This window comes from Shewanella sp. 10N.286.52.E4, assembly GCF_041468785.1.
GTDB classification, from domain to species: Bacteria; Pseudomonadota; Gammaproteobacteria; order Enterobacterales; family Shewanellaceae; genus Shewanella; species Shewanella electrodiphila.
Genome location: NZ_JBFRJJ010000007.1, coordinates 1 through 57,671, shown reverse-complemented (window position 1 = coordinate 57,671; position 57,671 = coordinate 1). Strand labels below are relative to the sequence as shown.

General features: G+C 42.0%; 48 protein-coding genes (1 of these 48 running past the window's edge). 23 read left to right on the top strand and 25 right to left on the bottom strand.

Going from position 1 to position 57,671, the window contains the following annotated elements:
• The 3 genes from astA to AB4153_RS04085 all read left to right on the top strand — a co-directional run.
• Window positions 1–585, top strand: partial view of an arginine N-succinyltransferase gene (gene astA / locus AB4153_RS04095; RefSeq protein ID WP_102529214.1) — the 3' portion only. Its footprint begins 435 nt before the window's first position; 585 of the gene's 1,020 nt are visible here — the last part of the coding sequence; its start codon lies off the left edge, out of view; its stop codon occupies window positions 583–585.
• A 10-nt stretch (window positions 586–595) separates the two neighbouring features.
• Window positions 596–2,056, top strand: coding sequence for a succinylglutamate-semialdehyde dehydrogenase (astD, locus tag AB4153_RS04090; RefSeq protein WP_229371160.1), 1,461 nt, complete (start codon window positions 596–598; stop codon window positions 2,054–2,056).
• Between the two features lie 330 nt (window positions 2,057–2,386).
• Window positions 2,387–3,187 carry a DUF1338 domain-containing protein gene (locus AB4153_RS04085; RefSeq protein WP_303515659.1) on the top strand — a complete coding sequence of 267 codons (801 nt, stop codon included), beginning with the start codon at window positions 2,387–2,389 and terminating at the stop codon, window positions 3,185–3,187.
• Window positions 3,188–3,325: 138 nt separating this feature from the next.
• Here the strand turns inward: AB4153_RS04085 and AB4153_RS04080 are convergent, their stop codons facing one another.
• From AB4153_RS04080 to crp, 4 genes are all read right to left on the bottom strand, one after another.
• Window positions 3,326–4,711, bottom strand: a complete 1,386-nt coding sequence (locus tag AB4153_RS04080; protein WP_371996468.1) for an ATP-binding protein — start codon at window positions 4,709–4,711, stop codon at window positions 3,326–3,328.
• The gene (locus AB4153_RS04075) at window positions 4,708–5,382 is read right to left on the bottom strand and encodes a response regulator transcription factor (RefSeq protein WP_102529218.1); all 675 of its coding nucleotides are present in this window, start codon (window positions 5,380–5,382) and stop codon (window positions 4,708–4,710) included. Before AB4153_RS04075 ends, AB4153_RS04080 begins: the two co-directional genes overlap by 4 nt.
• A complete protein-coding gene (locus tag AB4153_RS04070) occupies window positions 5,357–5,641 on the bottom strand; it encodes a PepSY domain-containing protein (protein ID WP_133146652.1) in 285 nt (94 codons plus the stop codon). The genes AB4153_RS04075 and AB4153_RS04070 overlap by 26 nt, the downstream gene beginning before the upstream one ends.
• Before the next feature lie 152 nt (window positions 5,642–5,793).
• Window positions 5,794–6,429 carry a cAMP-activated global transcriptional regulator CRP gene (gene crp / locus AB4153_RS04065; protein WP_102529220.1) on the bottom strand — a complete coding sequence of 212 codons (636 nt, stop codon included), beginning with the start codon at window positions 6,427–6,429 and terminating at the stop codon, window positions 5,794–5,796.
• Window positions 6,430–6,804: 375 nt separating this feature from the next.
• On the opposite strand from crp, the gene AB4153_RS04060 reads away from it, so the two are divergent.
• Complete coding sequence (locus AB4153_RS04060; protein ID WP_198589600.1) at window positions 6,805–7,596, top strand: tetratricopeptide repeat protein; 792 nt, start codon at window positions 6,805–6,807, stop codon at window positions 7,594–7,596.
• Window positions 7,597–7,789: 193 nt separating this feature from the next.
• Entirely contained in the window at window positions 7,790–8,209 is a 420-nt protein-coding gene (locus AB4153_RS04055) for a hypothetical protein (RefSeq protein WP_303515645.1), read from the top strand.
• 205 nt (window positions 8,210–8,414) lie between these two features.
• Here the strand turns inward: AB4153_RS04055 and AB4153_RS04050 are convergent, their stop codons facing one another.
• The 3 genes from AB4153_RS04050 to AB4153_RS04040 form a co-directional block, all read right to left on the bottom strand.
• Complete coding sequence (locus tag AB4153_RS04050; protein WP_102529222.1) at window positions 8,415–9,290, bottom strand: phosphoribulokinase; 876 nt, start codon at window positions 9,288–9,290, stop codon at window positions 8,415–8,417.
• A 161-nt stretch (window positions 9,291–9,451) separates the two neighbouring features.
• Window positions 9,452–9,700 carry a YheU family protein gene (locus AB4153_RS04045; protein ID WP_102529223.1) on the bottom strand — a complete coding sequence of 83 codons (249 nt, stop codon included), beginning with the start codon at window positions 9,698–9,700 and terminating at the stop codon, window positions 9,452–9,454.
• A gap of 3 nt (window positions 9,701–9,703) precedes the next feature.
• Complete coding sequence (locus AB4153_RS04040) at window positions 9,704–10,666, bottom strand: hydrolase (RefSeq protein ID WP_102529224.1); 963 nt, start codon at window positions 10,664–10,666, stop codon at window positions 9,704–9,706.
• A 166-nt stretch (window positions 10,667–10,832) separates the two neighbouring features.
• Between AB4153_RS04040 and AB4153_RS04035 the strand changes: the two genes are divergently transcribed.
• The 5 genes from AB4153_RS04035 (at window position 10,833) to arsJ (ending at window position 15,931) form a co-directional block, all read left to right on the top strand.
• Window positions 10,833–11,333, top strand: coding sequence for a TAT leader-containing periplasmic protein (locus tag AB4153_RS04035; RefSeq protein ID WP_102529225.1), 501 nt, complete (start codon window positions 10,833–10,835; stop codon window positions 11,331–11,333).
• Between the two features lie 44 nt (window positions 11,334–11,377).
• Window positions 11,378–12,967 carry a GMC family oxidoreductase N-terminal domain-containing protein gene (locus tag AB4153_RS04030; protein ID WP_371996466.1) on the top strand — a complete coding sequence of 530 codons (1,590 nt, stop codon included), beginning with the start codon at window positions 11,378–11,380 and terminating at the stop codon, window positions 12,965–12,967.
• A 305-nt stretch (window positions 12,968–13,272) separates the two neighbouring features.
• Window positions 13,273–13,611 carry a metalloregulator ArsR/SmtB family transcription factor gene (locus AB4153_RS04025; RefSeq protein WP_102529227.1) on the top strand — a complete coding sequence of 113 codons (339 nt, stop codon included), beginning with the start codon at window positions 13,273–13,275 and terminating at the stop codon, window positions 13,609–13,611.
• A gap of 49 nt (window positions 13,612–13,660) precedes the next feature.
• Window positions 13,661–14,677 (top strand): ArsJ-associated glyceraldehyde-3-phosphate dehydrogenase, encoded by a 1,017-nt coding sequence (locus AB4153_RS04020; RefSeq protein ID WP_371996465.1) that lies wholly within the window; start codon window positions 13,661–13,663, stop codon window positions 14,675–14,677.
• A 27-nt stretch (window positions 14,678–14,704) separates the two neighbouring features.
• A complete protein-coding gene (gene arsJ / locus AB4153_RS04015; RefSeq protein WP_102529229.1) occupies window positions 14,705–15,931 on the top strand; it encodes an organoarsenical effux MFS transporter ArsJ in 1,227 nt (408 codons plus the stop codon).
• 108 nt (window positions 15,932–16,039) lie between these two features.
• Here arsJ and AB4153_RS04010 read toward each other — a convergent pair whose 3' ends face one another.
• Together AB4153_RS04010 and AB4153_RS04005 are read right to left on the bottom strand one after the other, a co-directional pair.
• Complete coding sequence (locus tag AB4153_RS04010; RefSeq protein WP_303515606.1) at window positions 16,040–16,513, bottom strand: DUF2390 domain-containing protein; 474 nt, start codon at window positions 16,511–16,513, stop codon at window positions 16,040–16,042.
• A gap of 251 nt (window positions 16,514–16,764) precedes the next feature.
• Window positions 16,765–18,675, bottom strand: a complete 1,911-nt coding sequence (locus tag AB4153_RS04005; protein ID WP_371996463.1) for an ABC transporter ATP-binding protein — start codon at window positions 18,673–18,675, stop codon at window positions 16,765–16,767.
• Between the two features lie 151 nt (window positions 18,676–18,826).
• Here AB4153_RS04005 and AB4153_RS04000 point away from each other — a divergent pair, with 151 nt between their 5' ends.
• Window positions 18,827–19,024 carry a YheV family putative zinc ribbon protein gene (locus tag AB4153_RS04000; RefSeq protein WP_229371182.1) on the top strand — a complete coding sequence of 66 codons (198 nt, stop codon included), beginning with the start codon at window positions 18,827–18,829 and terminating at the stop codon, window positions 19,022–19,024.
• Window positions 19,025–19,129: 105 nt separating this feature from the next.
• Here the strand turns inward: AB4153_RS04000 and AB4153_RS03995 are convergent, their stop codons facing one another.
• From AB4153_RS03995 to sfsA, 8 genes are all read right to left on the bottom strand, one after another.
• Window positions 19,130–19,660 (bottom strand): hypothetical protein, encoded by a 531-nt coding sequence (locus AB4153_RS03995; RefSeq protein WP_102529233.1) that lies wholly within the window; start codon window positions 19,658–19,660, stop codon window positions 19,130–19,132.
• A gap of 286 nt (window positions 19,661–19,946) precedes the next feature.
• Window positions 19,947–20,792, bottom strand: coding sequence for a pantoate--beta-alanine ligase (gene panC, locus AB4153_RS03990; RefSeq protein ID WP_102529234.1), 846 nt, complete (start codon window positions 20,790–20,792; stop codon window positions 19,947–19,949).
• 85 nt (window positions 20,793–20,877) lie between these two features.
• Window positions 20,878–21,672: a 3-methyl-2-oxobutanoate hydroxymethyltransferase gene (gene panB / locus AB4153_RS03985; RefSeq protein WP_229371184.1), complete on the bottom strand. Its 795-nt coding sequence runs from the start codon at window positions 21,670–21,672 to the stop codon at window positions 20,878–20,880.
• A gap of 66 nt (window positions 21,673–21,738) precedes the next feature.
• A complete protein-coding gene (gene folK / locus AB4153_RS03980; protein WP_371996461.1) occupies window positions 21,739–22,218 on the bottom strand; it encodes a 2-amino-4-hydroxy-6-hydroxymethyldihydropteridine diphosphokinase in 480 nt (159 codons plus the stop codon).
• Between the two features lie 2 nt (window positions 22,219–22,220).
• Complete coding sequence (gene pcnB / locus AB4153_RS03975) at window positions 22,221–23,582, bottom strand: polynucleotide adenylyltransferase PcnB (protein ID WP_371996459.1); 1,362 nt, start codon at window positions 23,580–23,582, stop codon at window positions 22,221–22,223.
• Window positions 23,583–23,762: 180 nt separating this feature from the next.
• The gene (gene gluQRS, locus AB4153_RS03970) at window positions 23,763–24,635 is read right to left on the bottom strand and encodes a tRNA glutamyl-Q(34) synthetase GluQRS (protein WP_248955616.1); all 873 of its coding nucleotides are present in this window, start codon (window positions 24,633–24,635) and stop codon (window positions 23,763–23,765) included.
• Between the two features lie 122 nt (window positions 24,636–24,757).
• Window positions 24,758–25,201 (bottom strand): RNA polymerase-binding protein DksA, encoded by a 444-nt coding sequence (gene dksA / locus AB4153_RS03965; protein ID WP_055024924.1) that lies wholly within the window; start codon window positions 25,199–25,201, stop codon window positions 24,758–24,760.
• Window positions 25,202–25,319: 118 nt separating this feature from the next.
• The gene (sfsA, locus tag AB4153_RS03960) at window positions 25,320–26,024 is read right to left on the bottom strand and encodes a DNA/RNA nuclease SfsA (RefSeq protein ID WP_102529239.1); all 705 of its coding nucleotides are present in this window, start codon (window positions 26,022–26,024) and stop codon (window positions 25,320–25,322) included.
• Between the two features lie 142 nt (window positions 26,025–26,166).
• Here sfsA and pepB point away from each other — a divergent pair, with 142 nt between their 5' ends.
• Window positions 26,167–27,441 (top strand): aminopeptidase PepB, encoded by a 1,275-nt coding sequence (gene pepB, locus AB4153_RS03955; protein ID WP_102529240.1) that lies wholly within the window; start codon window positions 26,167–26,169, stop codon window positions 27,439–27,441.
• A 109-nt stretch (window positions 27,442–27,550) separates the two neighbouring features.
• Here pepB and thpR read toward each other — a convergent pair whose 3' ends face one another.
• Entirely contained in the window at window positions 27,551–28,126 is a 576-nt protein-coding gene (thpR, locus tag AB4153_RS03950; RefSeq protein WP_371996458.1) for an RNA 2',3'-cyclic phosphodiesterase, read from the bottom strand.
• Window positions 28,127–28,364: 238 nt separating this feature from the next.
• On the opposite strand from thpR, the gene AB4153_RS03945 reads away from it, so the two are divergent.
• The 3 genes from AB4153_RS03945 to mrcB all read left to right on the top strand — a co-directional run bounded on the left by AB4153_RS03945 (window position 28,365) and on the right by mrcB (window position 35,700).
• Complete coding sequence (locus tag AB4153_RS03945; protein ID WP_371996457.1) at window positions 28,365–30,611, top strand: putative bifunctional diguanylate cyclase/phosphodiesterase; 2,247 nt, start codon at window positions 28,365–28,367, stop codon at window positions 30,609–30,611.
• A gap of 104 nt (window positions 30,612–30,715) precedes the next feature.
• On the top strand, window positions 30,716–33,304 hold the full coding sequence (gene hrpB / locus AB4153_RS03940; RefSeq protein ID WP_371996456.1) for an ATP-dependent helicase HrpB: 2,589 nt from the start codon (window positions 30,716–30,718) through the stop codon (window positions 33,302–33,304).
• Window positions 33,305–33,333: 29 nt separating this feature from the next.
• A complete protein-coding gene (gene mrcB / locus AB4153_RS03935) occupies window positions 33,334–35,700 on the top strand; it encodes a penicillin-binding protein 1B (protein WP_371996454.1) in 2,367 nt (788 codons plus the stop codon).
• Between the two features lie 184 nt (window positions 35,701–35,884).
• Here the strand turns inward: mrcB and AB4153_RS03930 are convergent, their stop codons facing one another.
• Window positions 35,885–38,062, bottom strand: coding sequence for a TonB-dependent receptor family protein (locus AB4153_RS03930; RefSeq protein ID WP_371996453.1), 2,178 nt, complete (start codon window positions 38,060–38,062; stop codon window positions 35,885–35,887).
• Window positions 38,063–38,384: 322 nt separating this feature from the next.
• Between AB4153_RS03930 and AB4153_RS03925 the strand changes: the two genes are divergently transcribed.
• A complete protein-coding gene (locus tag AB4153_RS03925) occupies window positions 38,385–39,083 on the top strand; it encodes a DUF3581 domain-containing protein (protein ID WP_102529246.1) in 699 nt (232 codons plus the stop codon).
• A 284-nt stretch (window positions 39,084–39,367) separates the two neighbouring features.
• Window positions 39,368–39,754, top strand: coding sequence for an RNA polymerase subunit sigma (locus AB4153_RS03920; protein WP_102529247.1), 387 nt, complete (start codon window positions 39,368–39,370; stop codon window positions 39,752–39,754).
• Between the two features lie 99 nt (window positions 39,755–39,853).
• Here AB4153_RS03920 and AB4153_RS03915 read toward each other — a convergent pair whose 3' ends face one another.
• Both AB4153_RS03915 and AB4153_RS03910 read right to left on the bottom strand, forming a co-directional pair.
• On the bottom strand, window positions 39,854–40,510 hold the full coding sequence (locus AB4153_RS03915; RefSeq protein WP_157936236.1) for a lysozyme inhibitor LprI family protein: 657 nt from the start codon (window positions 40,508–40,510) through the stop codon (window positions 39,854–39,856).
• A 95-nt stretch (window positions 40,511–40,605) separates the two neighbouring features.
• Window positions 40,606–40,797 (bottom strand): cytoplasmic protein, encoded by a 192-nt coding sequence (locus tag AB4153_RS03910; protein WP_102529249.1) that lies wholly within the window; start codon window positions 40,795–40,797, stop codon window positions 40,606–40,608.
• A 193-nt stretch (window positions 40,798–40,990) separates the two neighbouring features.
• Between AB4153_RS03910 and AB4153_RS03905 the strand changes: the two genes are divergently transcribed.
• Both AB4153_RS03905 and chrA read left to right on the top strand, forming a co-directional pair.
• Window positions 40,991–41,428, top strand: a complete 438-nt coding sequence (locus AB4153_RS03905) for a MarR family winged helix-turn-helix transcriptional regulator (protein ID WP_303515577.1) — start codon at window positions 40,991–40,993, stop codon at window positions 41,426–41,428.
• A 165-nt stretch (window positions 41,429–41,593) separates the two neighbouring features.
• A complete protein-coding gene (chrA, locus tag AB4153_RS03900) occupies window positions 41,594–42,745 on the top strand; it encodes a chromate efflux transporter (RefSeq protein WP_371996452.1) in 1,152 nt (383 codons plus the stop codon).
• Between the two features lie 67 nt (window positions 42,746–42,812).
• Here the strand turns inward: chrA and AB4153_RS03895 are convergent, their stop codons facing one another.
• Together AB4153_RS03895 and AB4153_RS03890 are read right to left on the bottom strand one after the other, a co-directional pair.
• The gene (locus AB4153_RS03895; protein WP_248955604.1) at window positions 42,813–43,229 is read right to left on the bottom strand and encodes a MarR family winged helix-turn-helix transcriptional regulator; all 417 of its coding nucleotides are present in this window, start codon (window positions 43,227–43,229) and stop codon (window positions 42,813–42,815) included.
• Between the two features lie 151 nt (window positions 43,230–43,380).
• Window positions 43,381–44,469 carry a cation diffusion facilitator family transporter gene (locus AB4153_RS03890; protein ID WP_371996451.1) on the bottom strand — a complete coding sequence of 363 codons (1,089 nt, stop codon included), beginning with the start codon at window positions 44,467–44,469 and terminating at the stop codon, window positions 43,381–43,383.
• Window positions 44,470–44,871: 402 nt separating this feature from the next.
• Here AB4153_RS03890 and AB4153_RS03885 point away from each other — a divergent pair, with 402 nt between their 5' ends.
• Window positions 44,872–45,426: a TMEM165/GDT1 family protein gene (locus AB4153_RS03885; RefSeq protein WP_229371217.1), complete on the top strand. Its 555-nt coding sequence runs from the start codon at window positions 44,872–44,874 to the stop codon at window positions 45,424–45,426.
• A 417-nt stretch (window positions 45,427–45,843) separates the two neighbouring features.
• Here AB4153_RS03885 and fdhF read toward each other — a convergent pair whose 3' ends face one another.
• Window positions 45,844–50,076 (bottom strand): formate dehydrogenase subunit alpha, encoded by a 4,233-nt coding sequence (fdhF, locus tag AB4153_RS03880; RefSeq protein ID WP_371996450.1) that lies wholly within the window; start codon window positions 50,074–50,076, stop codon window positions 45,844–45,846.
• A 453-nt stretch (window positions 50,077–50,529) separates the two neighbouring features.
• Between fdhF and AB4153_RS03875 the strand changes: the two genes are divergently transcribed.
• The 3 genes from AB4153_RS03875 to lysS all read left to right on the top strand — a co-directional run bounded on the left by AB4153_RS03875 (window position 50,530) and on the right by lysS (window position 55,181).
• A complete protein-coding gene (locus tag AB4153_RS03875) occupies window positions 50,530–52,194 on the top strand; it encodes a methyl-accepting chemotaxis protein (protein ID WP_102529256.1) in 1,665 nt (554 codons plus the stop codon).
• A 373-nt stretch (window positions 52,195–52,567) separates the two neighbouring features.
• A protein-coding gene (gene prfB, locus AB4153_RS03870; protein ID WP_198589602.1) for a peptide chain release factor 2 occupies window positions 52,568–53,666 on the top strand; the annotation gives its coding sequence in 2 pieces (ribosomal slippage) (window positions 52,568–52,642 and window positions 52,644–53,666; 1,098 coding nt in all).
• A 12-nt stretch (window positions 53,667–53,678) separates the two neighbouring features.
• The gene (lysS, locus tag AB4153_RS03865) at window positions 53,679–55,181 is read left to right on the top strand and encodes a lysine--tRNA ligase (protein WP_371996449.1); all 1,503 of its coding nucleotides are present in this window, start codon (window positions 53,679–53,681) and stop codon (window positions 55,179–55,181) included.
• Between the two features lie 74 nt (window positions 55,182–55,255).
• On the opposite strand, the gene AB4153_RS03860 is transcribed toward lysS, so the two are convergent.
• The gene (locus tag AB4153_RS03860; protein WP_371996447.1) at window positions 55,256–56,473 is read right to left on the bottom strand and encodes a DUF3644 domain-containing protein; all 1,218 of its coding nucleotides are present in this window, start codon (window positions 56,471–56,473) and stop codon (window positions 55,256–55,258) included.
• Between the last annotated feature and the right edge of the window lie 1,198 nt (window positions 56,474–57,671).

Here is a 57,671-nt window from a genome sequence, read left to right as displayed (position 1 = left end):
TTCTTATTTTTAGCGCAACATGAGCAACGTTTTGGCAGCACGGTCATTGCCGAAATGCGTGGCGTTAGCGATGAAAAGGGCGACTCGCCTTTTTATGAATGGTTACAAGATCATTTCCTCGGTATCGATTTTGTTGAAGCTGATTATCTCTCAGGTTTAGGTAAGAAAGCCTTTATGGCTGAAATGATGCCGCGAAGTCCAATTCATGTGTGCCTTTTACCTAAAAAAGCGCAAAAAGTGATCGGTGAAGTGCATCGCAACACCAAGCCTGCATTGAAGTTGCTTCAAGCTGAAGGCTTTAAATTTAGAAACTACGTCGATATTTTTGATGGCGGCCCAACTGTAGAGTGTGCATTAAATGATATTCGCTCAGTTCAGCTGAGCAGAGAGCTCACAGTGACCATCGGCAAAATGCCTCATGCAGACCACCAATACATTATTGCCAATACTTTGTTAGCGGATTATCGCGCGACAGCGGCAAAAGTGAAGGTGTCGGATAAGCATGACAAGGTAACGCTCAGCCCAGAGTTGGCTGAAGCATTGAAAGTGGCTAATGGCGATAACATTCGCGTACTAGAACTTTAGGACAGAACAAATGACACAATTTATTAAAGGCCAATGGTCTAATGGCGAAGGCCATGAAGTAACATCAGTTAACCCAGCTAACGGTGAGGTTATCTGGAGTGGTAAAACTGCAACTGCAGCTCAAGTGAATACTGCGATTGATGCTGCTCGTGCAGCACAATTTGATTGGTTTATGCTGGGTTATGAAGCGCGTTTAGCTATCGTTGAAGCATACCGCAGTGAACTTGAAGCACATAAAGCTGAGCTTGCTGAAGTGATTGCACAAGAAACCGGTAAGCCGCAGTGGGAAACTGCTACAGAAGTTGGCGCGATGATAGGTAAAATTGGCCTATCAGCAGCAGCTCACGATAAGCGTACTGGTACAGAAACCAACGATATTCCAGCTGGACGTGCAGTATTGCGTCATAAGCCTCACGGTGTTGTTGCGGTATTTGGTCCTTATAATTTCCCTGGTCATTTACCTAATGGCCATATTGTTCCTGCATTGCTTGCTGGTAACACTGTGGTATTTAAGCCGTCTGAACTGACTCCAAAAGTTGCTGAAGAAATGCTGAAACTTTGGGATAAAGCTGGATTGCCACAAGGGGTGATTAACCTTGTTCAAGGTGAGCTTGAAACGGGCAAGGCATTAGCGTCTCATCCACAAATCGACGGTTTGTTCTTTACGGGCAGTTCGCGTACGGGTCATTTACTGCATCAACAATATGCAGGTCACCCAGGCAAAATTTTAGCACTTGAAATGGGCGGTAATAACCCATTAATCATCAAAGATGTTCAAGATACTAAAGCCGCTGTTCACGATATTATTCAGTCAGCGTATATCTCTTCAGGTCAACGTTGTACTTGTGCTCGTCGTCTTTATATCGAGCAAGGCAGCGCGGGTGACGCATTAATTGAGCAACTTATTGCTGCCATTAAGCAAATTAAAGTCGGTAGCTGGAATGCACAGCCACAACCATTTATGGGTTCTATGATTTCTGAGGGCGCAGCTAAAGGTATGGTTGCTGCACAAGCAGAATTACAAGCGCTTGGTGGTCAATCTTTAGTTGAGTTAACGCATGTTGAAGCGGGTACTGGCTTAGTGTCTCCTGGTTTAATTGATGTCACTGAGATTGCTGAATTACCAGATGAAGAATACTTTGGTCCATTACTGCAACTTGTTAGATACCAAGATTTTGACAATGCGATTGATATGGCGAATAACACGCGTTATGGCTTATCTGCAGGTATCTTAGCTGACAGCCGTGAAGATTATGATTACTTCTTAGCGCGCATTCGTGCAGGTATCGTTAATTGGAATAAGCAAATCACGGGTGCTTCAGGTTCAGCACCATTTGGTGGCGTTGGCGCTTCTGGTAATCATCGTGCAAGCGCATTTTATGCTGCTGATTACTGTGCTTACCCTGTTGCTTCAGTGGAAGCAGACAGTGTTAGCTTGCCAGCAAACTTAAGCCCAGGGCTTTCAATTTAAAATAACAATAAAGCTGCTAAGGCAATGACTAGGGCCTGTTAATCTTTTCTGGTTGAATTTTGTTCGAGTTAAAAACGTTTTAATTGAGGCGAATGGATTGATGCCTAGTCACCTAAGCAAAAGCCATTCAACAAAGAGTAAAATGTTTTTAGCCGAACCCTTCGGGCAGCGTTTGTTGGCCACTTTTACTGCGTTATTGACTTTTTATGTAGAATAACTACACCTCAAAGTCTCTGCCTTGTACAAATGGCCAACAATTCGCTGCAAAAGCAACCTTGAAAGATCAACAGGCCCTTACTCATTGCCTTTTTTATAAAGAAGGATTTTATTATGCATACCGACGTAAACGCTTTGTTCGCTGCATTATGGCAAGACTATATCAACATGACGCCATCAGCGGATAGTATTCATAAGTTACTCAGTAACGGCGAGCCGATCATTAATGATCATATTGCTTTGAGAACCTTTAACATTGCTAAAGTTAACTTATCAGTGCTTGCCGAACATTTCGAGTCCATTGGTTATGTGGCTTGTGGTGATTACAACTTTGAGCAAAAGAAATTAATCGCCAAACACTTTGAGCATCCTGATGCAAATCAACCAAAAGTCTTTATCTCTGAGCTATTAGTTGAAGAGTTTAGCCCTGAAGCGCAAGCCATTATTCATGGTTTAATTGACCAAGTGGATGAGAGCGCAACTAAAGCGGATAATTTCCTTTATTCTGGTCGTCATTGGAATGTGGATCTTGCAAGCTACAAAACACTATTAGCTGAAAGTGAATACGCAGCTTGGGTTGCCGCTATTGGCTATCGCGCAAACCATTTCACAGTATCAATCAATGCGCTGCCAGAGTTTGAACGTATTGAGTCAGTCAATGAAGCATTGAAAAGTGCCGGCTTTAAATTGAACACTTCAGGCGGTGAAGTGAAAGGTTCAGCTGAAGTTTTGTTAGAGCAATCTTCGACGATGGCTGACAGAATGATGGTTACTTTTGCGGATGGTGAATTAGAAATCCCAACCTGTTTTTATGAGTTTGCTCGCCGATACCCAATGACGGATGGCAATTTGTATACAGGCTTTGTTGCGGCTTCTGCCGATAAAATTTTTGAAAGCACTAACGCTGCAGGCTAAAGTTTTGGTTTATTTAAACTGAAACTACAACAAGCTGATTATTGTGGTTATTGCTTTTTATTGAACAAGCCCTGAGTCATTTCTATGTTATTTAAATGACTCAGGGCTTTTTAGTGTCTGGTATAGAAGATTGAGCGATTAGACGCTGGTCATCACTTTCGGATTGTTAAATACAATCGTCACTCTGAGCCCACCTAAGCGCTCTGAACGGTCAAACGTCAGATTGTACCCATACTGTTCGATAATCTCTTTGACGATGGATAAGCCAAGCCCATGGCCTACAACAGCCTCATCTAAACGCTTACCGCGATTGGTTAACTGATTGAGTTGATCATCATTCACACCAGGTCCATCATCTTCTATCGTGAGTGTCAGAGTTTGACCTGAATTAACCTCACTCGTTTTACTGTTACTGGCTATGACGTCGATATCGACAATGATATTTGATTGTGCCCACTTATAGGCGTTGTCTAATAGATTGCCAAACAGTTCCATCCCATCTTCACGGTGAATAGGCAGTCGGTTGATATTGGCAATGATATTGACGCTGCAATCAATTTGTTTATGGTGGTGGACTTTATCTAAAGTATTGGTGAGCGCCTCGAAATCTCTTGGAATGACCATTTGTGCAGCGGGGAGCATATCGCCGGTGATACGAGCTGCGGCAAGTTTACGTTCAATCATATTGCGAATTTGATCGAGTTGCTGTTGCATAGCTTCGGCAGATTCAGGATTGGATAAACCGAGCACTTCAACTTGCTGCTGCATCACAGCAAGCGGGGTTTTTAGACCATGGCTTAAATTACCCAGGTTATTACGGCTACGCTCAATTTGATTGGCGGTGTAATCCAATAGTTCGTTATAGGTTTCTGCTAACGGCTTTATTTCTACTGGGATCTGATTAATCTCGAGAGAGTTTATTTCACCTTGCCTAAGTTTAGCTAGTGAATCCTGAATGGATTTAACAGGCTTAAAAGATTGCCTGATAATGATAAAAATACCGCCAATCATTGCTAGCAGCATGGCGATATTGATCGCAAGCTTAGTACCAAATACTTCACTAAATACCCGCCGGCCAATACTTAAATCTTGGGCAACAGTTAACGTTGCCACTTTCTGACCGCTGGTGGAGCCTAAGCCAATAGATAATAACTGCATATCATTATTTTTTGGCCCTTTGGCTTGCCAGACGCGAGTTTGGTTTTGCTCAAGTAGTTCAATGTCGAGTTGTACATCCCATAGGGAGCGAGAACGAATGACTTGGCTTTCTGAATTAAACTGAAAGTAGCGCCCAGAGTATGCGGGTTTGTAAAAGCTCGACAGCTCATTTTGGTCGATAATGATTTCGCCAGCATTAATATGACTGGCCAGAATGATGTGCTCTAAATCTTCTTCGAGTCGATTGATGATAGAGTCGTGAAAAGCTTGTCGCAGCATGGACTCAAACAGTATGAGTCCAATGACTGTCGCAATAATAATGAGTGCACTGAGCCATAAGCTTAGCTTACTGCGGATCGATATCATTCCACGATGCCGTGAAAGATGTATCCTTGGCCGCGTCGAGTTTCAATGGCCGTTTTACCGAGTTTTTTACGTAAATGAGTGACGTAAACTTCTACAACATTTGACTCTTTCTCATCATCAAATTGGTATAGTTTGTCTGTCAATTGGGCTTTTGAGAGTAACTTTTTAGGCGACATCAGGAAGATTTTAAGCAATCTAAACTCCATCGCGGTTAATTCAAAATGGTTTTCACCGATATGCACTCTCTGCTCGGCTTCATCTAATGTAATGCCGCCATAGCTTAATTGCTTTGATGAGGTATTAAGTCGGCCATGGGCACGGTGAATAAGTGCTTGAACACGTGCTAATAACTCTTGGGCATGGAAAGGTTTGCCAAGGTAGTCATCAGCGCCAGCATTAAAACCTTCAACTTTTTCATGCCACTGACTTCGGGCGGTTAGCATGATAACGGGAGTATCGATGCCTTTTTCGCGCCAAGACTGTACTAGCGTTAAGCCATTACCGTCAGGGAGGCCTATGTCTAGAATGACACAGTCGTATTGGGTTTCTTTAATTAGATAGTCTGCTTCAACAGCTTTGTCAGTGACATCTGTAACATAGCCAGCTTGTTTAAGTTGTTTCTCAAGTTCAGCAACTAAAAGGGTATTATCTTCGACGAGTAGCAGTTTCATTTATTTGGCATTCACTTGGTAGTTGGTCAGTAGACTCTGGCATTCCATTTGTTGCATCGATAGATAAATGGATAACATGCCCTTTTTTTAACTTTAATTGTAAATCATAACGCCATTTATCATCCTCTTGATAGAGGCTGGCATCAATTAATTCACCTTCACAGTATTGTGCAAGTAAAGTAAGGGAATAATCAAGTGAACGAATGCTACCAGATGTGACCAAGCGCTGAACTTCATCATGTTGAAGCTCGTTTGTCATTGCATGTGTCGTTGAGCTGAGAGTGTATGCAAATAGACTGAGAAAAAGCGCTGGCAGCAGCCTCATTGGAAAGACTCCCATAAAAAAAGTGATAATCAGATTGACTAATTATCACTTTAATTAATTACTCTTAAATCAAGCTGAAGCTTAACTTAACGAGTACCATATACGACTATAGTTTTACCGTGAGCTTGAATAAGGCTTTGTTCTTCAAGCATTTTTAAAATACGGCCAACAGTTTCACGCGAACAACCTACAATCTGACCAATCTCTTGACGAGTGATCTTGATTTGCATGCCATCTGGGTGAGTCATTGCATCTGGCTGTTTAGCAAGATGTAATAAAGTTTGAGCAATACGTCCAGCAACATCTAAGAATGCTAAATCACCTACTTTTTGGCTAGTGCTTTGCAGGCGGTAAGCCATTTGAGCAGTAAGCTTCATTAGGATTTCAGGATTAACCTGAATCAGTTGCTTGAATTTCTTGTAAGAAATCTCTGCGATTTCACATGGTTGTTTTGCACGAACCCAAGCTGTACGTTCTGCTTGTTCTTCGAATAAACCAAGTTCACCGATGAAATCACCCTGATTAAGGTAAGAAAGGATCATTTCTTTACCTTCTTCATCTTTAATCAATACAGCTACTGAGCCCTTTACGATGTAGTAAAGCGTGTCAGATTCTTCACCTGCGTGTATCAAGGTGCTTTTTGCTGGGTATTTATGGATGTGACAGTGTGAAAGAAACCACTCCAAAGTTGGATCAGGTTTAGGCTTGCCAATCAGAGCCATGTTTATTTCCTCGATTGATAAAATGAAAGTAAGGACTATCTAATAAAGTAATTGTACGTGACTTGTCGCTGTAAAACCTTGATGAAGATCGAGTTTAACATTATGAAAAACGCGACTAAGTCAGTATTAACTTATTAAATTTAAGATTTATTTTTGCTACATTAGATAACTATGTCAATCTAATTTAGTGTGCGTTAAATTATTTAGCAAGTCTTTAAGTAACTATTAAATCAATATTTTGACTGTTTTTTTACTCTCAGTTCGCTATTAATGCTGATATTTTCAGACTTAAACACATTTCCTTTATTGTAAAACCACTAATTGATAGTTATTGTTAATTCGATTACCAAATGAAGTTGAGTTGTAGGGGTTGATTTGAAATATTCTCAAAAGCTATTAAATCTAGGGCTTGCTTGCTCGTTATTTATGCTTGGCAGTGCTGTAACACCTGCTCATGCTTTTTCTATTCCTGCTTCATTAGAATCCCAAGCAGGCACTAAACTTGTGCACATTCAATTACGTGCTGCTGAAGGCAATGCCGATGCACAATTCCTGTTAGGCCTGATGAACTTGGCTGGGCGCTTTGTTGACCAAGATACAGAGCAAGGACTGTACTGGGTTGAACAAGCGGCGATGCAAGATCATATTAAAGCTCAGCAAACTATCGCAGACTTATCATTTGAAGGTAAATTATTACCGAGAAACCTTGGAGTGGCTGAGCAGTGGTATCAGACCTTAGCGCAGCAAGGCGATCCTCGCGCTCACTTTCGTTTAGGTTTTATCTATTCAGCTGGTGGTGATGGGGTTGAACGTAACTGTGGTAAAGCACTCGATCAGTTTAATCAAGTCGGTGACAGTATCGCATTAGGCAATGTGGCTTGGATTTTAGCCACTTGTCCTGAAGAGCAATATAGAGATGGTTCACGTGCTGTTGAGTTAGCATTACAGTTGCTGGAAAATAATGCCAATGATCCGACTAACTTAGATAATCTTGCTGCAGGTTATGCTGAAATGGGTGAATTTGAGTTAGCGGTTGATACTCAGCAAAAAGCGATTGAAGCTTTAAAGCAAGATCCGGAAGTGGCACAGAGTGATGAATTTATTATGCGTCTCGAGCAGTACCGTCAGCGTCAGGCTTACCGAGAAGTCATTCCCTTAATGGATTAAGTGTCACGCAAACCTTTCTATCTTAAACGGCCTGTTGGCCGTTTTTTTGTTTTTACTTCAAAGATTTTCTATTCCATCTCTCTGTCAGAACTATTAATGCCTATGCTTGAATGATTGAAATCGAGTTTTTAATCATTCAAGCATAGGCATGGTGGCTTTGTTTTGGTGTTTTATTTAGCTTTGAGGTGATTTGATGAATCAACAATTGAAGTGGTATCAGTTAACAGTCATTTTTAGCTTATTATTTTCGTTGATGGGTTTTTCATACAATGTTTGGCGAATGGAAATAACTGAACACAATAGTAATGTGAGAACCGCGAGTTTTGAAATGTTACTTGAGTTAGCACAATTGCAGCAATTGGTTTATGCCGCTTATTATGATCAAGACTTAAAGCTTGGCAACCCAAGAGTTGGCTGGGTAAAAGTTGGGCTGATAGAAGATTTGAGTAGTTTAACTGGCAAGCCTGTAATTGAGCAGTCGCAGCAATTAACACAAGTATGGTCGACTCAATGGCAGAATATGCCTGAAAATGAAGCTGCAGCGAATCAAATTATTAAACAAGTGGACAGCGTGCGGGCTGAAATCAAAACCTTGCTAGTGTCATTAAACTAACGAAGAAGAGCGTGCTAAAAGTAGGTTTGCTGATATGCCCAAGTGCGCTAACAGATAAAGATGGGGGAATTAACACCCATGAGCACATCAACTATCGTTCTTTCGCCTGAAATCCCGATAGTGGAGATGATAATACCTATGGCTTAAAACAAGCTTAAACAACCATAAGTAATAATCGTTCATTTAGTAAGAATGTGACTCAGTATTAAGCGTTTTCTGCGGCTTTCTTATGCATTAATTCTTTGATCAATGGGGTTAGAATTAGCTCCATTGCTAATGACATTTTACCACCCGGTACCACTAAGGTATTGACTCGAGACATAAATGAGCCATCAATCATGCTGAGATAATAAGGGAAGTCGACATTGTTGATATCGCGAAAACGAATCACCACAAAGCTTTCATCTAGGCTGGGAATATCTTTGGCGCTAAATGGATTAGAGGTGTCTACAGTCGGTACCCGTTGAAAGTTAATATGAGTGCGCGAGAATTGTGGCGTCATATGTTTGATGTAATCATCCATACTGCGAACGATTGAACCCATGACTTTTTCACGGCTATGACCCCTGTCTGATGTATCTCGAATGATCTTTTGGATCCACTCTAAATTGACAATCGGCACCATGCCAATCAATAAGTCTACATGCTTAGCGACATTGGCATCTTCGGTAACAACACCACCATGCAACCCTTCGTAATACAGCATATCGGTATTTTCAGGAAGAGGGTGCCACTGAGTGAATGTGCCAGGCATTTGGTTAAATGGCACCGCTTCATCAAAAGTGTGTAAATAACTGCGGGTTTGGCCTTGGCCTGTATCAGAATAGCTTTGGAAGCACTCTTCGAGTTTGACGAAGTTATTTGCTTCAGGGCCAAAATAACTAAGATTGCGATTTTCAGCTTGAGACTTGCGGATTAACACTTCCATTTCTGCACGGGTAAAGTTATGAAAACTATCACCTTCAATAAAAGCTGCATTGATACCCAGTTGACGGAAGATATGAGTAAATGCCGTTGTCGTTGTTGTTGTGCCAGCTCCTGAAGAGCCAGTAACAGCAATAATGGGATGTTTTGTTGACATTTATCCTACCTAGATCAAACGTGAAAATTAGCTAAATAACTGAGACAGTTCAGTGTTTTATCGTTCTGCTCATCGTTAACACTTTCATGATTAAACTTGAAGAAAAACAGACTCTATTTATACGGGCTGAATCGATTGAGGTCAATGCTGCAATGTTAATCCTACTCAGCTGTTGGGTAAATGATTTGATCTTTATGCCTTATAGCGATTGATTCATCTTCTTCGCTAAATTCTACTTTGAGCTCGCCTAGCTTAAGAGAGTGCTTACACTTTTCAATGGCAGCAGCAATTTGTTGATCATCAAGTTGACCAAAAGATCCATCTTCAACTTGAGTTAATAAATACTCTTTAATCAAGTTATTAAGTGTTTCTTGCGGCAGTTGTAATAACGCCTCGTAAGGGATTAGCATGAATTAGCCTTTAATAAATTGGATGATGCGAGACTCTAAATAAAAAGTCGGTTTCCAAGGTACACCGCCAGAGATAAAGCCGACATGACCACCGTTTTGATGTAGTTCGTACTCAACATGATCAGACAACTCTTCATTGGATGGGATCACCGCATCTGTCATAAAGGGATCATCTTGAGCATGAATGACTAAAGTCGATTTTTGTACCTGTTTTAAAAATGGTTTACCACTCGCTCGATTATAGTAATCATATACATCGCTGAAGCCATGTAGCGGGGCGGTGACTCTATCATCAAATAGATGGAATGTTGTTAATTCGGCAATTTCTTTCGCGGTCACTGGCATATCAGTGCTCAAGTGCGCTTCAGCAACTTTTGCCTGCATTTTGTCTTGTAACTGCTTAATTAAATGCTGTTGATATACCGTAGAAAAGCCACTTTCTAATTTTTTTGCACAAGCGGCCAAACATAACGGCGCTGAAACAATGATGGTTTTGTCTAGCAAACTATCACTACCTTGTTCGCCTTGATATTTCGCCAGTACATTACCCCCTAAGCTATAGCCTACAGCGTATAACGCTGAGTCAGGAAACTGTTGGTTTAACTGAGTGAGGGTGAAGTGAATATCTTGAGTATCACCACTGTGATAACTGCGTGCTAGGCGGTTTGGTTCGCCAGAGCAGCTACGGTGATGATGTACCACGGCACATAAACCTTGTTCTTTTGCTGCTTGAAGCATGCGACGCACATAGTGAGAATCACTGCTGCCTTCTAAACCATGCAAAATGACTAAAATAGGTTGGCCATTTACCGCTTCACCCACCCAGTCTAAATCAACGAAATCACCATCAGATAGTTCTTGGCGTTGTCTTGAAACTTCTGGTTTGTCCACTTTGAAAAATACGGGTAAAATCGTTTGAATATGGGCACTTACAGCCCACCATGGTGGTGAAAAAGTCTTTTTCATATGGGTATTTTATGTGCAATGGTTTGTTAATATTCAAACGTGTGTTTAAATGTTGATTGAGTTCACTTTAGCATAGATGCTTTTGTGGCAACAAATGTGGCACTTGGGAGTGTTTGATTTGTGGCCGTGCTTTCGTACAGAAGTAGGCAATAGAAAAGGGATAACAATGAAAAGAAGAACCTTTTTAACTGGGGCGTTTACAGGAACAGCTGCGCTCGCTTTAGGTGTGAGTTTGTATACGCCTGAAGTAAACGATAACCCAGATGACACACATCGCTTATTATTCAGTGTGCTTATTCCGATATTTATGGATGGCGCATTACCAGAAGTTGCCAACTATCGTGATGCTTTTTTAAATCGGACCATCATTGCCATTAACCAAACAATCAGTGTATTGCCTGAAGATCAAAAGCAAGAATTAACCCAATTACTGACCATGCTGGAATCAAGATTTGGCCTGCTTATTCTCACCAGCAGCATTACGCCATTGGTGCTTAGATCGCCTGAACAACTGAATGAAATGTTGGAGCATTGGCGTCATCACTTTCTTGAGATGATGCAGACTGCTTATATTGGGCTGCGTGAACTCATCATCTCTAGCTATTACGCTTGCCCAGAACATTGGGGACGTCTGCACTACGCTAAACCTACATTTTTGGATGCCTAAGCTGTTTGTATTTTCACTAATTAACATGAATTCTGGAGTAACAAATGGCTGCAAATATCATTGATCCGATTACCACTGGCTTAGCTGCTGGTTGGCAGCATATAGATGCTAATCAATTGACAGAAAATCAACACTTTGAAGCTGATGTGGTCATTGTAGGCACAGGTGCTGGAGGTGGCTCGGCTGCTGAAATCCTGGCACAAGCAGGTCTTAGTGTGATTATGGTAGAAGGTGGTCCTTTAAAGTCATCAAGTGACTTCAATATGGAGGAACGCACCGCCTATCCTGATTTATACCAACAAGCTGCGGCGATGAAAACCTCTGATAAAGGTATTGGAATTTTTCAAGGTCGAAGCGTTGGCGGCTCGACGACGGTTAATTGGACCACTTCAATTCGAACGCCTGATAACGCGTTAGCTTTTTGGGAAAAAGAAAAATCTGTCACAGGCTTATCCACTGAATCCTTGCAACCTTGGTTTGAGAAAATGGAAGCCAGATTGAATATCAGTGAATGGCAATTTCAGCCTAATTTGAATAACGCGGCTTTAAAAGAAGGCTGTGAAAAGCTCGGCTGGGAATACACTGTTATCAAACGCAATGTGAAAGGTTGCTGGAACACGGGTTATTGTGGAATGGGTTGTCCAGTAAATGCTAAGCAGTCGATGCTAGTGACCACAATTCCCAGTGCGCTAGAGCAAGGCGCAACTTTAATCTCAAATGCTAAAGTTATTGATTTAAAGCATAAAGGGGACAAAGTTGAAGGCTTGTCTGCTAAAGCGCAATCGGGCAGTTCAAGTGCAGCAACGCTGACTTTTAGCGCTAAGCATTATATTTTAAGCGCTGGGGCAATACACACTCCGACTATTTTAATGCGGGCTAAAACCCCTGATCCACATAAGTTATTAGGTAAAACATTTTTACATCCAACGCTGTTATCTGGCAGTCTTTTTGATAAACAAATTGATGGTCACAGCGGCGCACCACAATCTATCTATTCCGATGAATTTGTTTGGCGAGATGGCGCAGCGGGTGAAATGGGCTATAAACTTGAAGTGCCTCCAATTCACCCGATTTTAATAGCATCTAAAACGATTGGTTATGGTCGCAGTCATGCAGAGCTTATGACTCACTTTAATAACTTACAAGTGATGATAGCACTTGTAAGAGATGGTTATTCTGACCAAAGCCCCGGTGGTCAAGTTAGGCTGACTGACGAAGGGTTTGCGCTCGATTATCCACTGGAACAACCTTTTTGGGATACCGCAAGACGTGCCTTTGCGACTATGGCTGAATTACAGTTTGCTGCAGGAGCTAAAAAAGTATTACCGATTAATGATGGTATTGGTATGCAGCTTAATTGGGCGCAAGCCAAGGAAACCATAGCCACTATGGATATCGGTTTGCTCAAGACGATTGTTGCGTCAGCACATGTTATGGGAGGCTGTGCTATGGGTGATGATAAAACGTTATCTATGATTAACAGTGAAGGGCAATCCCATTATTTTGAAAACTTATCAGTCATGGATGGCTCGATGTTCCCAACAAGTTTAGGGGCTAATCCACAACTATCCATTTATGGCATAGTGGCGCGTAATGCTACGTTACTCGCTGAACGTTTAACGGCCAAAACATAAATGGCACTTAATTTGGGATAAATACCTTTTTAGTATAAATCGCTAAAGTCAGATTAAAAGACTGATGATATGAAGGCTTAATCAATAAAACCGACTGTAACCAGTCGGTTTTTTTGTTGCTACCCCTTGTCAAAATATGTTCAGTAATATGACATTTTTATTAAATATTCCATTTCACATATATATGAATTTGCATATATCTGTTTTTGCGCATATCCTTGCTGCATTATCTATAACGATTTTGAACTTTGATACTTTTCTTGGTTATTTACCTTGAATAAACACCAAGATGATAGAGGTTAACTATGCAACCCAGCATATTTTTTAAATGCTTAGCTGATGAAACTCGATTGAAGAGTTTACTTTTAATTTCACTTAATCAGGAGTTGTGCGTCTGTGAGTTAATGGCTGCGCTAGATGATAGCCAGCCAAAAATATCACGCCATTTAGCTCAACTTAGAAAAGAAGGTTTGTTAACCGATAGAAGGCAAGGTCAGTGGGTTTACTACCGACTTAATGATGCATTACCTCAATGGGCTCAAACCGTTATTACACAAACCGCATCAGGCAATACCGCATTCATTGAAGCTGATCTGAAGCGCTTAGCGGATATGGTCAATAGACCTAACTGCAATCGTTGTTAGTGATTTCAAACACTGATTTAACTTATTTTATTAAACGAAAGGCTAGATTATGACAATTAAAGTAGGAATTAACGGTTTTGGCCGTATGGGACGTTTATCATTTCGTGCTGCATTCGATTGGGCTGACGTTGAATTTGTTCAAATTAACGATCCAGCTGGTGATGCAGCCACACTGGCTCATTTAGTCAATTTTGATTCAGTTCATGGTCGTTGGGCTCATGAAGCTGTTGCGCATGATAATACCATCGAAGTTAATGGTCATAAGATTGTCTGCACAGCCAATAAAGCTATTGCCGATACTGATTGGTCAAACTGTGATGTTGTTATTGAAGCATCAGGTGTGATGAAGACCAAAGCAAAGCTGCAAGCTTACCTTGATCAAGGTGTAAAGCGTGTTGTAGTGACGGCACCAGTGAAAGAAGACGGTGTGTTAAATGTAGTTATGGGCGTGAATCATCAAGATTATGATAAATCAATTCACCCAATTGTTACCGCAGCATCTTGCACCACTAACTGTTTAGCACCTGTGGTTAAAGTCATCCATGAGTCACTAGGTATTGTTCATGGTTCAATGACAACTATCCATGACATTACGAATACCCAAACTATTCTTGATGCTCCCCACAAAGATTTACGCCGTGCAAGAGCATGTGGCATGAGCCTTATTCCTACAACCACGGGATCTGCAACAGCAATTACGCATATTTTCCCAGAGCTGAAAGGCCGCTTAAATGGTCATGCGATTCGTGTGCCATTAGCAAATGCGTCAATTACAGATTGTGTTTTTGAACTGAGCCGCAGCACCACAGAAACTGAAGTGAACCAATTGCTTAAACAAGCTGCAGAAGGCGAGCTTGATGGGGTGCTTGGTTATGAAGAGCGTCCGTTAGTCTCGATTGATTATAAAACAGACCCTCGCTCAGCGGTTATCGATGCGCAATCAACCATGGTTGTTAATGATACTCAGCTTAAACTTTATGTTTGGTATGACAACGAGTGGGGTTACGCAAATCGTACTGCTGAATTAATGCGTTTAGTGGGCTTGCAAGATAAAGCTGACGTGTAGTCACATGTGATTAATAGGGTTATACCGGTGTCTTTATTCACAAAATTGGCAAACTTGCCCAGTGAGATAAAACAGTACTTAATTGTGACTGGCAACTATTGGGCATTTACATTGACCGATGGTGCACTGCGAATGCTGGTGGTGCTGCATTTTCATGGTTTAGGTTTTAGCCCGATTGAAATTGCAATGCTGTTTTTGTTCTACGAAATTTTTGGTGTTGTGACTAATCTTGTAGGAGGTTGGCTTGGTGCGAGAGTGGGTTTAAATCGCACCATGAATATCGGCCTGGGCTTGCAAGTGTTTGCTCTGTCTATGCTGCTGGTACCCAATGAATGGCTCACTGTGGTGTGGGTAATGGCGGCGCAGGCATTATCTGGCATTGCTAAAGACTTGAATAAAATGAGCGCCAAAAGTGCCATTAAAACATTGGTTCCCGCTGGAGCTGAAGGTAAATTATATCAATGGGTTGCTATTCTTACTGGTTCTAAAAATGCCCTTAAAGGTGTGGGTTTTTTCTTAGGTGGCGCGCTGCTGACTGTGTTTGGTTTTCAGGCGGCAATCTTAATCATGGCAGTCGCGTTATTGCTGGTGTGGATATTTAGCGTATTAACCTTAAAAAGCCAGTTAGGCAAAGCGACTGCGAAGCCCAAGTTTACAGAGATTTTCTCTAAGAGCAGTACCATTAACTACTTATCTGCAGCAAGGCTGTTTTTGTTTGCAGCAAGAGATGTATGGTTTGTGGTGGCATTGCCCGTCTTTCTTGCCAGTCAATTTGGCTGGGATCATTGGTATGTTGGGGGCTTTTTAGCCTTGTGGGTTATTGCTTATGGTGGTGTTCAATCCTTTGCGCCCCATTTTACCGGCAAAAAACAAGGTAAGGTGCCTGATGGTAAAAGTGCCTGCTTATGGGCTGCGGTATTGGCTATTATTCCTGGAGTGATTGCACTGGCTCTCACTTTCGATTGGCATAGTCATATTATGCTTATCGGCGGGTTATTGGTTTTCGGCGGATTGTTTGCAGTGAACTCATCGATGCATAGCTATTTAATTGTGAGTTACGCAGATAAAGATGGCGTGTCTTTAGATGTTGGCTTTTATTATATGGCTAATGCGATGGGTAGGCTTATTGGCACTTTGTTATCGGGTTGGGTATTTCAGCAATACGGACTTGAGGTCTGCTTGTGGATTTCGAGTGTGATGATTGCGTTAGCAGCAATCATTTCGACACGTTTACCGCAACAAAGTCATTCATAATCTTTGTTTTAACGGCTGATAGTATTGTTTTAACGGCAGATAGTATTGCTTTAGCGGATGTATAAGTGGTGCAGCGAATATTGATAATATCGGTATTCGCTGCTCGCTTTAAGCACTTTGTAATTGAGTAAAATAATCTGCGTCGATACCAAATAAGCACAAGTAATTTTCGGTGTTATAGGTGTCTTTTTTATCAGAGGCAATATCGGAAGTAGCGTCAGCATTAATTGAGCTTTGCTCAAACTGATTTAATTTCTTCAGCAACATTTGCTGAGTTTTGCGCTCCATCATCAACTCTATATCTAACATTTGTTGATATTCGCCTGCTTGTAAATATGATTTAGCTAAGCGGCGTAATTTACGATATGGGGTAACAACTTTAGTATCCCAGTCTTCAATGGTCGAGGCGAGTACTTCCCACTGCGCTAATGGTAAATAGTGGCACTGTTGATCGAGGTATTGGGCCAACAATAGTAGGTTTACATTAACTTGGTAGTCGTCTTGTACGCTGATGTAGCTTACTGGGTTGGTCGCGTATAGATTGTCACAATCACGCCAAATTAATGAGTTAAAAGGTTGCACTAGACTTTCTCCAACGTGTAAGTATCCATTCTTTAAGATTCAGACTGATAATGAGGATTACGTTATCTTGCATTATCGATAGCACGATAACTTGAATCTTATTGTCCTTGAAAAGCTCGGTGCATTTCAGGTGATAGTTAAATTTTGATAACTACAGGTTAAAGCTTATTAAATCAGAGGCTTTAACCTGTTTCCTCTTGTTTGAATGATTGTTGCAGGCACATATTTAGCTCATTCAAACAATTGGCAGATTAATTGAGGGTAAACTCTTGTTCGATAACTTCAATCTGCTCTTGAAGATCAAGCCAAGTCATTTCACTTTCGTCCATCGCTTGTGTCAGTTCAGTTCTCTCATTAAGCACTTTAGTCATTTTAGCTTTATTTTCCGCTTCATAAAGCGTGCCATCAGCCAAGTCGATTTCAAGTTCAGCTAAACGTGTGCTGATTTTTTGCTGTTGTGTCTCAAGCTTAATTTGCTGTTTACGCAATGGAGACACTTTCTGTCTTAATTCGGCTTCAAAACGTTTCTGCTGTTTTTTGTCGATTGTTGGCTTAGTGTCACCCTCTTTAGCGGCCGATGATTGCGCTGCTTTTGCTGCATCGAGCAACCATTGGTGATAATCATCTAAATCGCCTTGGAAAGGCTTTACAGCACCTTGGTCTACAAGGTAATAGTCACTACAGCTTAACCGTAAAAGATGTCGATCATGTGACACAATGACCATTGCACCTTCAAAAGTTTGCAATGCCATGGTCAGTGCATGACGCATCTCTAAATCAAGGTGGTTGGTCGGTTCATCTAAAAGCAATACGTTTGGTTTTTGCCATACGAGTAGTGCCAGAACTAAACGGGCTTTTTCGCCACCCGAGAAAGGTCTAACAGCCGACATTGCCATATCACCATTAAAACCAAATCCGCCTAAAAAGCTACGTAGTTCAAGCTCTTTCGCATTGGGCGCTAGACGGACTAAATGCTGTAGCGGGGTGTCATCCAAACTTAAAAATTCAATTTGATGCTGAGCGAAGTAACCAATATTCAGACCAGGATTAGGCTGATATTTACCTGTTATAGGGGCTAAATCTCCAGTGAGTAATTTTATCAGAGTCGATTTACCGGCTCCATTTCGGCCTAACAGACCAATACGCGCACCTGGAACTAGGTTAAGTTTTACTTCACTTAATACGGTTTTGTCACCGTAGCCAATAGACACATTCTCCATGGTCGCTAAAGGATTAGGTAAAGCGTCAGGCTCACGAAAAGCCATATGAAACTGGCTGTCGACTTGTGAAGGTAATAAGTTAGCCATTTTTTCTAAGGCTTTTAATCGACTTTGAGCCTGTTTGGCTTTACTGGCTTTATAACGGAAGCGGTCGACAAAAGATTGCATGTGAGCGCGTTCTTTTTGTTGACGTTCAAATGCGGCTTGTTGCTGAGATAATCTTTCAGCACGAATACGCTCAAATGAGCTGTAATTACCTTTGTAATAATTCAGTTTGGCATGCTCAACGTGAACAATTTCATCAACGATCCCGTCAATAAAGTCACGGTCATGACTAATTAAGATAAGCGTACCTTGGTAGGCTTTAATCCAACCTTCTAACCAATACATGGTATCTAAATCTAAATGGTTGGTGGGTTCATCTAGTAGCAATAAGTCAGAGCGGCATAGTAGTGCCTGCGCTAAGTTAAGACGCATTCTCCAGCCACCAGAGAAGCTTTTTACTGGGTTACTTTGTTCTGGCTCACTAAACCCTAGACCAGCTAACAGGGAGCTCGCTCGTGAGCGAATGGCATAACCACCGATAGCATCAATTTTTCCATGTATCAGCGCGATGTTATGGCCATCATCTTTTTCTTGAGCGATAGCCAGTTGAGCCTCAAGTTGACGAAACTCAATATCACCATCGAGTACATATTCTAGCGCTGAGACTTCAAGTGCCGGTGTTTCTTGGGCAACAGTGGCGACTTGCCAACCCGCAGGTAAACTAAATTCGCCTTTATCAAGTTGTAAATTGCCTAAAATGAGCGCCAATAGAGATGATTTCCCTGTGCCATTCGCACCGACTAGGCCAACTTTATGGCCAGGATAGACGGTAAGGTTAGCTTCATCGAGTAGGGTTTTCGTTCCGCGGATGAGTTGGGCTTGGCTGATGTTAATCATGAATGGCAACTTGACTGGTGATAATACAAAAAGTGCAGCGATAATAGCGTAATTGATACTTTTTTAACACTAGAGCGAGACTGGATTCACCAATTCGTGGCAAAATACTGCTACTGATATCGCAAATGCACAGAAGAACAATAATAAGATTATGGCTAAAATAAAAAAACGCTTTGTAGCTGGGGCTAAATGCCCTCAATGTCATGCTCAAGATACTATTCAACTATTTAAAGAAAATGGTGTTGAAACAGTTGAGTGTACTGACTGTGATTACCGTGAACAACAAACAGAGGCAAAAGTCGCTGAAAAAGCCACAGGTAATGTCATCGGCGTATTTAAGCCTGATTAATGAATGGCTAATGTAAGGTGTTGAGCGAATATCTGGATGATAGGAACTGGAATAGCTCGAGAACGCTATAGTTAGTGGGCGTTGCGCTGAGGGATTTGCTTACTATTATTCTTTAGCGATAGCGCCATCATTGGCGCTTTCTGCTAGGATTTTGTTTTTGTGTTCGATAAGTACAATAATCACGTGACGATTATTTTTCATTAACTCATCAAATCGATTATTAATCTCAGCTAAATCTTCTACATAATCTGGATCGTCTTTTTCTTTCTTGTGCCAATAGCGATTACGATCAAGTTTTTGAATTTCACTGGCACGTAAAATTTCAAAATAACTATTTTCTTGCTTGAGGCGATAAACTTCACTGTCCAATAATTGGATTAATTTCTCTTTGGAAATGGTTTGTTTTTTCAGCAACGCTTTAAGCGGGTCTTCTTTTAAGACAACCTTATCCGAATCAACTTCTGTGGTGATCCCAAGCTGGTATTCAATTTTGTGCTGACGATATTCTTTTGGGCAAACAGTCTGACTGAAGGCGATTTTATTGTCCTTCATGCACTTATAAATTGTATTTGCAGAGGCGAAAGTTGGCCCCATGAATAATACAATAATGAATGTGATGAGTAGTCTTATTGGCATGCGGCCACAGATCCTTTTGTAATCTAACATCGCTTCAACACCGTGTTGAAGGTATATCAGATGGTTACCGCTAGTCAGCCAAAACCCATTGGCGCTAGGTGGTTGTAAATCATTATAGCTGCTTGTCGCTATAATGTTTAAATATACTTAATTACTATGGCCTAATTTTAACGATAAAACCAGTTTTTTGACAGTAGATTTTTTATTGGCACAGAAGAACTTTGCGTTAAATTTGTAAGACTTAGTGAACAATCAGCTAAGTCTTACAAAGTCAGTGGCGAATAGATTAGCGGCTAAAGGTAAGATTATCTATAAGGCGGGTATTGCCAAGGTAGGCAGCGACTAAGATCACTAGATTGTGATCTTCACTGGTAATAGGGGCTAAATTAGTGGCGTTTCTAACAGACAAGTAATCCATTTTAAAACCTGCTTTCACTAACGTTTCAGCCGCTATAGCCTCACTTTCAGCAATGTTTTTTCCACAAGCAACATCAGCTGCAAGCTTATCCATACACTGTTTAATCGCAGCAGCTTGTTGCTTTTGCTCAGCAGTTAAATAACCATTTCTTGAGCTCATGGCTAAACCAGATGCTTCTCTTATTGTGTCAATACCAATAATCTCAATCGGTAATGATAAATCTTCAGCCATCGCTTTAATCACCATGAGCTGTTGATAATCTTTACGGCCAAATAATGCCACATCGGCTTGAACGATATTAAATAGCTTGCATACAATCGTGGCTACACCACGAAAATGTCCCGGTCGACTTGCACCGCAAAACTCATCACCAATATTCGGTACTTCAACAAAAGTTTGTTGCGCTAAACCTTTTGGGTAGATGATGCTAGGTGTAGGGGTGAATAATAGCTCTGCACCTGCATTAATAAGTGCGTCACTATCTGCTGCTAAGGTTCTTGGATAAGCGTCAAGATCTTCATTTTGGCCAAATTGCATTGGATTGACAAAAATGGACACCACCACATGGTCTGCGCGTTTTAGCGCTTCAGTCACTAATGTTATGTGACCATTGTGTAAGTTACCCATCGTTGGCACAAAGGCAACGGTTTCGCCTTGCATGTGCCATTGTTTTACTTGTGCTCTGATTTCAGCAATATTCGCTGTGGTAATCATCGATATTTACCTAGTTGTACAATAAATTTTAATGCAGTTACTAAGATGAACTCACACTGCATGCCAATGTTGTTTGTTATAAAACTTAGTTAAACGAGTGCTCATCGGCTGGGAATGTGCCATTGGCGACTTCTTCAATATAGGCTTTCACTGCAGAACGAATTTCGCCAGTTTGCTGCAAATAGTTTTTAGAAAACTTAGGAATATAGCCGCTTGAGATACCTAGTACATCGTGCATAACCAAGATTTGCCCGTCGGTATCACCACCAGCGCCAATACCAATGACTGGGATGGTCAATGCTTCAGTAATGCGTTTTGCCAGTGAGCTCGGAATGCATTCAACCACTAATAATTGAGCGCCAGCAGTTTGTAATGCTAAGGCATCATCAATCATGCGTTGAGCTTTATCTTCTTCACGACCTTGTACTTTAAAGCCGCCAAAAACATGCACCGATTGTGGCGTGAGACCTAAATGAGCACATACTGGAATACCGCGTTCAGTCAACATTCTCACACTATCAAGTAACCATTCACCGCCTTCCAGTTTGACCATGGTTGCACCTGCCTGCATCAAAATTGCAGCATTAGCCATAGTTTGTTCTGGGGTGGCGTAACTCATGAAAGGCATATCAGCAATAAGTAGGGCTCGTTTGCAACCGCGATTAACACTGGCTGTATGATAGGCAATATCATTGACTGTCACAGGCAATGTATCACTGTGGCCTTGCAGTACCATACCTAAAGAATCACCAACCAGTAGGACATCGACGCCTTCGCTATCAAATGCGCCAGCAAAGCTCGCATCGTAGGCGGTCAACGCGGTAAATTTCTTACCTTCTTGTTTGAATTTTATGAGGGTTGAGCTAGTGACTTTTGACATAATAAACTCTTAGAAGCAATTCATATTCAAGTAATGGATATGCGATGCAAACGGCATAAAAGCTGATTAAATTTGAATTAATTCAGCTCGCATTTCACGGGTAATTAAGCTTTTTAATTCGGTGCTACATGGCAGTATTAATTGTTGATTAATATCTGCAAGTGGAATGAGAACAAAACTGCGTTGCTTCATTCCATAATGGGGAACCGATAGTCGAGGCTCATCGATGATTTGTGTCCCGTACAGTAAGATATCTAAATCTAACGTACGTGGTCCCCAACGTATCTCTCTGACACGGCCTTGGGTATTTTCAATCGCTTGCAATGCGTCGAGCAAAGCTATTGGTGCAAGGTCGGTGTTAAATTGTGCCACACCATTGACGTAATCAGGCTGTTCAACATCGCCCATAGGGACTGAACGATACAGTGGTGACACATTAACAATCGCATCGAGAGCAATCTTTTTTAACGCCAGTACAGCGTCTTGGATTTGCTGTACTGGTTCATTTAGGTTTGCCCCTAACGCCACATAAACCGTGGTGCTCATGGTTAGCCTTTTGTTTCAGCTTTAGGTGCTGAGTTTTTCTCAGTCGTACATGCAGACTCTGATTTAGGCTTACTAGGACGACGACGTTTGCGCTGTTGAGCATTGCGATTACGGCTAGGACCTTTTTTGCTGCTTTTCACTATGTCAGAACGCTGTTGTTCATCCGCTTCAACGAATGATTGCCACCACGCTGCTATTTTACCTATGTTGCCAGCTTCTGCTTCACCACGAAGGAGTAATAAATCATAAGCTGCACGGAACTTAGGGTGTTCGAGCAATTTAAATGCACGAGTGCCTTGGCTGCGCTCAAGTCGAAGTTGTAGTTGCCAAATATCTTTAGCTGGCGTGCTAAAGCGACGCGGAATACTGATGGTGCGGCATTGTTGCTCCATCACATCACCCATTGCTGCGACATGTGCATCGTAGTGGCTTAAGCCACTTTCAAGCGCTATATCATCAGCACGTTGCTTTAATGGATACCAAAGCAGGGCTGCGTAGAAAAATGCCGGTGTGACAGGCTTGTCTTGGCTTACGCGTAAATCTGTGTTGCTCATGACAGCATTGAGCATTTTGGCGGTATAACCGTTTGGTTGCTCTTTTATTTGCGCTGAAATTTGCGGGAAAAGTGGTTGGAATAACCCTAAGTCTCGCATCATTTCGTAGTTAGCTTGTGCTTTGCCAGCAAAAAACAGCTTAAGTACTTCTTCGTACATACGTGCTGCTGGAATATCTTTAAGCAGTGGTGCTAACTCTTTAATTGGCGCCGCTGTTTTTGATTCGATTTGCATATCCAGTTTGGTTGCAAAGCGCACAGCTCGAAGCATACGCACCGGATCTTCACGGTAACGGGTTTCTGGATCGCCAATCAAACGAATGGTTCTGGCATCTAAGTCACTAATACCACCGCCATAACTGCGGATAGAGTAGTCACTGATATCGTAATAAAGTGCATTGATTGTAAAGTCACGGCGTTCTGCATCTTCATCGATTTCGCCATAGACGTTGTCGCGTAATAGACGACCTTCAGCATTTGATTTCGAAATTGTTTCGTCGGTTTCGCCATGGTGACCACGGAAAGTGGCGACTTCAATCACGTCGCGGCCAAATACAATGTGCGCTAATCTAAATCTACGACCCACAAGGCGGCTATTACGGAATAGTTTTTTGATTTCTTCAGGGGTTGCATTGGTCACAACGTCGAAATCTTTCGGTTCCATGCCTAATAGGATATCGCGAACACCACCGCCGACAAGGTAGGCTTTGTAGCCTGACTTGCTCAAACGGTAAAGAACTTTTAGTGCATTTTCACTGATTTGACGCCTAGAAATTGTATGGGCATCTCTGGTGACAATGTCCAGGCGCAATCCGTCATCTTGAGCTTCTGGCTCAATGACCGGAGTGGATTTATTGTCTTCAAACAGTTGTTTGCAGAATTGGCTAATACGGCGAAAAATAATACACCTCGAACGATACGATTAATGGTTAAAATTAAATGGTTAAAAATCTGGCGGCTATGATATACCAATTGTACGCCAATGAGTATATCACTGCGCTATCAGAATCTCAGATACTTGTGGAATATCAACAATACTAAATTGCTCGCATGCTTGTTTTAGCATGATATCCACATGGTCTATGTCTACTTGGGCTTGCCCTAAAAATTGCAAAGCCGCATTGATACTGGCTTGTGGCCTAATGACATCAATTGCATTTGCATAATTTTGTTTAGAAAGCTTAAATCCGGGTTTAGTGCATGCTAGAGGTAGATGCAGCCAGTTTGGCGAACAAAAACCAAGAATTTTATTCATGCTTAATTGTCGGCAGCTGGTTTCGAGCAAATCACAGCCTCGTACAATTTCAGTAATGCCTTGAAAAGCATCGTCGATCACTACCGCAAGTTGATAAGCATATAAGCCGTCACTGCGTTTAATAATAAAATCTTCACCTGCAAATCCTTCATTGACTGTGATATTACCCATCAACAAGTCATTGAACTGATCAACTTTAGCGGTATTTCTAATTCGAATAGCGCCTTGGTTGAGTGGTGAGGTTAATTGTCCGCAGCGACTGTCATAAACGCCGCCCATCTGACCAATTTGTTTTCGAGTACATTGACAAAAGTAGGCTAAGTCTTTACTTAATAGAGTATCTATTTTCTGTTGGTATATTTCCGTTCGCTGACTTTGATAAAGAACTTGCTCATCCCAATGTAATCCATAGGCGTCGAGCGTGGCTAAAATGTCATCACTTGCGCCTTTAACTTCTCTTGGCGGGTCAATATCTTCAATACGAACAAGCCATTTGCCATTTTGATGTCTAGCGCGAAGGTAACTGCCAAGTGCAGCAATAAGAGAGCCAAAATGTAATGGGCCAGAAGGGGATGGAGCAAAGCGACCAATATAATGAGGTGAGTTCACCGATATACCTTTTGCTTAAATCAATTTAGCGGTAGGGGAAATACAAAAACAAAGGGCGAGAATCATCTCGCCCAATATCTGATATCGGAAAGTGCTTAAACCGATTGTCAGTGGTCGCTGAATTAGCCAGCCATTTGCTTTTCTTTAATTTCAGCAAGCGTCTTACAGTCGATACATTGATCAGCTGTTGGACGTGCTTCAAGACGGCGGATACCAATCTCAACACCACAAGAATCACAGAAGCCAAAATCGTCTTCTTCAATTTTTTGTAATGTCTTTTCAATTTTCTTAATGAGTTTACGTTCTCTATCACGAGCACGTAACTCTAAACTAAATTCTTCTTCCTGCGCCGCGCGGTCTACTGGATCTGGGAAGTTAGCAGCTTCGTCTTGCATATGGTTTAACGTGCGGTCAACTTCTTCACGTAACTGGTTACGCCAAGCTTCTAAAATCATTTTAAAATGACCACGTTGCTCTTCACCCATATACTCCTCACCAGCTTTTTCCTGGTAAGGTTCTACACCTGCGATAGCGAGTACGCCGAGTTTTTTAGTGCCTTCAGGCATAACGCATCTCCTGTAATAATTAGCGATTTATGTGCGTCGTAAAATTTATGGCCGCTATCTATAGCAGAAACGCTATAGCGTGGCAAATTATTTGTTTAGTATTTTACGCTTTTTTGACCTAAACAATCACTTTGCACGAACGACTTAGGGTACTTGAAATAGCCGATAATTCTGTTTGATAAGCTAAAACTTCTACGCCGCTATTTACCGCTTGTTTTAGTAATAATGCATATTGCGGATCGATATGCTCTGCAGCTTGCACAATATTGATACCAGTATGCTGAACAACAAACAGCAATACTGCTCTATGACCTAGACTAACCATATGCATAAGCTCGCGCAAATGCTTTTGCCCCCTTGTAGTGACCGAATCAGGGAAATAGCCTACTGTTTGCTCTAATAATGTACAGCTTTTGATTTCTACATAGCATAAAGGGCGATTTTCATCGCTGAGCAGTATATCTATGCGGCTATTTTCATCACCATATTTAACTTCTCGTTTTAGGGTTGAATAACCAGTAAGCTCAGTGATGACACCCGCATTGATGGCTTCTTCAGCCAAGGCATTAGCCCTACCAGTATTAATGCCAATTAAATGTTGCTCTGTTGTTTGAGCGATTTCCCACGTATTTGGATATTTCCTTTTAGGGTTATCTGAGGTAGAAAACCACACGAGTTCACCAGGAAATAAGCAATTCTTCATTGAACCAGTATTAGGGCAATGAATGGTTATTTCTGTTCCGTCATCAAGCCTAACATCAGCTAAAAAGCGTTTGTAACGTTTGATCAAGGTTCCCTGTTGCAGCGCTGGGGTAAACTCCATGAAAAATTTTTCTCCGTAATAATAGTGTTTACAATTTTTATTGAAATCTATAGTAGTTTTTGTCACGTTTCATTATCGAATTACAGTACACTTAGCCCATTGGAAACAAAAGTGACAATGCAAGTACAACAAGGAAATCATAATGGAAATAATGACTGTTACCCTAACACAAGAAGCGCCACAGAGCCTTTGGGGTAAAGCTGATGTTACCTATCAAGGCAACCAAGCGTTTATACATTTATCAGGTACAGATGAACTACGCCAAGTGCAGGCGGCTGCAAGAAAAATCCGCAGCCAAGGAGTAAGCAAGGTTCAATTGGATGGTGCGCTTTGGAGCATTGACTCTCAATGGGCATTCTCACAAGGCTTTACCACTGCTAAAGGTGAGTTTGAGGTATTGTGGTGTGGTGACAGTGAGATTCAGACTACGTTAACTCATCGCTTTGAAGCTGCCAGCTTTGCGCGCATGTTGGTAAATGAAACCCCTGAAGAATTATCTCCAGTGATATTGGCAAATCATGCTGCGAAATGGCTTAAGGCCATTGGTGGTGACAATGTTAGTTATGACATCGTGGAAGGCCAAGAACTATTAGAAGCGCAATGGATTGGCTTACATGCTGTAGGTCGTGGTAGTGAGCGTCCTCCTGCGATGTTGGTACTTGATTTTAATCCACTAGGTGATGATGCAGAAGTATCAACAGCACTTGTGGGTAAAGGCATTACATTCGATTCAGGTGGTTACAGTATTAAGCCATCTGAAGGCATGCTTGATATGAAATGTGACATGGGCGGCGCTGCCACTGTTACCGCTGCATTAGGTCTAGCAATGAAAGCTGGGCTGAATAAGCGCGTGAAGTTATTCCTATGTTGCGCTGAGAACTTAATCAGTGGTCATGCTTATAAGTTAGGTGACATCCTGACTTACAAAAATGGCGTTACCGTTGAAGTGGTTAATACTGACGCTGAAGGCCGTTTAGTCTTAGCTGATGGTTTACAAGCCGCATCCGATACCGGAGCTGAACTGATTATAGATGCAGCGACATTAACAGGCGCAGCCGTCATGGCTGTTGGGACAAATTATAACGCGATTTTCTCACCGCAAATGGAAACATTACAGTTAGCACAGCAACAAGCTGCAAGCGTTGCTGAAAATGTATGGCCTTTACCATTAGATGCATGGCATAAAGATATGTGTCCTTCACCTTATGCTGATACGGCTAACAGCCGTGCAATGAAAGGTGGCGGTGCTGGTGGTGCTTCAAATGCTGCAGGCTTCTTGTGGCGCTTTGTTCGCCCTGATGTTAACTGGTTACATATGGATTTAGCTGGCGCCTATGCGTCATCGGCTAATTCACTATGGAGCGCGGGTGCCACGGCTCACGGTGTTCTGACTATTGCTGCGATACTAAATAAATAAGCTGAGATCTAGAGCTGTCGTATTGGTTAGTCCACAATCGATTTACATCCCAAAAGCCGCTATATGCGGCTTTTTTGTGTTTAATTTTCCGATTTGCAGTTTACAGTTATCAGTTCAGTGGCCAACTTTTAAGGGCTAAATATTCAACGCCCATTGGTGTTGATTTTGATTCAAATAAAGTCAGCTCAGTGATATCGAAGCTAATAGGCGCTAGTTTTATCATGTTGGAAGCTTTTGTCGTCATCTCATTCATTAACGCTTGAGTTGAAGATGGTATTTTTACATGACGAAATAAACTGACATGAGGCCGATAATCATGTTGGCTTTGATGCAGGTTTAGCTGCTTGGTTAACTGCGTGAGTTGCTCAACAATACTCCTTAATTCAATTGAGGCTACTCCTTCGATACACAGTATTTTTGCCTTCGGCCAATAACTAATATGCTCAAGCCTTTGGCTAAAGCGATGCAATGACATTGAGGATATCTCTGTGTCAATTTTTTCAATGTCTTGAGCACTGGTCAGTCCTAAAAAAGCCGCAGTTATGTGTAAGTTAGTATTACGCACTGGTGTGGCAGATGGATTGATGTGAGATGCTAATCGCTGTTGGATGTTTATTAGCCGTTGCTGGTTATTAATTGATATAGAAAAGCCAATAAAAGTGCGTTTGTTATCATTTTCAGACATTCGTTTGCCTTACTAAGTCGTTATGCATTGAATTATCTCGCGCAGAGATAAACTCTAAGATAATTTATAGGTTACTTAAGTTAAGGATAACCAAGAAAGTTGTCGTTTTTAACCTGACGTTAATAATATGAGCTAAGATTGTAGTTAACGTTATGGAACAACAGTTCACCATCGTAATGCTAAAAGCGATACGACTAAATAGTGAGAGATAAATTGCAATTACATAATGAGTTATTTAATGATTGATAGCGAATTGGAATCGATATGGGTCAGTAAACAATCTTCTGAATTAAGTCGCTTGTTATCGTCAGAGCAAGTGGCTACAGAAGTTGAAGCGTTGCAACAGCAACTTGGCTGCGATGGCGTGATCGTTATTTTGTCCCAAGTATCAGAGCACATTACCAGTGGCTTTGTTTTACAAGCCAATGCATTGAAAGTGTATGAGAACAATCGCCAAAATGCCGAAATTCTTGGTTTATCATTGGCATCATTTCCAATCCTGTGTGAGCAATTATTACTTAATCAACACAGTGGCTTATTTCCTGATAAAGACCTAGAGCCAGAGTCCCGCGAGGTTAAGCAAAGTCATTTTTCAGTACGATTAATTGACGAATTAAATCAATTCATCACATCATCCACGCTGCCTATTCAATTACACATTAACCATACTGTCGTTATTGGCAACAGCCGATTATGTTTGGTGCCGTATCAACATCAACATAAGGGTATTGTTGCTCAAGCAGATGCTAAATTTTATCTCGTGAATGAAAGTGCGCTTACGCTTTGTTCTCAAGTGGAGCTGACTCGTGTCACTGAGTTATTAAATAATAAAGAATTACAATATTTAGAACTATTTCAACAACTCCCCGTCGCATGTGCGTTAATCGATAAAGATAACAATGTCAGTAAACAGAACCAAGTTGCCAACCAGAACTTACCATTACATCTAAACCAAAGTTTATTTTCGGTAATTAACTCAGATGATCATTTGCTGCTGGAAGATTGTTTACACATTGTGCGTGAAGGCGCTTTGCATCAGTCTTGGTGCGAAATTCCATTAATTATCGCTGGAACAAAACATTGGTATAAAATGAGCTTTTGTCGTGCGTTAGATATCGAAAATCATTTACTGATGATGGTTGAAGATATTTCCGAGCGATATCGATTAGCCGATGAACTGTCATTCCAGTCCAACTATGACCCTCTTACTGGTTTGCCCAATCGTGTGCAGTTTGAAGCGATGTTAGAAGAAGCTATTGATGCTAAAGATCGCCTGCCTGCGTGTGTTGCTTTTCTTGATTTAGACCAGTTTCAGGTGATCAATGATGTGAGTGGTCATAAAGCGGGTGATGAACTTTTGTGCCAAGTATCCAAACGCCTAAGCTTGCTATTACGCACCGGTGATATTGTCGCAAGGTTAGGGGGTGATGAGTTTGGCATCTTGATGTTCTATGCTGATAAGGAATCGGCCGAATTAGTGGCAAAACGAATTTGCCAGCAACTATCGGAACACGAATTTATTTGGGGGGAAATCACCCATAATGTCAGTATCAGTATGGGCTTGTCAGAACTTGACTCACGCACTTCAGATATATATAGCATAATGAGCCAAGCTGACGCAGCTTGTCGAATTGCCAAAGAAGGCGGCCGAAATCGCTGGCACTTTTATTGTAAAAAAGATCCACAAATGCACCAGTTGTACAATCAAATGCTCGCTTCAGTGGATATCATTTCAGCATTGGCTCTGAATCAATTTGAGCTATTTTATCAACTTATTGAGCCATTATCGTCCGATGAATCGGGTATTCATATGGAGGTTCTGCTGCGTATGGTGCAAGAAGATGGCCGATACGTTTCACCAGGGGTTTTCCTTCCTGCGGCAGAACGTTATAACTTGGCCTCAAAAATCGATCGTTGGGTCATAGATAACTTATTAAAATGGGGCGCTCGCCACATGGAAATTTGGGAACAGCTTTCTATGGTGTCAGTAAATTTATCTGCATTGTCATTATCTGACAGTAAATTTATGAGCTGGTTAGAAATGCGTTTAATGGTCGAGCCTGAATTAGTGTCCAAACTGTGTTTTGAGATCACTGAAACAGCGGCTGTGAGTCAACTTGAACAAGCGACAGCTTTGATTGACTTACTTAAGCCACTAGGTTGTAAACTGGCGTTAGATGATTTTGGCTCAGGTTTCTCAAGCTTTGCTTACCTTAAATGTCTTGATGTTGATTACGTTAAAATTGACGGTCAATTTGTAGTGAATGTTTGTGATGACCGCAGTGATAAAGCCATTGTGTCGGCCATATGTCAGCTGGGTAAAGACATGGATTTTGAAGTGATTGGTGAGTTTGTTGAAAGCGAGACCATTGGCCGATTATTACGTGAGCTGGGCGTAGATTATGGCCAAGGTTATGCTATTGGCAGGCCTGCACGGTTAATTGAATTATCCTCAGGGGTTCGCAGCCCTTGGTTACTAAATTAACGCAACACAACTCAATTCAACGCAATAGTGTCAGTCTATGAGATGGCATCAAGATTCGAATATGCGTAAACTGAATAACATCATCCGTTGTTAAAGTTATCCTTTTGAGTTCATTACCGATCCAAGCTTTGTTTGCACCGTTGCAACAAGCATTGACCGACCATAGTCAAATTATCCTTGAAGCGCCTACTGGGGCGGGTAAGTCCACAGCATTGCCGATGGCAATGCTGCAATGGCCGCAAATCAACGGCAAAATTCTGATGCTTGAACCCAGGCGTGTTGCTGCCCGCAGTGTCGCGCAATTTATTGCTAAATCACGGGGCGAAAAGGTTGGTGATAGTGTCGGTTATCGCGTGCGTGGTGAAGCAAAAGTCAGCGCCAACACTCGATTAGAAATTGTTACTGAAGGCATTCTAACTCGAATGATCCAACAAGATCCTGAACTCACAGGAATTGAAGTGATCATCTTTGATGAAATTCATGAACGTCATTTACCCACAGATTTAGGCTTAGCACTGGCGTTAGAAGTGCAAGAATCATTACGAGATGACTTAAAGCTGATTGCCATGTCGGCGACGCTCTCAGGCTTACCGTTACAGAACTTAATGCCTGATGCTGCGATGCTAGTCAGTGAAGGCAGAAGTTTTGATGTTGAAAAAGTCTACCGCCCAGTAGCGGGTCAACAGCAGTGGTTAGATGCGTTAGCGAGTGTCATCATCGATAGTGTCAGCACTGAGTCAAAAACAGTGCCAGTCCAGTATCAGCAAGGTTCAGTATTAGCTTTTTTGCCGGGCAAAGGCGAAATTAATAAACTGCAACGACTCCTTAGTCAAAAGCTTGATAGTCAGCAATTTATCTTGTGTCCATTGTATGGGGACTTAACCCCAGCTGAGCAAGATAAAGCGATAGCGCCAGCGCCAGATGGCAAGCGGAAAATTGTCATTGCGACCAACGTTGCCGAATCAAGTTTGACCATTGATGGCATCACCATTGTGGTCGACAGTGGTTATAAGCGTGAAGCGAGCTTTAATCCCCGCACAGGTGTGAGTCGCTTATCACTTAAACGCATAAGCCAAGCCTCCTCTATTCAGCGTGCAGGACGTGCAGGTCGTCTTGCACCTGGCTGTTGTGTACGTTTATGGGGACAAGAAGAGCAAAGCCGCTTAGCCAAAACAGAAGCCCCAGAAATCAGCATTAGTGAATTAACCTTAATGGCGTTAGATTGCGCTTATTGGGGTGAAAGCAATATTGAAAACTTACCTTTACTGACGCCGCCGCCAACGATACATCAGCAAGTTGCTTGGCGCTTGTTAGCACAGCTTGCACTTGTTGATGCTCAACATAAGATTACCCAACAAGGCCAAGCCGCTTATGAACTGGGTTGCCATCCACGTTTAGCGCATATGTTATTGCAATCTAAGGCACTTGCTGATGCTCATCAACAAGCGGATTTGGTGTCGTTAGCATGCTTACTCGCTGCCGTATTAGAAGCGAGAGGCTTACCTAAAAAAGGCGTGGATATTAGTCAGTACCTTTCTCTCGCATCCCAAGGGCTAATGGCTAATCAAGTGAGAAAGTGGCAGAAATTATTAGCTGTGTCAGGTGATATAAAACAAATCGCCCGTGATGCAGCAAGTCGTGATATCAGCAGTTTACTGGCGTTAGCCTTTCCTGACCGCATAGCTAAAGCACGGGGTAAACAAGGGTTTCAGCTGAGTAACGGCACAGGCGTTACCATAGATATTGAAGATAATATGTCCAATCATGACTGGTTAGTGGTGGCAGATTTTCAAGAATCACAAGGGCGCAATGCCGGTCGAGTCTATTTAGCCGCAGCCATTAACTCTGACCATTTACATCATGATTTAGCGAGTTTGATTTCGGAACATAAAATCTGTGAATGGGATGAAGTGAAAGGGCGATTTTATGCTGAACGACAACAAAAAATAGGCGACATTATTGTTAGCCGCACATTAGAGAGTAATGTTGACTCTTCTTTAATTGTGCAAGCGTTAGTGAGCCATATTCAACGAAAAGGGTTAAGCATCCTTAACCTTGATGAGCGCTTTTATCAGTTACAATATCGTTTAAAATTAGCACAGCATTTTGCCCCTGAACATGATTGGCCTGTTATCGATACAGAGCATTTACTTGCCAGCTTGTCGCAGTGGTTAGCGCCGTATTTAACTGAGGTTAATTCGATTGCTAAACTGCAAAAAGTGGATATATTAGGCCACGTAAAGAACCTATTAACTTGGTCGCAGCAACAAACATTAAATGAGCTGTTACCAACACATTGGAAAATGGCAACAGGGACATCAGCGCCGATCACTTATCAAGTTGATGACATTGCCAGTGATAATGCAGATATTGATCAAATAGCGAATCGCCAGAACGGAAAAAGTCTCGGTATTCAAGCTCGAGCGTTATTAAGTGTGCGACTGCAAGAGGCATTGGGGTTATCACAAAGCCCGCAATTACTTCATGGTAAGCTGGTGGTCACGATGGAACTATTGTCTCCTGCGCAGCGACCTATTGCAGTGACTGCGGATTTAGCCAGCTTTTGGCAAGGGCCTTATGTTGATGTTAAAAAAGAAATGCGTGGTCGATATCCGCGCCATTTATGGCCAGACGATCCGGCCAACACTACGGCCACTAAATTCACTAAAAAGAAAACACCAGGCTTACAGTAATAGCCAAGGACGAACAGACTTACCCAAATATGACTGATAATAAGAAAAAACCTGCAGTAAAAAAAGCAGCGCCTAAAAAGACCACAGCAAAAAAAGCACCCGCTAAAAAGTCAGGTGTAAAACGTGTTAATGCGAAAAAGAAACCTCGCTCTAAATGGAAGGTATTTTGGTCATTCTTCTGGAAAATAGCCTTGATTGGTTTAGTGATTGTGAGCTCCTATGGCATTTACTTAGACCAAATCATTGCGCGTAAGTTTGAAGGGCAAAAGTGGCATTTACCTGCACAGGTTTTCAGTCGCTCAATGGCCATTTATCCCGGCGCTGCGATTAACCATCCACAATTAATGTCTGAACTTAAGTTACTGGGATATCGCAAAGTTGCTAATCCGAGACAAGTGGGCGAGTTTTCAGCGTCGAGCACAAAAATAGAGTTATGGCGTCGACCATTTTTGCATCCAGAAGGCGATCAAGTAGCACAGCGAGTGATGATTTCATTTGATAGCCAAGGTGTATCAGCTGTTCAGCGCATGTCTGATAAACGTCAGATGGCAGTGTTCCATTTAGAGCCAGTATTATTAGATAGAATATTAGCTTCTGGGGGCGAAGATCGTTTATTTGTGCCAACAGAAGCAATGCCCCAAGCCATTGTTGATGCATTAATACTGGTAGAAGATCGCAGTTTTTATGAGCATCACGGAGTCAACCCTTTTGCGATCGCGCGAGCAGCGATCGTTAACATCACCGCAGGGCGCACAGTTCAAGGCGGCTCGACATTAACTCAGCAGTTGGCTAAAAACTTCTTTTTGACCAGTGAGCGTTCCATCGTGCGAAAAATTCGTGAAGCCTTAATGGCGATCATTATTGATTTTCGTTATAGCAAAGATGAAATTCTTGAAGCGTATTTAAATGAAGTTTATATGGGGCAAGATAAGTCTCGCGGCGTTCATGGTATGGGCTTGGCTTCGCAATTCTATTTTGGCCGTCCAATTGCCGAGTTAACTGTATCGCAGCAAGCATTTTTGATCGCTGCGATTAAAGGGCCATCTTATTACAACCCTTGGCGATCGCCAGAACGTGCTCAGAATCGTCGCGACTTGGTACTGCGCTTACTAATGGAAGACGACAAACTCACTGTTGAACAGTATAAAGCGGCGGTTGAATCGCCCATTGGTTTACGTGACTTTAATAAGTCAGTACATCAGAAGTTACCTGCTTTCTTTGCGGTAGTGAAAAATGAACTGCGCCGCCGCTATGGCGACAGTTTATTGCAGCAATCTGGGGTAAAGGTATACACCACACTTGATCCTATGGCGCAAGATGCGGCTGAAAAAGCAGTTGTTTCGACCATGAAGACCTTAGATGAACGTGCCAAAAATGTGCAGGTCGGCATGGTCGTCACCGACAAATATACTGACGGTATCGCGGCAATGGTCGGTGATAGAGTGCCAAGTTTTGATGGCTTTAACCGTGCGGTAGAAATTCGACGCCCGATTGGCTCTCTGGTTAAACCGTTTGTTTACGCTACGGCGCTTCAGCAAGGCAGTAAATACAACTTGGCATCACCTGTGGCTGATAAACCGATTACTTTGCAAAATGGCCAGGGTAAAACTTGGTCACCGCAAAATGTGGATAGAGTCTTTAGAGACGAAGTACCATTATTGACCGCCTTTAAAAACTCAATGAATGTACCAACGGTCAATGTGGGTATTGAAGTCGGTGTGGATAATGTGGCTAAAACTATGGCAGATGCGGGTTGGAGTGAGGCTATACCGCGTTATCCGTCAATGTTATTAGGTGCGATTAATGGCTCGCCGTATATGGTGGCACAAGCATTTCAAACGATTGCAAATAATGGCCGATACCGTCCGTTGACCTCGATTACGGCGGTATTAGATAGCAACAATCAACCTTTGAAAGTGAGCCGAGAAAGTGCCACACAAGGAATGGAGCCAGCAACCGATTACCTGGTGCAATATGCTATGAATCAAGTGGTAAAAGATGGTACGGCAAAACGTTTAGGACGCGCTTTCCCAAATGTTGATTTAGCGGGTAAAACGGGTACCAGTAACGATAGCCGTGACTCATGGTTTGCTGGCTTTGATGAAAGAAACGTTGCCGCGATTTGGGTTGGTCAAGATGATAACTCTAAGACAGGCTTATATGGTTCCAGCGGCGCTATGGCGGTTTACCAAGCCTTCTTGAACAATCGTCCGCCTTTAGGGTTAAGAATGACTCCTGCCAATGGTATTACCCAAGGTTATTTCGATAGAACTACCGGTGTAGCAAAGCAATCTGATTGTGACAATGTCGTTGCCATGCCAGCCCGCATTGACAGCTATCAGCCAATTGATAATTGCGGTGAAGAACGTTCTTGGTGGCAAAAAATCATTAACTAGGCTAACTAAAGAGTCTTTGTTATAAGTTCATCGCTCAAATTAATGTATAAAAGGGTTCACTATCACTGGTGAACCCTTTTTGATCGTAAGCGTGTTGTTTTTAATACGCCTGTATTATCAAAATTGTTAGCCACAAAAAAAGCCAGCGATTAAGCTGGCTTTGGCTGATTAACTCATAAGTTTGTTAGAACTTGTAGTTATAACCTACAGTCGCAGTCTGTGGCTTACCTGAAAAGATAGAGCCATGAATACGGGTTGTCATATAGGTTTCATCAAATAAGTTATCCACGGTTAAGTAGACTTCTGATGCATCATTAATAAAGTAGCGTGCAGATAAATCTACAATGGTTTTGTCAGCAATTAACTGCTCTGATGGAATTGTTCCTTGACCAGCCACTGTGCGCATATCTGACGTGTAACGGCCGGCAATCGTTACTTGCCATGATTCTGCTTGTACACCTGCAGAGACAAATAGTTGGTTTTCAGGAAGGTAAGGAAGTTCGTCACCTTTTTCTACATCGCCCCATGATTCAAAATCTGAGCTAAAGCTGTTTTGGAACTCTGCACTGGTGTAGGTGTATGCCATTTTAACAGGGAATGATATTTCGCCCGTTTGATTAAACTCATAACCTAAGCTCAGTTCTAAGCCTGTGACTTCAACTTCACCTGCATTGTACTGATTGCCAATGTTGTCATCATCACAACCTTGCGCAGCGGTACAGTTACCGTGCATGTTGCTGTAGTCACTGTAAAACACAATTGCTTCTGAACTTAATGCGCCAGTGTTGTAACGAAGACCAGCTTCGTAGTTCCAGCTTTCTTCCTCTTCACCATCATCATTACCAGGCGCTGAAGGTGCGAAACCTTTCTGTACACCAGCAAGCACAATTAAATCTTCAGTGATCTGATAAGTTGCTGCTACTGATGGTAGTAAAACATCAAAGCTGTTACTGATATCTTTATCTGGCGCACCTTCACGGCCTGGATTTGTTTTACCCCAATCACGACGTTGAGTCGTCACATCTTCATAACGAAGGCCCGCAGTAATGGCTAAATCACCTAAAGTAATTTGGTCTTGAACATAAAGTGCAAACGCTTCAGCACTATCGATACGGTTTGAGTCAGTACCTGGCGTGCCGCTGTCAGTTAGTGACATCACTTGGTTATTATTGAGCTCGTAAGTATCAACCCACTGGAAACGATCCATTTCATCTTCGTGATAACGAGCGCCAAATGACAATTCATGATCACCTAGCAACCAATTTAATTCAGTTTGAATGCCTTGAGATAAGTACTCACGGTTGTTTGCCTTAACTTGAACATCAATAGGTGATGAAGAAGCCGGAGCTCGGTCAAAATCTGCAGCAGCTTCTATTCCGCCGCTATTTAAGCTTTGACCATCAACCTTTGAGGTTTTATACCAGTTACGAGCAAAGTTATTGTAATAAGCAGTTGTTGCTAATGTCACAGTGTCACTGAAATCAATAATATGGTTCAACTGGATCTGTTTATGATCAGTCGTCATTTCATCTTTTTGCGATGCAGAGTAACGAGTAAAAGGACTGCTGTTATAGTCTTCTTCGGTTAAGCCCATATAAGTTTCATTTGAGACTTCATCTGAGTACTTTAATTTTAGCTCAACACGTTGTTGATACTTTGCATCTTCGCTACTGTCGATGCTAATTTTTGCTAATGCATCATTCTTGGTAAAACCGGTATCACCGCCGACACCATTAATATCGCGGAAACCATCTGCTTGATAACGATAAACTTCGGCAACTGCGCCAACTCGCTCACCTTGTCCGCCAGCATGAGCATGTAATTTAGCAAAGCCATCTTGCCCTGCAGCAACATCGATTCCACCCGCTAATTCTTCTTGAGGGATTTGGCGAGAAATCATATTAATAATACCGCCAGTAGTACGAGGACCATATTTAAGCGTAGAGCCACCTTTCATTACTTCTACTGTCTGCATTCTTCCTGATGTCGGGAAGTAATAAGCAGCAGGTGAAGCGTAAGGAGCTGGAGCCGCTAAAACACCATCTTCCATCACAGTAATCTTCTCAGAACGATTTTGACCAGTACCACGCATCCCAATGTTAGGACGCAAGCCGTAGCCGTCTTCCTCTTGAATGTACACACCAGGTACAGATGCTAACGTACGCATAATATCTGTGTACTTAAAATTCTCTATTTCAACGTCGTTGATAACATGGGCACTACCAGGCACATTATTAACAGGATTTGAACTACCAAAAATGGAGATTTGCTCCATTGTGGCGTTTTCAGCAGCGGATGCTGCAAAAGTAGTTAATAGAGCACTAGCTAGAATGCTGATACGAAGGCAGTTGCGCTGGGTCATACGGTTCTCCAAAGACGACTTGTAAGCAAAATGCAAATAGCAATTGTTTCTATTTGTATCTTAATTGTCGTGAAGTTTACTTAAATGAACATTAAAATCAACATTTACTTAACTGTGATTAACGATTGCGCTGCTTTTGAGCTTTGGATTAAGATGGATGCGATCAAGGTCACATTATGTTTTCGGTCAATCATTAACTTTAATGTTGTTAAATGAGTCATCGGCTGAGTGTTTTGGGATTTTTCTAGTACACTCGGTGCAAATAAAAAAAGCCCAGCTCGACGAGAGAGGGATTTCTTTCACGATTTAAGAATGGATGTATATGTTTTTGTCACCTTATTATGCCAAGCAAGATCAGAGCGTGTTTATTTCAGCCCAACAAGCGAGTGACTTTGCAAAACACGTCGCTGAAGACTTTAACCCTATTCATAATGTCGGTGCCAAACGTTTTTGTGTCCCTGGTGATTTGTTATTTGCCTTAGTGTTAACTGAGTTTGGTTTAAGCCAAAACATGCAGTTTAAATTTGCCGGTATGGTTGGCGATGGCATCGAGCTTGAGCTAGATAAAGATGCAGGCGAGAAGTTCAGTATCTGTGATACCAAAGGTAAAGAGTATTTACACATAGAACGCCAAGGCGAAGTTTGTCAGTGTGATGTGCAAACTGCGGCTTTTATTAAAAGTTATGTGGCTTTTTCTGGGCTTAACTTTATTCATGTGTTGGTGCCTATGATGAAAGAATACGGCATGATGATTAATCCAACGCGACCATTAGTGATATACGAAAGCATGTCGTTTCATTTAGACACGTTTGAGTTCACTGAAATGAGCTTAGAGTTAGTAGAGCAGCACATGGAGATTAACGGTAAGCGTGGTGATGTGACATTGCAATTTGCATTAAAAAGCGAAGGCAAAGTGATCGGCAGTGGAGTGAAAACCTTAGTGTTAAGCGGACTACGTGAGTATAACGAAGAACAAGCTCAACAGATGTGCCACACTTATGAAAGTAGTAAGCTAAATTAATAAGCTCATCAGCGTTATTGATGATAAAAAGCAGCTAATAACGCTGCTTTTTTTATGCTTAAAATCTGATTTTTGTGTTTGAAATATAGCTTTATGTAATATATTTGTGAGCTATATTTGTGAGATTAAGTGGAGTAAACCTTGTGTCATTTACCATTATTCCATTCGTAAAAGGTGATATTCCTTTTTTACGCTAAAATTAAGGTAGGCTATACAATATCAATGACATTGCGAATGATAACAATTGCAATGTGACGACATTAATTTCCGCTTGAGGCATTCAAATGAAAAAATTATTACTGGTTTCACTGACTTTTTTTGCTTTCTCTGCAAGCGCAAATATCATTTATGATAAAACAGGCGTAGACGATAAAGACTTTGTGTATGACGAGCATCAATGCACTGAAATGTCACAGCAAGTGCAAAAAAATAGCAACTCTCGTGGCGTGGTCAGCAGTGCTGCTAAAGGTGCAGCTGTAGGCGCTGCAGGTACTGCGATTGCAGGTGGCAGTGGTTCTGACGGTGCTAAAATCGGCGCAGGTGTTGGTGTTGTTTCTGGGTTACTGGGTGGCTCACGTGATAGACGCGCAAACGAAGCAAATTATCAGGCAGAAAAAGAAACCGTAGTACGTAATTGTATGGCTAATCGTGGTTACACTATTTTAAATTAACCACTTATCGCAACAGCGTTTCTGTAGAATAACAATGAAAACCATGTCATATGACATGGTTTTTTGTTTTATGGTTTTTGGTTTTATCTCGGGGTGATATTAATGTGATTTGCAGTTGAGATCGGCTTGCGCATATTGGCTGAAAGTCGCTTCACTTTGATGAGTCCAAAAGCTAAAGTTTTGCCCTTGATACTTTGCCCCTGATGCCGTGCGGGTTAACAAGGCTAAATTCGTCGCGTTAATATAATCGGATGTAGGCGAAACCGTGAGCATTGCTGCGGGAATTGCTGTGTCATTATAAAAATATGCCGTTACTTTGGTTAACGTATCATTTGCTTCAAGGCCGCATTCATATTGAATGGGTTCAGGTACTTCAAATTCACCTGCAGCAATTTGTAATTCAGTTAATCGTGTTTCATAAGACGATTGCACGCATTGCTTAATTTGTTCCGCTTTCCAGCAATCATCGCGACCTTTAATCCAACCTCGCTGAAAAGCCTTCACATGGGCTATTTCTTCGCTGCTAATTTGATTGATCACTTTTTGATATGTTGCATTGATTTGCATATCTAGCTTGGCAAGTTGATTGTCCTGACAAATTAACACTTCAACTTGGCTTTTGGCCTTTTGACAATCAAAAGCGGGGGAGACGGCGTCAGATGCATTAACTGAGCACGATAAAAATAAAATTGAAAAAGCGAGAGTTGAAAGTCGTGAAGTCTGAATACGCATAATTGTTTGCATTGGTGTCAACATTGTTATCAACATCCTGTTCTAAATAACTCATAGAACAAATCATAGCGTATTCAGTGTTTATTAGTACTGTTTTAAAGCGGGAGTATTAATTCAACTTACGCTTTGGTGTTGATGATGTGTCCAGCATTGCCAACAGGTTGAGGCTCAGGTTGTGCAGCTTCAATTAACTGCATTGCCATTTGTCCTTCCACTTTTTGTTGGTTTTTAGCCATCACAGCCACTTTTAAACTACTGCCAGAATCAATATTAGTTGGCATTGATGATGGTGCATTGATAGATAAAGACATGGGTATTCACTCATAAGTTGCGGCTATACAATACGACATGTAGATAGCAGTATTTTGTTATCGGCTGAAACGGGAAAAACTATAGACTATTTTTTGATAATTCGACAATCTGGATATTAACTTGTGCGCAATTAAATATGTTAAGATAGCGCCATAGGTTTGTATCACTCATTTTATCGAGAAAGGAGTCACCATGAGTCAGAAAATGGATCCCTTGGCGTTAGAGAATCAAGTTTGTTTTGCTATGTACAGTGCAACGAATGCGCTCATTCGAGCTTACCGTCCCTTGCTTGATCAATTATCTCTGACTTACCCACAATATTTAGTGATGATGGTGTTGTGGAAAGAGTCGGGCATTAGCGTGAAAACATTAGGTGAAAAACTGCATTTAGATTCAGGAACCTTAACGCCGTTATTAAAACGATTAGAAACTAAAGCATTGGTTATTCGTGATCGTAATAAAGACGATGAGCGTGTTCGCGTACTGCATCTCACAGAAGCGGGCAAAGCCTTACACCAACAAGCGAAAAGCATTCCTGAATTAATGCGTTGTAAAGTGGGTGGTGATGCAGAGCAATTGCGTCAATTAAAACAGCTTTGTGAAAACGCGCTAATGAATCTTAAAGATTAAATTGATTATCTCTATGTCATAAAAGTTAAATTAAACTGTCATATAATTAGCGTGAAAGCATCTTTAGTCTCAATCGCACTGACTTTATCTAGCTCACCCTTATAAAGTCTGTCGCCGTTGTACTGATGCAAAACAGTATTTAAGCGATATGGAAGTAGTTTAATTATGTGGCAGATTTTTACTCGATTCTTAGCATTAGGTTTTATTAGCTTTGGCGGCCCAGCTGCACATATTGGCTATTTTAGACAGACCTTTGTCAATGAGCTGAACTGGCTTGATGATAAACGTTATGGCAGTTTAGTGGCGTTAAGCCAATTTATGCCAGGACCTGGTTCCAGTCAGGTTGGTTTTGCTATCGGATACCACCGTGGTGGTCTTGCGGGGGCAGTTGCTGCATTTGTTGGCTTTACCTTACCTTCTTTTGTTTTACTCTTCCTGCTTGCTGTAACGAGTGCTCACTGGCTAGAAACCCAAGTTGTTTCTGGTGTGATACATGGTCTTAAATTATTAGCTGTCGTTGTCGTTGCAGATGCCACCCTCGGCATGTTTGGTCAGTTCTGTCAGCGTAAAACAGCGCGAGTGCTCATGGTTGGCACAGCTGTAAGCATTATGCTGTTCCCGTCATTACTAACCCAAATTGTGGTGTTACTGATAGCAGCGATTATCGGTGTGATGGTACTGACTAAAGGCGCGAATATTACCCCAGATAACACGCCGATTAAATTGAACTATGCATGGCTTTCAATATTTATTGTTGGTCTACTGGCGAGCTTTTACTTTATTAACCAAACGGGCACTTTAGGTCAGGTTTTTGCGCAGTTTTATCAAGTGGGCAGTTTAGTTTTTGGTGGCGGTCATGTTGTGCTGCCATTACTTGAAGCCAATGTGGGTGAAATGGTCAGCTCAGATCGCTTTCTAACGGGTTATGCGCTGGCGCAAGCGGTACCTGGCCCAATGTTCACTTTAGCCACTTTTTTAGGGGCTGACTTATGGTTAGAGCAGCCGATACTCGGCGCACTGGTTGCTACGATAGCGATATTTGTACCAGGTTTCTTATTAATGCTGGTGGGCTTAAAAAGCTGGCATGCCATTAGTGAAAGGCCTGCAATTTCAGGTGCCATTTCTGGGGTAAATGCTGCCGTTGTCGGCTTATTGTTTGCCGCGCTGTATAGTCCTGTTTTTACTTCAGCAGTGGTAGAACCGCTTGATATGGCATTGGTGTTAACGGGTTTTGCGGTGCTTAAAACATGTAAACCAAACATTGTGTTGTTGGTGTTAGGTTTTGCTGCGACTGGCGCCTTGGTGAGCTTTTTATAATGCTTATTTGAATCCCGCCAAATCTTTTATCTCTGGGGCTATAGTCGATTTTTCTATTGCTATAGCCTTAAAATTCTTGATTCATTTTCTCTAAGCATGCCAGTAATACTGTTGCTTGTTCAGGGTCAACATGGCGAGTTAAGTCGTTCATTAAGTCAAGGTGCAACTGGTTGTGCTGTCGATGAATCTTATCACCAGCATCTGTGAGTTTGATGACCGTTGAGCGGCCATCCTCAGGGTGAGCACAGCGTTCAACCAGATTAAGACTGACCAACTTATCCACTTGAACTGTTAAGGTACCTGTTGTAATACCAAGCTTTTGGGCAAGCTCTTTCATTCTTAAGGCGCCGTGAATACCAAGCACTTCAATCGTATGAGTTTGTGCCAACGAGTAACCCGTTTCCTTTACAACGGATTGCTCCCAAGAAGACATTTTGTCATAAAATTCAGTAATGGTTTGATTCAGCTTTTCAATATCTTTCATGTGATAACTCATAAATACATTCAATCTATTCGCTTAATTGGCAGGCTTAATCAGCTTGGCTAATCGACTTAGTTAATCGACCTAGTTAATCGACCTAGTTAATCGACTTAGTTAAATAGCCATTTAATTAGTCATTGGATTAGTCACTGGATTAAGCCATCTGATTAGTCATTTGATCAGGTGATGGATGAACTTCAAGTGTCAGATGATTGATTTTATCAAATTGACTCAGCAAGGTCTTATATTCATCGATTGAAATATCATTTTTTGTCGACACTAAGGTAATTGCTGCTGAATAATGATGACCACTGATTTTCCAAATATGGAGATCTTTTACTTCAGCATAAGGTGCTAAGGCCGCTTTAATTGACTGGCGATATTCCTCATTAATATTCTCATCTAATAAAATAGGACTGGTTTGCTTCATCAAGCCTATGGTCCATTTAGTTATCACAAGTGCGCCGACTATTCCCATAACAGCATCTAACCAATGCCAGCCATAAAATTTACCGAACACCAATGCAACAATCGCTAATACCGATGTGAGCGCATCAGCCAATACGTGCATGTAGGCTGCGCGTAAATTATGGTCATGATGTTTTTCGCCATTTTCATGAGAGTGTCCATGAGAATGTTCATGGGAATGCTCATCTGTTTTGCTATGGTCATGTGAGTGGCTATTGTGATGATTTTTTTCATGGCAGTGTTTGTGCGAGAGCTTATCAGCCTGTTCATGTGAATGCTCATGAGAGTGCCCGTGTGAGTGGCCATGTGAGTGCCCGTCGTGATCATGATGGTGGTGGTCACCCAATAAAAATATACTGGCGACATTCACGGCCAAGCCGATAAAGGCCACAATGATAGCCTCATTAAATTGAATCGTATGAGGATTAAATAGTCGACTTACCGATTCAACTATCATCAGTAATGCCACAACACCAAGGACAATAGCACTGGTATAGCCGCCCAACACGCTGACTTTACCTGGCCCAAAAGAAAACTTATCACTGTGAGCATGCTTGCGTGCATAACGATAAGCAAACAAGGTAATACAAAACGCTGCGGCATGGGTGCCCATGTGCCAACCATCAGCTAGTAGTGCCATCGAACCAAAAACCGTACCAGCAATAATCTCAACCACCATGGCTGTGACTGTGAGTATTAATACGTAAAGGGTTCTTTTTTCCCCTGAACTTTTCTGGGCATTAAAATCGTGATGATGCTCGACTGCAAAATTCAAAATGACACCTTAGTTTGATTATCAAAGTATTTTGTTAACTTACCTTGGCTATCAAACTAAATCAATGTCGCAAGGCCATTTTTGAGCGAGAGTGACATAGTGACGTTACATCACAATTATCTTATTTACCGTAATTACGACTCTTGCAAAAGATACTGACAATCTTTACACTGCCGCTGTCTTTGGGGAGTAACTTGCCGCTCACATTATTGAGTCGGTTTGTTCGTCAACATAATTGATGCAAAATCATCATGGCGTTCAAGATTTTATTCCTAGCTCAATGATGGTTAATTGTCGTTGACTGAAAAATTTAGTGAGACCATAGACAATGATCACAACCCGAGGTGGGGAGTGAGCGTTGTCTTAGGTTAAACATAATCCCCACCTCTATAAGAGACCTTTTTGAGCGTTTTAGCCATATCCATAACGACCGTTGCTCTAGCAGAAATAGGAGATAAAACTCAGCTTTTATCGCTACTGCTTGCGAGTCGATACCGAAAACCAATCCCTATTATTGCTGCTATTTTTTTAGCGACCATAGCCAATCATGCATTAGCGGCTTACCTTGGTGTTGTGATCGCAGACTACTTAACCCCACAAGTATTAACTTGGGTGGTTAGCATCAGTTTTCTTGCTATGGCCGCTTGGGTGCTTATTCCTGACAAGCTCGATGATGACGAAAAAATTTCCAATCGTGGCCCCTTTGTCGCCAGCTTTATTGCATTCTTTATTGCTGAAATCGGTGATAAAACCCAAATTGCGACATCGATTTTAGGGGCGCAATATGCCGATGCATTATTGATGGTGATATTAGGGACGACGATCGGCATGCTGATTGCCAATGTTCCTGTGGTGCTCATCGGTAAGTTGTCGGCTGAAAAGTTACCTTTGACAGCGATAAGAAGAGTGACAGCGGGATTATTTTTATTGCTAGCGGTTGGAACAATACTTGTCTAGCACAGCTTGTTTAGTGCAGCTTGTTTAGTGCAGCTTATTTAGTGCAGCTTATTTAGTGCAGCTTGTTCACTAATAGCAGTTCACTGATGTTCGTTTAGCGCAGCTTGTTTAGTACAGCTTGTTCACTAATAGTTGTTCACTAATAGCTGTTCACTGATGTTCGTTTAGTGCAGCTTGTTTAGTACAGCTTGTTCACTAATAGTTGTTCACTAATAGTTGTTCACTAATGCTTGCTTAGTTGTATAGGTATACCAAGGTGGTTTACCTCTACGCGCCCGATGTTAAAAAGCTGGCGATTAAAGCTTGATAAAGTGAAGCTGTGGTCGCCAGTAAAATGTGGCTACCACAGCTTTTAAAGTCCTTTTAACTTCAAATCACTATTTATTTCCAAGTGCTACCGTTTTGTCACCTGAAAGCTTATACCGCTCGTGCAACTTGAGGTTGAGCTAACTCAGCTTTAACTGCACACACTTTAAACTCTGGGATTTTAGCTACAGGGTCAATCGCATTAATAGTGAGCTTGTTCGCTGCGGCTTCAGCAAAGTGGAACGGCAAAAATAGCACCCCAGCTTGAGCACGCTTAGTCACGAACGCTGCAATTTCCAACTCGCCACGTCGAGTCGACAGTTTTAACATATCGCCATTACTGACGCCCAATTGCTCAGCATCAAACACCGACATCATCACTCTTGGCGTGCCTAATATATCTAACCCTTGGGTTTTACGACTCAAAGTGCCTGTGTGGAACTGCTCCAATAAGCGCCCAGTAGATAACACTAATGGGTATTCATCACAGGTGGTTTCAGCAGGACTGCGGTGGGTGACTGCCGTAAACAAGCCTTTACCTTTAATAGGCGCAGTTTGATGTAATACTCTGGTGCCAGGGTGTTGCTGATTGGCACACGGCCACTGAATACCTTTGCTTGGTTTGCCTTGGTCATCATTATTGAGTCTGTCCCATGTGATCCCTTGATACTGCGGGGTCACTTGGTTTATCTCGTCAGTGATGGCTTGCTCGTTAGCGTAATCCCAATTAGCGCCCATTTTATTGGCAATAGCATGGATGATTTTCCAATCTTGCTTGGCAAGACCTGGTGGAGTTAATACAGGTTGTAAGCGTTGTACTCGGCGCTCAGTATTAGTGAAGTGGCCTAGTTTTTCAGCAAATGATGCTGCTGGTAAAACAATATCCGCTAACTGGGCAGTTTCGGTTAAGAAAATATCTTGCACCACTAAGAATGGGATTTTCTCTAAGGCTTCGAGTACGTGTGCTTGGTCGGGATCGCTAAGCACTGGGTTTTCACCCATCACATATAACGCATCCACTTGATCGTGACTGATCGCATGCATCACCTCAGTAGCCGTTAAACCGACATTAGGCGAAAGAGTCGTGTTCCAGTGTTGTTCAAATTTAGCTTGTACCGCTGGGTTATCCACTTTTTGATAGCCAGTGTAATATTGTGGCAACGCCCCCATATCACAAGCGCCTTGCACATTGCTTTGACCACGAAGTGGGTTAATACCAGCACCCGCTTTACCAATATTGCCACAGAGCATTTGCAAGTTAGCAATGGCAGTAACATTGTCATGGCCTGAAGTATGCTGGGTTATCCCCATGGCATAGTAAATAGCAGTTTTCTCTGCCGTACCGATTAATTTGGCCATTTTGGCAATGTTATCAGCGCTGATGCCACAGACTTTGGCTGCAGTTTCTAAGGTATATTCAGGGCGCATCACAGTATCGATAACAGCCTCAAAACCTTCTGTGTGCTGTGCAATATATGCTTTGTCATGCCAGTCGTTGCGAATTATCTCAGCCATAATCGCGTTGATTAAGGCCACATCACTGCCAGGCTTTTGCGCCACATAAAGCTCGGCTTCATCGGCAATCGACACGCGTTTAGGATCGGCGACCATTAAACGTGCACCGTGATGGCGGATCGCTTGTTTGATCTTCGAGGCAATAATCGGGTGAGCATTACAGGTGTCTGAACCCAAAATAAAGATTAAATCAGATTCTTTGATCCCAGGAATATCGCCTGTCATCGCGCCGCTACCTAGACTTTGTTGCAGCGCCGATACTGTGCTGGCGTGACATAAACGCGCACAATGATCGACGTTGTTAGTCCCTAATATGCTACGAACAAATTTTTGCAGTAAATAATTATCTTCATTAGTGGCTTTTGCAGAGGCTAAGGTGGCAATGGCATCGCCGCCTTTGTTGGCTTTTATTTGGGTTAACTTATCTGCAATCGTGTCGATGGCTTCATCCCAACTGCAAGGAATTAACTCACCATTTTTACGCATAAGCGGCGTGGTTAAGCGTTGTTCACTTTGAATAAAGTCATAGCCAAAACGACCTTTAACACACAGCATCCCCTCATTCACATCTGAATCATTGCTGCCTTCAACGTGGCAAATTTTGCCTGTTGTTGGCGACACACTGACATTAATGCGACAACCCACACCGCAATAAGTACAAATGGTTGAAGTGGTGTTTAACTCTTCAGTTGAGCCTTGGCGTTTATCGCGGGCATCAACTAATGCGCCTGTTGGACAAACTTGCACGCAGTTGCCACATTGAACACAATCACTGTCGGCCATGGTGACGTTAAAGCCAACTCTTGGCGCTTGGCGTTCAGTATCGTGACTGTTTGGTAAAGCTTGGAAGCTGTCTTGTTCAAACTTTATCGCATTATGACCGCTCTGCTGACCACAGATATCAACACACTTGCCGCAGCTAATACAGCGGTTGGTATCAAACTGAATAAACGGACTGGTTTTATCCACTGAAAATTGCTGCATCTTGTTGGTGTCGAGTGCTTTAGCATCAACATGATATTCAGTGGCATAGTCACGCAGCTTACAATCGGTATTGGCCTGACAAGCACACTCAAGACAACGAGCCGCTTCTTTCATCGCCTCAGTGTGCTCAAAGCCTTGTTCAACTTCATTGAAGTTAAGTTGGCGTTCGATAGCAGTGAGTTCAGCCATTTTATAGCGCGGTTCTGCTTGCGTATTTGGGTATAATTCAGCGCTTAAAGAATTGGTTTTTGCGGCTTTAGTCGCATTAAACTGCTGTGGAGTTAATTCACAACTTAAACCTTGGTGCAGCAACTTATCAATAGCAATCGCGGCCTTACGGCCATCACCAATTGCAGCAACAGCTGTGGCTGGGCCAGTGCGTGAGTCACCAATAACAAATAACTTTTCAACCCCCGCAGACATGGTGTGCTCACAACCAATAAAGGTATTCCAGCGGCTTAAAGCGATTTCGCCACTGGTTAGATAGCTGTCAGGGTGTTCTAAAAAGCTCATGTCTGGTGTTTGTGACACAGCTGCGATAACAGTATCAAACGCTTCAATAAAGGTTTCGCCACTGGCTTTTGGCGAGCGACGTCCTGAGCTGTCTGGCTCGCCTAATACCATTGTTGCAAGCTCTATCGCGTTAACTTGACCATTTTCATCGCTGATGTTTTTAACTGGGTTGGTCAAAAAGTGAAATTTAACCCCTTCAACTTCAGCTTCATGTACTTCATAGGGCTCTGCAGGCATAGCATCGCGAGTACGGCGATAGATTAAGGTGACATCATGGCCTGCTCGCACTGCGGTGCGCGCGCAATCAATCGCGGTATTACCGCCACCAATTACGGCAACTTTTTTACCCACGGCATAACTTTTATCAGTGCAGTAATCACGTAAATAATCAACGCCTAAATAACAGCCTTTGAGTTGGCTACCTGGGTAATTCATCGGTACCGCTTTTTGCGCGCCAATAGCTAAACAAACCGCATCAAAATCGTCAGTTAATTGCTTTAAGTGAACATCTTCGCCGAGGCGAGTATTAGTTTGAATGTTAAGGCCATTATCAGTCAGTAAGGCAATTTCTTTATCGAGTATATCTTTTGGTAAACGATACTCAGGAATGCCATAACGTAGCCAGCCGCCAGCCTGGGGCATAGACTCAATAATACTGACGTTATGGCCTTGGTTTGCTAAAAAGTAACCCGCACTTAAGCCCGCTGGGCCACTACCGATAATGGCTACTTTTTTGCCTGTATCGGGTTTGCGCTCAATTTGGTAGCTGTGTTCATCAGCTAAATCTAAGTCAGCTGCATGGCGTTTTAATTGGCGAATCGCCACGGGCTCATCGACTAATCCACGGCGACATTCAGCTTCACAAAAAGCAGGGCACACACGGCCAATAGATAACGGCAGTGGCAAGGTTTGTTTAATTACTTTTACCGCTTCGGTGTGATTACCTTGAGCGATATGAAATAGATAACTTTGAATATCAACGCCGGCAGGACAGGCTTGCTGACAGGGTGCTTCACAGTCAGCAAAATGATCAGACAAAATATGGGTTAACGCATTGCGTCGTAGCTCGCTTAATTCAGCCGTTTGGGTAGTGACTTGCATGTTTTCGGCAACGAGGGTTTTACAGGCTTTTACTTTACGACAGCTACCGTCATTATTTTTAATGTCGACCACACAAAGATCGCAATCTTGTTTATCAGGATTAGGGGCTGAACTTGCTTGGCTTGGGTCGCATAAGCTAGGAATGGTAATGCCAGCATCATGTGCAGCTTGGAGAAGATTCCTGTCACGATTAACCGACAAAGATTTGTCGTCTATTTTGAGTGTAATCATCTTGTAGGCCTTGTTTAATTTATCATTGGCTTTATTAGCCTTTTATTAGTACTACAAAATATACTGATTTAGTTCTGAACAGAATGAACCGAGATGGATGGAGTTTATTTTTGTAATTGGCTTCACATTCAAGTTTGTTATGTGCGCTAAAGCGATTAATAGAAATATCGTCGCTGACTTTGATCTCATTTTTGCCAAAACTTATAACTACAACGAATTATGAAGCGCTTTTAATCTTAAGTGGGCAGGTATAAATAGCAGATGAATTATCGGCTGAAATTATTTAAAGCGGTATGGGGATATTCTTATTAGAGGTTCATAAATAAGGTATTTCTAATCTGTATCACGTTCGAGATATATTTGTGATCAATTTATCTTTATTGTTGAATTTTTGTAACTTAATTCAATGTGACATATATACTTCAAAGGTTATCACTTTTAAAGGTAAGTTATATGTTGCGGTTATCTCTTCGAAATAAGCTTCTTGCGCTTTCTCTTATTCCATTAATTGTTATTCTCACCGTTGTGTTAGTGCTGTTTTATATTAGCGAACAGCAGTCTCTTAATAATGACATTAAAGATTTTCGACATGAGTTAGTGTTAGAACGCAAAAATCAGCTCAAAGAAGCTGTTGAAATAGCTCAAGGCGTTGTTGAGTACCAAATTAATTTAGGCCCACAAGGTAATGTGAATCAAGCTTTGAGAGATTTGCGCTTTGGTAGTGCGGGTTACTTTTTTATCTATGATGATGCAGGGGTCAATATTTTTCACCCGATGCAGCCACAGCTAGAAGGGCAGAATAAAATTGATATGGCCGACCCCAATGGCACTAAAATCATTGTTGGTTTGCTTAATGCTGCTAAATCGGGTGAAGGTAATTTTTCTTACTATTATCAAAAGCCAAATACCCAAGGGTTAACTGAAAAACTCGGTTATGCAGTAATGATCCCGAATACCAATTGGATGTTAGGTTCGGGCGCTTATATTGATGATATTGAAGGTGTGATAGAAAAATTTCAGGTATTACAACAAGAAGAGATGAACAAGAGTGTGATGTTCTTTTTGTTGATTACCTCAATATTAGGCGTGATAACCGCATCAGCCCTGGTGGTGATTGCACATCGAATGGTACAACCGATCCAAAATATGGCTAACTCACTGAATGACATTGCCAGCGGTGACGGGGATTTAACTCAACGTTTAGCGATCAATGGCCATGACGAAATTGCGCAATTGGGCATCGCATTTAATTTGTTTGTCGAAAAACTCCAAGCGATTATTACTGAAGTATCCGGCGCCACTGATGAAGTCAAAGGTGCGGCTAAAACTATTAACGATCAAACTGTGACGATTTCAAATCAGTTGTATAGCCATAACAGCGAAGTCGATCAAATCGTTACAGCGATTACTGAAATGTCAGCTACGGCAAATGACGTGGCGCAAAACACCAACAGTGTGGCTGAGGCAACAGATGTCGCATCTGACTTTGTCCTTAAAGCACAAGATTGTGTCGATATTTCATTAAATGAAGTCTCGCTGTTAATGAAGCAAATAGATGGCGCTGCAGAGAATATTAGTTCGCTGAGTGAGCAGTCTAAAAAAATTAATTCAGTGCTGACAGTTATTGGCGGCATTGCTGAGCAAACCAATTTACTGGCATTAAATGCAGCCATTGAAGCTGCAAGGGCAGGCGAGCAAGGTCGCGGCTTTGCAGTAGTTGCTGATGAGGTGCGTAGCTTAGCTAGTCGAACCCAAGCCAGTACCGTTGAGATTAATGAAATGCTATCTGAACTGCATAAGTTAGTCGGTCAAGCGGTTGATGCGATGGAGCAAAGCCAGAAAAGTGGTATACGTTCGGTGGATTCATCGAAAGCGATATCTGAAAGTTTAGGTGCTGTGACCTCATCGGTGACCAGTATTAACGACATGAGTACTCAGATTGCTACGGCCGCAACAGAGCAAAGCTCAGTGACTGAAGAAATTAATCGTAATATCACCTCGGTACAAGAGATCGTCAATGAGTTGCTATCATCGAGTCAGCAAGCAGCTGAGGTGAGTACTTCTGTGGCAAGTTCTGGTGATTATTTATCGACGTTAGTAAGTCAATTTAAGGTCTAAAAAAGGCTTAATGACAGGCTTAATGACAAGGTTATTATTAGGGCTAACTTAAACGTTAATTTAATCCCGCTCCATTAAGACGACTCACAATGTTGAGTCGTCTTTTTTGTGTCAGTAAATATCTACTATTGAGCGACTTTTAGAAGGTGATAAGCGTAAAGGCTAGGTTTCTTGTTAACCGATACTTACACAGTTGCTTATACCTCTACTTATAGCTGTCCTTATACTCGTATCTAAACCGATAGTTAGCACAGACCAATAAAGTGATAAAAAGTCACTAAAACGAGGGTGCTTGCCCCTAGGTTTAGCGCTTGCTATAGGTTAGAATACTCGGTTTGCAGCAATCTAAATTTCCATTAAAGTAGAAATAATCATGTTTGAAGTAAACCCAGTTAAATTCAAAATCAAGGAACTCGCTGACCGCACCGAACTTCTTCGGGGGTATCTTTGACTACGCTGCTAAGCAAGAGCGTTTAGAAGAAGTCACAAGAGAGCTTGAAAGTGCCGAAGTATGGAACGATCCAGATAACGCCCAAGCCTTAGGTAAAGAACGTTCATCATTAGAAGCTGTGGTGAAAACCATCGATGATATGGACAGTGGTCTTGAAGATATTGAAGGACTGGTTGAACTTGCCGTTGAAGAAGACGATGAAGAAACCTTTAATGATGCCAGCACTGAATTAGAAGATCTTGAGAAGCGTTTAGAGGAACTTGAGTTCCGTCGTATGTTCTCAGGCCCTCATGATGCAGCAAACTGTTATTTAGATATCCAATCAGGTTCTGGCGGCACCGAAGCGCAGGACTGGGCTAACATGATCCTACGTATGTATTTACGTTGGGGTGAAGCCCATGATTACAAACCTGAACTAATGGAAGTTACCGATGGTGATGTTGCCGGTATTAAAGGCGCAACCATCAAGTTTAATGGCGAATATGCTTTTGGTTCACTGCGCACAGAAACCGGTGTTCACCGTTTAGTGCGTAAGTCACCATTTGACTCGTCAGGTAAGCGTCATACTTCATTTTGCTCAGTGTTTGTGTATCCAGAAATTGATGACTCAATCGAGATTGATATCAATCCATCGGATTTACGTGTCGATACCTACCGCGCATCGGGTGCGGGTGGACAGCACGTCAACAAAACCGAATCTGCAATTCGTATTACCCATTTACCGACGAACACCGTCGTGCAGTGTCAAAATGACCGTTCGCAACATAAGAACCGTGACGCTGCAATGAAACAATTAAAAGCTAAACTGTTTGAGCTAGAAATGCTCAAACAAAATGCTGATAAGCAAGCCGCGGAAGACGCCAAATCAGATATTGGTTGGGGCAGCCAAATCCGCTCATACGTACTTGATGATGCCCGTATTAAAGATTTACGTACTGGTGTTGAAAACCGAAATACCCAAAGCGTCTTAGATGGCGATTTGGACAAGTTTATTGAAGCTAGCCTTAAATCTGGCCTTTAACGAGAGAAGAAGATGACTGAACAAACTCAAGACGAAAACAAGTTAATTGCAGAGCGCCGCGCGAAGTTAGACCACATCCGCGAAAACTGCCCAGCAAATGGTCACCCAAATAACTTCGATCGAAAACACAAGGCTGCCGATATTCAAGCTGAATACGGTCATCACACTAAAGAAGAACTCGAAGGCATGGACGTTCAGCGTTCAATCGCTGGTCGTGTTATGGCTAAACGTGGCCCGTTCTTAGTTATCCAAGACGTATCTGGTCGTATTCAAGCTTACGCTGGTAAAGATGTTCAAAAAGATTTAAAAGCGACGTTCCAAGGTTTAGACATTGGTGACATCGTAGGCGTGACTGGTAAGCTTCACCTTTCTGGTAAAGGCGACTTATACGTGAACATGGAGCAGTACCAATTGCTGACTAAAGCATTGCGTCCGCTACCAGAAAAATTCCACGGCCTAACAGACCAAGAAACTCGTTACCGTCAGCGTTATGTTGACTTAATCGTTAACGAAGAGTCACGTGAAGCCTTCATCATGCGTTCAAAAGTGGTTTCGGCTATCCGTAACTTCATGGTGAAGAAAGAGTTCATGGAAGTTGAAACCCCAATGATGCACAGCATCCCAGGTGGCGCTTCAGCTCGTCCATTCGAAACGCATCATAACGCGTTAGATATCGCAATGTACTTACGTATTGCACCAGAGCTTTACCTTAAGCGCTTAGTTGTTGGTGGTTTTGAGCGAGTATTCGAAATCAACCGTAACTTCCGTAACGAAGGTTTATCGCCACGTCATAACCCAGAATTCACTATGATGGAATTCTATATGGCGTATGCTGACTTCAACGATCTAATGGATCTAACTGAAGAAATGCTAAGCTCAATCGCCACTGAACTTTGTGGTTCACCACAACTTCCATACGGTGAGCACACTGTTGACTTTGGTGGCCCGTACGCGCGTTTAAGCATGTTAGATGCGATTAAGAAGTACAACCCAGACAACGAAACGATTCAGTCTATGACTTACGAAGAAGTTAAAGATGTTGAGTTCATGCGTAACCTTGCGAAAAGCATTGGCATGACTATCGAAAAATTCTGGACTTGTGGTCAACTACTTGAAGAAATCTTTGGTGAAACCGCTGAGACACAGTTAATGCAACCTACGTTCATTACCGGTTACCCAGCTGATATTTCACCACTTGCACGTCGTAACGACGACAACCACTTCATCACCGACCGTTTTGAGTTCTTCATTGGCGGCCGTGAAGTTGCAAATGGTTTCTCTGAGCTTAACGATGCAGAAGATCAAGACAACCGCTTTAAAGCGCAAGTTGATGCAAAAGATGCTGGTGATGACGAAGCGATGTTCTACGATGCAGACTACATCACTGCACTAGAGCACGGTTTACCACCAACAGCAGGTCAAGGTATTGGTATCGATCGTTTAGTGATGTTATTCACTAACACGCACACCATCCGTGACGTGATCTTGTTCCCAGCGATGCGCCCACAAGGGTAATTGTTGGTTAAGCCGTTGGCTTAACAATCACGATTAAAAAAACCAGCCTACTTGAAAAAGTGGCTGGTTTTTTGTTACTTAGCTTTTCTATTTTTGGTAAGTTTGTGCTTTCTAGAATCTACTGCTTTTTCCAACCAGTCAGGCTGTTTAAGTTGCTTAACAACCCAGTTAACAAAAGCTTGTGAGTATCTTGGGCGGTCTGTGAAGTCATACATGGATTTATTGTTTTTAATTTTATGTTTGTCAGTGATAGCAGTAAAATTATATGTACTGATAACAAGCAATCCATGAGTTTTGTTTATCTCAGCAATGGCCTCTGCTGTGTGATAAGGATGGGTTTTATCTAAGTCCTTTGGTTTGGTAATAACAATCGCTTGTTGACCATTTTCACCTGCGGACAAAACTAAATCAGCATCCCCAATCTTATTCGTTAATGCAAGCTGGTAGTCTACAGATATTGCAAACTCGTTAGTTGGACATTCTTTATTTAAGGCATCAAATTTTGCCAAGAATGTTACTACTTGCTTGTGAGTCAATTCTCCATAGCACTCTTTAATGACTGCCATCTCTGCTACTGGGCCATCTATGATAAGGCTAATCATCCCAACACTTTGACCTGAAATAGGTGAGTTGCCCATTTGGTTTTTATAGCGATTTTGGTAATGAAGAACGTTTGCTTGGAATAATCTAGATAGTTGAGGCTGTAATTCTGGGATTAATAAATGTGTTGCATCGTCCCTAAGTTCGATAAGTGTTCTTAGATTCTTTGTTAGTGGATCTTTTTCTTGTAAACGTTTGCTAATGGCTTGAGATATAGTAATGCTTCTTCCATTATTCTCAAAAACAGAATCATAGCCAAGAGCCTTTAATACTTCAGCTTTTATTAATAGTTCCCAAGAATTAACCATTAATATGGCGAATGATTCAACTCTATTTTTAAGACTGGGCCTGTTATAAAGTTCAATTGCCAGCGTAAAAGCTTCTCTACTTCTATCGACAAGGCTGTAATACATTTTGTCTTTCGCGCTTAATTCTTTGGCGTTAGCACTTTGAGACATGTGCCTTAAAAATTCATCATTAGATATTTCAAGGACACCTTTTGTTATCCATTGGCCACGCTTGCTTCCTTTAGATAAGAAAGTACCTTTAAGCTTTGAGCTGATGTATTTTCTAATACTGCCGATAGCCAAGCCTTCTACGGCGTTAAATGCCTCTAGAGTTGTAAATTCTTCTTTTTTATTCTCTTTATCACGAAGAAACTCTAAGAAGTTTTCCAAATTATACTTGTCCATTGGTATTCCCGAATTAATACGACTTTATGAATGTATGGGCCTATGGCTCAGTGAAAACTTAAATATTTTACTTTAACCTGAATCAATTGTTGATTGCATAAATAATAAATTTTATGCAATTAATTTATAAACTTACAGGATAATTGTTATGTGCGCTACTTAGCTTACTTTAATTAATACAACCCATGTTTGCCAAAGTCGTGGGTTTTCCACCCACACCCGAGCAAGAAGGGGATCAACAGCAATCCCCCTCTTGCATCTCCCTGTGCCGCTCCGGCGAAGTGTTGAACCTCATGCTATAGAGCGAATTAGCTACCGCCTCAGATTCGCCATCCATGGCTCAACTGAGGCTATGTCGGCGTCCTGCCTCCATCACGCAAATTAGCTCAACGCATTCGGACACTTCCAACGGAGATTATTGAGTCTGCGAGTTCATTTGTTGTTATAGGGCTCATTCTGTAAAGGTTTAAAACTGCTTTGGCTCTTATTTGAATGCTCCATTTGAATTGAGGTGAGCAAAAAAATTGCGTGAGTCTGGCCATGGATGGCCAGCTAGCTTTCGAGGGGAAGGGACGCCCCATCGTAAGCGTTAGTGATTTTTGCAGCTTACCGAAGCTGGCTACAAATGTCGTCAAAAGCTGGATGATTCTCCGTTGGAAATTTTGCTATTTAAATTTCGCCGGAGCGGCGAGGGTGATGCAAGAGGGAGTTGCCGTCCACTCCCTTTTGCTCGGGTGTGGGTGGAAAACCCACGACGTTAATCCAAACGAAGTTTTGATATGTAAATAAAGTCCTGCCTCCATCACGCAAATTAGCTCAACGGATTCGGACACTTCCAACGGAGTCTATTGTGCCCGTAGGTTCGTTTGGCTTAGTTAGGTTAAAAAGTAGAGATAATATAGCTTTGGGTGATTTTGGTACTTTTGCTCTTATCTGAATGTTCAATTTGAATTGAGGTAAGTAAGAAAATCGCGTGAGTCCAGACATGGATGTCTGGCTAGCTTTCGAGGGGAAGGGACGCCCCATCGTAAGCGTTAGCGATTTTTGCAGCTTACCGAAGCTGGCTACAAACGATGTTAAAAGCTGGATGATTCTCCGTTGGAAATTTTGCTGTTTAAATTTCGCCGGAGCTGCGGGGTGTTCTAAGAGGGAGTCGCAGTTCACTCCCTTTTAGTCTGGTGTGGGCGAAGCGCCACGA

Bases quoted from the DNA above. Each gene is read 5' to 3' on its own strand.
- AB4153_RS03875 (WP_102529256.1), top strand. From the start codon at position 50,530: ATGTTGCGGTTATCTCTTCGAAATAAGCTTCTTGCGCTTTCTCTTATT.
- fdhF (WP_371996450.1), bottom strand. From the start codon at position 50,076: ATGATTACACTCAAAATAGACGACAAATCTTTGTCGGTTAATCGTGAC.
- AB4153_RS04045 (WP_102529223.1), bottom strand. From the start codon at position 9,700: ATGCTAATCCCTTACGAGGCGTTATTACAACTGCCGCAAGAAACACTT.
- thpR (WP_371996458.1), bottom strand. From the start codon at position 28,126: ATGTCTGAAAATGATAACAAACGCACTTTTATTGGCTTTTCTATATCA.
- AB4153_RS04080 (WP_371996468.1), bottom strand. From the start codon at position 4,711: ATGATATCGATCCGCAGTAAGCTAAGCTTATGGCTCAGTGCACTCATT.
- lysS (WP_371996449.1), top strand. From the start codon at position 53,679: ATGACTGAACAAACTCAAGACGAAAACAAGTTAATTGCAGAGCGCCGC.
- AB4153_RS04040 (WP_102529224.1), bottom strand. From the start codon at position 10,666: ATGAAAAAGACTTTTTCACCACCATGGTGGGCTGTAAGTGCCCATATT.
- pepB (WP_102529240.1), top strand. From the start codon at position 26,167: ATGGAAATAATGACTGTTACCCTAACACAAGAAGCGCCACAGAGCCTT.
- AB4153_RS03910 (WP_102529249.1), bottom strand. From the start codon at position 40,797: ATGTCTTTATCTATCAATGCACCATCATCAATGCCAACTAATATTGAT.
- AB4153_RS03945 (WP_371996457.1), top strand. From the start codon at position 28,365: ATGATTGATAGCGAATTGGAATCGATATGGGTCAGTAAACAATCTTCT.
- AB4153_RS04035 (WP_102529225.1), top strand. From the start codon at position 10,833: ATGAAAAGAAGAACCTTTTTAACTGGGGCGTTTACAGGAACAGCTGCG.
- AB4153_RS03905 (WP_303515577.1), top strand. From the start codon at position 40,991: ATGAGTCAGAAAATGGATCCCTTGGCGTTAGAGAATCAAGTTTGTTTT.
- folK (WP_371996461.1), bottom strand. From the start codon at position 22,218: ATGAGCACCACGGTTTATGTGGCGTTAGGGGCAAACCTAAATGAACCA.
- crp (WP_102529220.1), bottom strand. From the start codon at position 6,429: ATGGCTCTGATTGGCAAGCCTAAACCTGATCCAACTTTGGAGTGGTTT.
- AB4153_RS03930 (WP_371996453.1), bottom strand. From the start codon at position 38,062: ATGACCCAGCGCAACTGCCTTCGTATCAGCATTCTAGCTAGTGCTCTA.
- AB4153_RS03895 (WP_248955604.1), bottom strand. From the start codon at position 43,229: ATGAAAGATATTGAAAAGCTGAATCAAACCATTACTGAATTTTATGAC.
- AB4153_RS04055 (WP_303515645.1), top strand. From the start codon at position 7,790: ATGAATCAACAATTGAAGTGGTATCAGTTAACAGTCATTTTTAGCTTA.
- AB4153_RS04000 (WP_229371182.1), top strand. From the start codon at position 18,827: ATGGCTAAAATAAAAAAACGCTTTGTAGCTGGGGCTAAATGCCCTCAA.
- panC (WP_102529234.1), bottom strand. From the start codon at position 20,792: ATGATTACCACAGCGAATATTGCTGAAATCAGAGCACAAGTAAAACAA.
- mrcB (WP_371996454.1), top strand. From the start codon at position 33,334: ATGACTGATAATAAGAAAAAACCTGCAGTAAAAAAAGCAGCGCCTAAA.
- AB4153_RS04075 (WP_102529218.1), bottom strand. From the start codon at position 5,382: ATGAAACTGCTACTCGTCGAAGATAATACCCTTTTAGTTGCTGAACTT.
- AB4153_RS04025 (WP_102529227.1), top strand. From the start codon at position 13,273: ATGCAACCCAGCATATTTTTTAAATGCTTAGCTGATGAAACTCGATTG.
- AB4153_RS04050 (WP_102529222.1), bottom strand. From the start codon at position 9,290: ATGTCAACAAAACATCCCATTATTGCTGTTACTGGCTCTTCAGGAGCT.
- astD (WP_229371160.1), top strand. From the start codon at position 596: ATGACACAATTTATTAAAGGCCAATGGTCTAATGGCGAAGGCCATGAA.
- AB4153_RS04070 (WP_133146652.1), bottom strand. From the start codon at position 5,641: ATGACAAACGAGCTTCAACATGATGAAGTTCAGCGCTTGGTCACATCT.
- AB4153_RS03925 (WP_102529246.1), top strand. From the start codon at position 38,385: ATGTTTTTGTCACCTTATTATGCCAAGCAAGATCAGAGCGTGTTTATT.
- AB4153_RS04020 (WP_371996465.1), top strand. From the start codon at position 13,661: ATGACAATTAAAGTAGGAATTAACGGTTTTGGCCGTATGGGACGTTTA.
- AB4153_RS04085 (WP_303515659.1), top strand. From the start codon at position 2,387: ATGCATACCGACGTAAACGCTTTGTTCGCTGCATTATGGCAAGACTAT.
- sfsA (WP_102529239.1), bottom strand. From the start codon at position 26,024: ATGGAGTTTACCCCAGCGCTGCAACAGGGAACCTTGATCAAACGTTAC.
- dksA (WP_055024924.1), bottom strand. From the start codon at position 25,201: ATGCCTGAAGGCACTAAAAAACTCGGCGTACTCGCTATCGCAGGTGTA.
- AB4153_RS03860 (WP_371996447.1), bottom strand. From the start codon at position 56,473: ATGGACAAGTATAATTTGGAAAACTTCTTAGAGTTTCTTCGTGATAAA.
- AB4153_RS04030 (WP_371996466.1), top strand. From the start codon at position 11,378: ATGGCTGCAAATATCATTGATCCGATTACCACTGGCTTAGCTGCTGGT.
- panB (WP_229371184.1), bottom strand. From the start codon at position 21,672: ATGTCAAAAGTCACTAGCTCAACCCTCATAAAATTCAAACAAGAAGGT.
- chrA (WP_371996452.1), top strand. From the start codon at position 41,594: ATGTGGCAGATTTTTACTCGATTCTTAGCATTAGGTTTTATTAGCTTT.
- AB4153_RS03920 (WP_102529247.1), top strand. From the start codon at position 39,368: ATGAAAAAATTATTACTGGTTTCACTGACTTTTTTTGCTTTCTCTGCA.
- AB4153_RS04005 (WP_371996463.1), bottom strand. From the start codon at position 18,675: ATGATTAACATCAGCCAAGCCCAACTCATCCGCGGAACGAAAACCCTA.
- AB4153_RS03915 (WP_157936236.1), bottom strand. From the start codon at position 40,510: ATGTTGACACCAATGCAAACAATTATGCGTATTCAGACTTCACGACTT.
- AB4153_RS03995 (WP_102529233.1), bottom strand. From the start codon at position 19,660: ATGCCAATAAGACTACTCATCACATTCATTATTGTATTATTCATGGGG.